At 53.4% G+C, this 57,671-nt stretch carries 46 protein-coding genes, 3 tRNA genes and 15 pseudogenes (1 of these 64 running past the window's edge); 40 read left to right on the top strand and 24 right to left on the bottom strand.

Annotation, left to right across the window (positions count from 1 at the left end; genetic code table 11):
- Positions 1-140: 140 nt before the first annotated feature.
- Positions 141-295 (top strand): annotated as a pseudogene (locus tag ACMZI0_RS10885) (phosphoribosyltransferase); the annotation flags it as partial.
- 44 nt (positions 296-339) lie between these two features.
- Here the strand turns inward: ACMZI0_RS10885 and can are convergent.
- Positions 340-981, bottom strand: coding sequence for a carbonate dehydratase (gene can / locus ACMZI0_RS10890; protein ID WP_195315906.1), 642 nt, complete (start codon positions 979-981; stop codon positions 340-342).
- 114 nt (positions 982-1,095) lie between these two features.
- On the opposite strand from can, the gene ACMZI0_RS10895 reads away from it, so the two are divergent.
- Together ACMZI0_RS10895 and ACMZI0_RS10900 are read left to right on the top strand one after the other, a co-directional pair.
- Complete coding sequence (locus tag ACMZI0_RS10895; protein WP_415672981.1) at positions 1,096-2,037, top strand: ABC transporter ATP-binding protein; 942 nt, start codon at positions 1,096-1,098, stop codon at positions 2,035-2,037.
- Positions 2,038-2,062: 25 nt separating this feature from the next.
- Positions 2,063-2,833: an ABC transporter permease gene (locus ACMZI0_RS10900; RefSeq protein ID WP_415672982.1), complete on the top strand. Its 771-nt coding sequence runs from the start codon at positions 2,063-2,065 to the stop codon at positions 2,831-2,833.
- A gap of 45 nt (positions 2,834-2,878) precedes the next feature.
- On the opposite strand, the pseudogene panC reads toward ACMZI0_RS10900, so the two are convergent.
- The 9 genes and pseudogenes from panC to thpR form a co-directional block, all read right to left on the bottom strand.
- Positions 2,879-3,567, bottom strand: a pseudogene (panC, locus tag ACMZI0_RS10905) (pantoate--beta-alanine ligase); the annotation flags it as partial.
- Between the two features lie 95 nt (positions 3,568-3,662).
- Positions 3,663-4,466 (bottom strand): 3-methyl-2-oxobutanoate hydroxymethyltransferase, encoded by an 804-nt coding sequence (gene panB / locus ACMZI0_RS10910; protein WP_415672983.1) that lies wholly within the window; start codon positions 4,464-4,466, stop codon positions 3,663-3,665.
- Positions 4,467-4,575: 109 nt separating this feature from the next.
- Positions 4,576-5,067: a 2-amino-4-hydroxy-6-hydroxymethyldihydropteridine diphosphokinase gene (folK, locus tag ACMZI0_RS10915; RefSeq protein WP_415672984.1), complete on the bottom strand. Its 492-nt coding sequence runs from the start codon at positions 5,065-5,067 to the stop codon at positions 4,576-4,578.
- Complete coding sequence (gene pcnB, locus ACMZI0_RS10920) at positions 5,064-6,467, bottom strand: polynucleotide adenylyltransferase PcnB (protein WP_415673113.1); 1,404 nt, start codon at positions 6,465-6,467, stop codon at positions 5,064-5,066. The genes folK and pcnB overlap by 4 nt, the downstream gene beginning before the upstream one ends.
- A 61-nt stretch (positions 6,468-6,528) precedes the next feature.
- Positions 6,529-6,705 (bottom strand): hypothetical protein, encoded by a 177-nt coding sequence (locus ACMZI0_RS10925; RefSeq protein WP_415672985.1) that lies wholly within the window; start codon positions 6,703-6,705, stop codon positions 6,529-6,531.
- A 23-nt stretch (positions 6,706-6,728) separates the two neighbouring features.
- Positions 6,729-7,034 (bottom strand): annotated as a pseudogene (locus tag ACMZI0_RS10930) (glutamate--tRNA ligase family protein); the annotation flags it as partial.
- Positions 7,035-7,167: 133 nt separating this feature from the next.
- Positions 7,168-7,623: an RNA polymerase-binding protein DksA gene (gene dksA / locus ACMZI0_RS10935; RefSeq protein WP_415672986.1), complete on the bottom strand. Its 456-nt coding sequence runs from the start codon at positions 7,621-7,623 to the stop codon at positions 7,168-7,170.
- 198 nt (positions 7,624-7,821) lie between these two features.
- Positions 7,822-8,553 (bottom strand): DNA/RNA nuclease SfsA, encoded by a 732-nt coding sequence (gene sfsA / locus ACMZI0_RS10940; RefSeq protein WP_415672987.1) that lies wholly within the window; start codon positions 8,551-8,553, stop codon positions 7,822-7,824.
- 19 nt (positions 8,554-8,572) lie between these two features.
- Positions 8,573-9,102 (bottom strand): annotated as a pseudogene (thpR, locus tag ACMZI0_RS10945) (RNA 2',3'-cyclic phosphodiesterase).
- Between the two features lie 181 nt (positions 9,103-9,283).
- On the opposite strand from thpR, the pseudogene hrpB reads away from it, so the two are divergent.
- The 7 genes and pseudogenes from hrpB to fhuE form a co-directional block, all read left to right on the top strand.
- Positions 9,284-11,738: pseudogene (gene hrpB / locus ACMZI0_RS10950) on the top strand (ATP-dependent helicase HrpB); the annotation flags it as partial.
- Between the two features lie 144 nt (positions 11,739-11,882).
- A pseudogene (gene mrcB / locus ACMZI0_RS10955) lies at positions 11,883-14,359 on the top strand (bifunctional glycosyl transferase/transpeptidase).
- Positions 14,360-14,473: 114 nt separating this feature from the next.
- Positions 14,474-15,325: pseudogene (gene fhuD, locus ACMZI0_RS10960) on the top strand (Fe(3+)-hydroxamate ABC transporter substrate-binding protein FhuD).
- A complete protein-coding gene (locus tag ACMZI0_RS10965) occupies positions 15,309-15,530 on the top strand; it encodes a hypothetical protein (protein ID WP_415672988.1) in 222 nt (73 codons plus the stop codon). The pseudogene fhuD and the gene ACMZI0_RS10965 overlap by 17 nt, the downstream one beginning before the upstream one ends.
- A gap of 26 nt (positions 15,531-15,556) precedes the next feature.
- Positions 15,557-15,826 carry an iron chelate uptake ABC transporter family permease subunit gene (locus tag ACMZI0_RS10970; RefSeq protein ID WP_415672989.1) on the top strand — a complete coding sequence of 90 codons (270 nt, stop codon included), beginning with the start codon at positions 15,557-15,559 and terminating at the stop codon, positions 15,824-15,826.
- Positions 15,738-16,190 (top strand): iron chelate uptake ABC transporter family permease subunit, encoded by a 453-nt coding sequence (locus ACMZI0_RS10975; protein ID WP_415672990.1) that lies wholly within the window; start codon positions 15,738-15,740, stop codon positions 16,188-16,190. Before ACMZI0_RS10970 ends, ACMZI0_RS10975 begins: the two co-directional genes overlap by 89 nt.
- 211 nt (positions 16,191-16,401) lie before the next feature.
- Positions 16,402-18,654, top strand: a complete 2,253-nt coding sequence (gene fhuE / locus ACMZI0_RS10980) for a ferric-rhodotorulic acid/ferric-coprogen receptor FhuE (protein WP_415672991.1) — start codon at positions 16,402-16,404, stop codon at positions 18,652-18,654.
- A gap of 48 nt (positions 18,655-18,702) precedes the next feature.
- Here fhuE and hemL read toward each other — a convergent pair whose 3' ends face one another.
- Positions 18,703-19,983: a glutamate-1-semialdehyde 2,1-aminomutase gene (gene hemL, locus ACMZI0_RS10985; RefSeq protein ID WP_415672992.1), complete on the bottom strand. Its 1,281-nt coding sequence runs from the start codon at positions 19,981-19,983 to the stop codon at positions 18,703-18,705.
- A gap of 167 nt (positions 19,984-20,150) precedes the next feature.
- Here hemL and clcA point away from each other — a divergent pair, with 167 nt between their 5' ends.
- Together clcA and erpA are read left to right on the top strand one after the other, a co-directional pair.
- On the top strand, positions 20,151-21,521 hold the full coding sequence (gene clcA / locus ACMZI0_RS10990) for a H(+)/Cl(-) exchange transporter ClcA (RefSeq protein WP_415672993.1): 1,371 nt from the start codon (positions 20,151-20,153) through the stop codon (positions 21,519-21,521).
- 92 nt (positions 21,522-21,613) lie between these two features.
- Positions 21,614-21,961, top strand: a complete 348-nt coding sequence (erpA, locus tag ACMZI0_RS10995) for an iron-sulfur cluster insertion protein ErpA (protein WP_222157826.1) — start codon at positions 21,614-21,616, stop codon at positions 21,959-21,961.
- A gap of 92 nt (positions 21,962-22,053) precedes the next feature.
- On the opposite strand, the gene ACMZI0_RS11000 is transcribed toward erpA, so the two are convergent.
- The 3 genes from ACMZI0_RS11000 to mtnN all read right to left on the bottom strand — a co-directional run bounded on the left by ACMZI0_RS11000 (position 22,054) and on the right by mtnN (position 24,027).
- Positions 22,054-22,308, bottom strand: coding sequence for a hypothetical protein (locus tag ACMZI0_RS11000; RefSeq protein ID WP_415672994.1), 255 nt, complete (start codon positions 22,306-22,308; stop codon positions 22,054-22,056).
- 184 nt (positions 22,309-22,492) lie between these two features.
- Positions 22,493-23,326: a vitamin B12 ABC transporter substrate-binding protein BtuF gene (btuF, locus tag ACMZI0_RS11005; RefSeq protein WP_415672995.1), complete on the bottom strand. Its 834-nt coding sequence runs from the start codon at positions 23,324-23,326 to the stop codon at positions 22,493-22,495.
- Positions 23,326-24,027: a 5'-methylthioadenosine/S-adenosylhomocysteine nucleosidase gene (gene mtnN / locus ACMZI0_RS11010; RefSeq protein ID WP_415672996.1), complete on the bottom strand. Its 702-nt coding sequence runs from the start codon at positions 24,025-24,027 to the stop codon at positions 23,326-23,328. Before mtnN ends, btuF begins: the two co-directional genes overlap by 1 nt.
- 123 nt (positions 24,028-24,150) lie before the next feature.
- Between mtnN and dgt the strand changes: the two genes are divergently transcribed.
- From dgt to ACMZI0_RS11035, 5 genes and pseudogenes are all read left to right on the top strand, one after another.
- Positions 24,151-25,662 carry a dGTPase gene (gene dgt / locus ACMZI0_RS11015; RefSeq protein ID WP_415672997.1) on the top strand — a complete coding sequence of 504 codons (1,512 nt, stop codon included), beginning with the start codon at positions 24,151-24,153 and terminating at the stop codon, positions 25,660-25,662.
- Positions 25,663-25,856: 194 nt separating this feature from the next.
- Complete coding sequence (gene degP / locus ACMZI0_RS11020; protein ID WP_415672998.1) at positions 25,857-27,290, top strand: serine endoprotease DegP; 1,434 nt, start codon at positions 25,857-25,859, stop codon at positions 27,288-27,290.
- Between the two features lie 205 nt (positions 27,291-27,495).
- Positions 27,496-27,739, top strand: a pseudogene (locus ACMZI0_RS11025) (sugar diacid recognition domain-containing protein); the annotation flags it as partial.
- Positions 27,722-27,898 (top strand): annotated as a pseudogene (locus ACMZI0_RS11030) (sulfate ABC transporter permease subunit CysW); the annotation flags it as partial. The pseudogenes ACMZI0_RS11025 and ACMZI0_RS11030, both read left to right, overlap by 18 nt.
- Positions 27,888-28,891, top strand: a pseudogene (locus tag ACMZI0_RS11035) (sulfate/molybdate ABC transporter ATP-binding protein). The pseudogenes ACMZI0_RS11030 and ACMZI0_RS11035, both read left to right, overlap by 11 nt.
- Before the next feature lie 85 nt (positions 28,892-28,976).
- Here ACMZI0_RS11035 and ACMZI0_RS11040 read toward each other — a convergent pair.
- From ACMZI0_RS11040 to ACMZI0_RS11050, 3 genes are all read right to left on the bottom strand, one after another.
- The gene (locus tag ACMZI0_RS11040) at positions 28,977-29,417 is read right to left on the bottom strand and encodes a DoxX family protein (protein WP_415672999.1); all 441 of its coding nucleotides are present in this window, start codon (positions 29,415-29,417) and stop codon (positions 28,977-28,979) included.
- A 325-nt stretch (positions 29,418-29,742) separates the two neighbouring features.
- Positions 29,743-29,818 (bottom strand) — tRNA-Lys (locus tag ACMZI0_RS11045).
- Positions 29,819-29,825: 7 nt separating this feature from the next.
- A tRNA-Val gene (locus ACMZI0_RS11050) sits at positions 29,826-29,901 on the bottom strand.
- Positions 29,902-30,169: 268 nt separating this feature from the next.
- On the opposite strand from ACMZI0_RS11050, the gene gltX reads away from it, so the two are divergent.
- Complete coding sequence (gltX, locus tag ACMZI0_RS11055) at positions 30,170-31,585, top strand: glutamate--tRNA ligase (RefSeq protein ID WP_415673000.1); 1,416 nt, start codon at positions 30,170-30,172, stop codon at positions 31,583-31,585.
- Positions 31,586-31,601: 16 nt separating this feature from the next.
- Here gltX and ACMZI0_RS11060 read toward each other — a convergent pair whose 3' ends face one another.
- Complete coding sequence (locus tag ACMZI0_RS11060) at positions 31,602-31,829, bottom strand: hypothetical protein (protein ID WP_415673001.1); 228 nt, start codon at positions 31,827-31,829, stop codon at positions 31,602-31,604.
- 187 nt (positions 31,830-32,016) lie between these two features.
- Here ACMZI0_RS11060 and ACMZI0_RS11065 point away from each other — a divergent pair, with 187 nt between their 5' ends.
- The 3 genes from ACMZI0_RS11065 to ACMZI0_RS11075 all read left to right on the top strand — a co-directional run bounded on the left by ACMZI0_RS11065 (position 32,017) and on the right by ACMZI0_RS11075 (position 33,622).
- Positions 32,017-32,403, top strand: a complete 387-nt coding sequence (locus tag ACMZI0_RS11065) for an NAD(P)H-dependent oxidoreductase (RefSeq protein WP_415673002.1) — start codon at positions 32,017-32,019, stop codon at positions 32,401-32,403.
- 210 nt (positions 32,404-32,613) lie between these two features.
- Entirely contained in the window at positions 32,614-33,534 is a 921-nt protein-coding gene (locus ACMZI0_RS11070) for a zinc-dependent alcohol dehydrogenase family protein (RefSeq protein WP_415673003.1), read from the top strand.
- Positions 33,461-33,622, top strand: a complete 162-nt coding sequence (locus ACMZI0_RS11075) for a zinc-binding dehydrogenase (protein WP_415673004.1) — start codon at positions 33,461-33,463, stop codon at positions 33,620-33,622. Before ACMZI0_RS11070 ends, ACMZI0_RS11075 begins: the two co-directional genes overlap by 74 nt.
- Before the next feature lie 26 nt (positions 33,623-33,648).
- On the opposite strand, the gene ACMZI0_RS11080 is transcribed toward ACMZI0_RS11075, so the two are convergent.
- Positions 33,649-34,533, bottom strand: a complete 885-nt coding sequence (locus ACMZI0_RS11080) for an alpha/beta hydrolase (RefSeq protein ID WP_415673005.1) — start codon at positions 34,531-34,533, stop codon at positions 33,649-33,651.
- Between the two features lie 239 nt (positions 34,534-34,772).
- Between ACMZI0_RS11080 and ACMZI0_RS11085 the strand changes: the two genes are divergently transcribed.
- Positions 34,773-34,848 (top strand) — tRNA-Ala (locus tag ACMZI0_RS11085).
- A gap of 137 nt (positions 34,849-34,985) precedes the next feature.
- Here ACMZI0_RS11085 and ung read toward each other — a convergent pair.
- Positions 34,986-35,678 (bottom strand): uracil-DNA glycosylase, encoded by a 693-nt coding sequence (gene ung, locus ACMZI0_RS11090; RefSeq protein ID WP_415673006.1) that lies wholly within the window; start codon positions 35,676-35,678, stop codon positions 34,986-34,988.
- A 357-nt stretch (positions 35,679-36,035) separates the two neighbouring features.
- Between ung and grcA the strand changes: the two genes are divergently transcribed.
- Positions 36,036-36,419 (top strand): autonomous glycyl radical cofactor GrcA, encoded by a 384-nt coding sequence (gene grcA, locus ACMZI0_RS11095; RefSeq protein WP_415673007.1) that lies wholly within the window; start codon positions 36,036-36,038, stop codon positions 36,417-36,419.
- An 87-nt stretch (positions 36,420-36,506) separates the two neighbouring features.
- Here the strand turns inward: grcA and srmB are convergent, their stop codons facing one another.
- Positions 36,507-37,856, bottom strand: coding sequence for an ATP-dependent RNA helicase SrmB (srmB, locus tag ACMZI0_RS11100; protein WP_415673008.1), 1,350 nt, complete (start codon positions 37,854-37,856; stop codon positions 36,507-36,509).
- A gap of 174 nt (positions 37,857-38,030) precedes the next feature.
- Here srmB and trmN point away from each other — a divergent pair, with 174 nt between their 5' ends.
- The 12 genes and pseudogenes from trmN (at position 38,031) to acpS (ending at position 48,745) form a co-directional block, all read left to right on the top strand.
- Positions 38,031-38,777: a tRNA(1)(Val) (adenine(37)-N(6))-methyltransferase TrmN gene (gene trmN / locus ACMZI0_RS11105; protein WP_415673009.1), complete on the top strand. Its 747-nt coding sequence runs from the start codon at positions 38,031-38,033 to the stop codon at positions 38,775-38,777.
- A 314-nt stretch (positions 38,778-39,091) separates the two neighbouring features.
- Positions 39,092-39,667 (top strand): RNA polymerase sigma factor RpoE, encoded by a 576-nt coding sequence (gene rpoE, locus ACMZI0_RS11110; RefSeq protein WP_195316346.1) that lies wholly within the window; start codon positions 39,092-39,094, stop codon positions 39,665-39,667.
- 50 nt (positions 39,668-39,717) lie between these two features.
- The gene (gene rseA / locus ACMZI0_RS11115) at positions 39,718-40,374 is read left to right on the top strand and encodes an anti-sigma-E factor RseA (protein ID WP_415673010.1); all 657 of its coding nucleotides are present in this window, start codon (positions 39,718-39,720) and stop codon (positions 40,372-40,374) included.
- Positions 40,375-40,384: 10 nt separating this feature from the next.
- Positions 40,385-41,350: pseudogene (gene rseB / locus ACMZI0_RS11120) on the top strand (sigma-E factor regulatory protein RseB); the annotation flags it as partial.
- A 23-nt stretch (positions 41,351-41,373) separates the two neighbouring features.
- Positions 41,374-41,832: pseudogene (rseC, locus tag ACMZI0_RS11125) on the top strand (SoxR-reducing system protein RseC).
- A 293-nt stretch (positions 41,833-42,125) separates the two neighbouring features.
- Entirely contained in the window at positions 42,126-43,925 is a 1,800-nt protein-coding gene (gene lepA / locus ACMZI0_RS11130; RefSeq protein WP_415673011.1) for a translation elongation factor 4, read from the top strand.
- Between the two features lie 16 nt (positions 43,926-43,941).
- Positions 43,942-44,901: a signal peptidase I gene (lepB, locus tag ACMZI0_RS11135; RefSeq protein WP_415673012.1), complete on the top strand. Its 960-nt coding sequence runs from the start codon at positions 43,942-43,944 to the stop codon at positions 44,899-44,901.
- A 248-nt stretch (positions 44,902-45,149) separates the two neighbouring features.
- Positions 45,150-45,830 carry a ribonuclease III gene (gene rnc, locus ACMZI0_RS11140; RefSeq protein WP_415673013.1) on the top strand — a complete coding sequence of 227 codons (681 nt, stop codon included), beginning with the start codon at positions 45,150-45,152 and terminating at the stop codon, positions 45,828-45,830.
- Positions 45,827-46,732: a GTPase Era gene (gene era, locus ACMZI0_RS11145; RefSeq protein WP_415673014.1), complete on the top strand. Its 906-nt coding sequence runs from the start codon at positions 45,827-45,829 to the stop codon at positions 46,730-46,732. The genes rnc and era overlap by 4 nt, the downstream gene beginning before the upstream one ends.
- A gap of 11 nt (positions 46,733-46,743) precedes the next feature.
- Positions 46,744-47,478, top strand: a complete 735-nt coding sequence (recO, locus tag ACMZI0_RS11150) for a DNA repair protein RecO (protein WP_415673015.1) — start codon at positions 46,744-46,746, stop codon at positions 47,476-47,478.
- Positions 47,479-47,594: 116 nt separating this feature from the next.
- Complete coding sequence (pdxJ, locus tag ACMZI0_RS11155; protein ID WP_415673016.1) at positions 47,595-48,326, top strand: pyridoxine 5'-phosphate synthase; 732 nt, start codon at positions 47,595-47,597, stop codon at positions 48,324-48,326.
- Entirely contained in the window at positions 48,326-48,745 is a 420-nt protein-coding gene (acpS, locus tag ACMZI0_RS11160) for a holo-ACP synthase (RefSeq protein WP_415673017.1), read from the top strand. The genes pdxJ and acpS overlap by 1 nt, the downstream gene beginning before the upstream one ends.
- Here acpS and ACMZI0_RS11165 read toward each other — a convergent pair.
- Positions 48,720-48,980 carry a YfhL family 4Fe-4S dicluster ferredoxin gene (locus tag ACMZI0_RS11165; RefSeq protein ID WP_415673018.1) on the bottom strand — a complete coding sequence of 87 codons (261 nt, stop codon included), beginning with the start codon at positions 48,978-48,980 and terminating at the stop codon, positions 48,720-48,722. The genes acpS and ACMZI0_RS11165 overlap by 26 nt on opposite strands.
- Before the next feature lie 346 nt (positions 48,981-49,326).
- Here ACMZI0_RS11165 and ACMZI0_RS11170 point away from each other — a divergent pair, with 346 nt between their 5' ends.
- The gene (locus ACMZI0_RS11170; protein WP_415673019.1) at positions 49,327-49,581 is read left to right on the top strand and encodes a hypothetical protein; all 255 of its coding nucleotides are present in this window, start codon (positions 49,327-49,329) and stop codon (positions 49,579-49,581) included.
- A gap of 74 nt (positions 49,582-49,655) precedes the next feature.
- Here ACMZI0_RS11170 and ACMZI0_RS11175 read toward each other — a convergent pair.
- Positions 49,656-50,260, bottom strand: a pseudogene (locus ACMZI0_RS11175) (transglutaminase-like cysteine peptidase); the annotation flags it as partial.
- Between the two features lie 500 nt (positions 50,261-50,760).
- Here ACMZI0_RS11175 and murQ point away from each other — a divergent pair.
- The 3 genes and pseudogenes from murQ to tadA all read left to right on the top strand — a co-directional run bounded on the left by murQ (position 50,761) and on the right by tadA (position 52,997).
- Positions 50,761-51,655: pseudogene (murQ, locus tag ACMZI0_RS11180) on the top strand (N-acetylmuramic acid 6-phosphate etherase).
- Between the two features lie 143 nt (positions 51,656-51,798).
- Positions 51,799-52,373 (top strand): annotated as a pseudogene (gene yfhb, locus ACMZI0_RS11185) (phosphatidylglycerophosphatase C).
- Between the two features lie 93 nt (positions 52,374-52,466).
- On the top strand, positions 52,467-52,997 hold the full coding sequence (tadA, locus tag ACMZI0_RS11190) for a tRNA adenosine(34) deaminase TadA (protein ID WP_415673020.1): 531 nt from the start codon (positions 52,467-52,469) through the stop codon (positions 52,995-52,997).
- A 4-nt stretch (positions 52,998-53,001) separates the two neighbouring features.
- On the opposite strand, the gene mltF is transcribed toward tadA, so the two are convergent.
- Positions 53,002-54,447: a membrane-bound lytic murein transglycosylase MltF gene (mltF, locus tag ACMZI0_RS11195; RefSeq protein WP_415673021.1), complete on the bottom strand. Its 1,446-nt coding sequence runs from the start codon at positions 54,445-54,447 to the stop codon at positions 53,002-53,004.
- A 296-nt stretch (positions 54,448-54,743) separates the two neighbouring features.
- Between mltF and purL the strand changes: the two genes are divergently transcribed.
- Positions 54,744-57,671, top strand: partial view of a phosphoribosylformylglycinamidine synthase gene (purL, locus tag ACMZI0_RS11200; RefSeq protein WP_415673114.1) — the 5' portion only. 957 nt of this gene lie beyond the right edge of the window; the window shows 2,928 of its 3,885 coding nt (coding positions 1-2,928); it begins with the start codon at positions 54,744-54,746; the stop codon falls past the right edge of the window.

Consider the following 57,671-nt stretch of genomic DNA (forward strand, 5'->3'; position numbering starts at 1 on the left):
ATTTACCTCCAAGCCCATTTTTGTTTATTTTTTATCCATTGATATCAAATCGATAAATTAGCATTAACTCTATGAAATCCCATGAGTTCCCGCTAGATCCCGCCAATTCCCGGAAGTATCAAATAAATCACCTCTCTATAACTCTGCTGGATAAACCGGAGCGCCGGGAAGTGGATGTGAAAGTAGAGTGGGTCGGTTTTTCTATCCCTGATGAATTCGTCGTGGGATACGGTATTGATTACGGCAGCACTATCGCCATCTGCCTTACATTGGCAAGGTTATTCCGCAGGAATAAGCGGGCGCACAGATGCAGGGGCACGCCGGGTGCCCCCTGTTCGGTCAGATCAGGGAAGAGATGGCGCGACGATAGCGCTGTTCCAGGGTTTCGCGGCTGGTGGCGGTAACCTCCAGATCGCTTAACAAACCGTCCTTGATGCCATACACCCAACCGTGAATCGTGACCTTTTGGCCGCGTTTCCAGGCGGATTGCATGATGGTGGAGTGTCCAAGGTTGTAGACTTGTTCGACAACATTGATTTCACACAGTTTGTTAAAGCGTTCTTCAGGCGGCAATTCTCCCAGCAGCGAGCTATGCTTGTACCACAAATCACGGATGTGCAGCAGCCAGTTGTTGATAAGCCCCAATTCAGGGTTCTCTACCGCCGCCTGCACGCCGCCGCAACCGTAATGCCCGCAGATGATGATATGCTCGACTTCGAGCACTTCAACGGCATACTGCACCACGGAAAGACAGTTCAAATCGGTATGGATAACCAGATTTGCCACATTGCGGTGAACGAACAGTTCGCCGGGCGCGAGGCTGGTTAAACTCTCCGCCGGGACGCGACTGTCAGAGCAACCAATCCACAAAAAGCGGGGTTTTTGCGCCAACGCCAGACGTTCAAAGTAACCCGGATCTTCTTCAACCATCGTATTGGACCAACGCTGGTTGTTGGCGATGAGCGTTTCAATATCTTTCATGAAAGTAAATAGCCTGTGACAAAAAAAGAGCAGTGAAAGGTAATATAAGGCAAGCGTGAATGTTTTAAAATCGAAACTGAGTCACTCATTGATAATAGGGTTAGTTAACTTGTTATGACATATGCACTTGAACTGGAGAAACTGACCAAAACGTACCCAGGGGGCGTCAAGGCAGTGCGCTGTATCGATCTGCGCGTGGAGGCCGGGGATTTTTATGCGCTGCTGGGGCCGAACGGTGCAGGAAAATCGACGACGATTGGCATCATCAGCTCACTGGTAAACAAATCTTCCGGCAAGGTGCGCGTTTTTGGCTACGATTTGGATCGCGATATCGTTAACGCCAAGCGTCAACTCGGGCTGGTGCCTCAAGAGTTTAACTTCAACCCGTTTGAGACTGTGCTACAAATCGTCACCCATCAGGCGGGCTATTATGGTGTCTCGCGTCAGGATGCACTGCAACGGGCGGAAAAATACCTCAAACAGCTCGATCTGTGGGAAAAGCGTCAGGAAAAGGCGCGCATGCTTTCCGGTGGGATGAAGCGCCGTTTGATGATTGCGCGCGCCTTGATGCACGAACCCAAATTGCTGATCCTCGATGAGCCGACTGCCGGGGTGGATATCGAACTGCGCCGTTCCATGTGGGGCTTTCTTAAGGCACTGAACGCACAGGGCACCACCATCATTTTAACCACGCACTACCTGGAAGAAGCGGAAATGCTGTGCCGCAATATCGGCATTATTCAGCATGGCGAGCTGGTGGAAAACACCTCCATGAAGGCGTTACTGGCCAAAGTGAAATCGGAAACCTTCATTCTTGATTTAGCGCCGAAAAGCCCGCTGCCCAAGCTGGAAGGGTATGCCTACCGTTTGACGGATACGTCAACGCTGGAAGTGGACGTGATGCGCGAGCAAGGGCTGAATGGCGTTTTCAGCCAATTAAGCACTCAGGGGATTCAAATATTGAGTATGCGTAACAAGGCGAACCGTCTGGAAGAGCTGTTTGTCTCCATGGTAAACGGTGAAAAGACGAAGAGTGAAGAGTATGGAAGAGTATGAATGCAGACGGGGAGGCAAAACCAGCATGATGCAGCTATATTGGGTCGCCCTGAAGAGTATCTGGACCAAAGAGATCAACCGCTTTAGCCGTATCTGGGCGCAAACGCTGGTGCCGCCAGTGATTACCATGACGCTCTATTTCATCATCTTCGGTAGCCTGATTGGCTCTCGTATCGGTGAAATGCACGGTTTCGACTACATGCAGTTTATTGTTCCTGGTCTCATCATGATGGCGGTGATCACTAACGCCTATGCCAACGTGGCGTCATCTTTCTTCAGCGCCAAATTTCAGCGCAACATTGAAGAACTGCTGGTGGCACCGGTGCCAACCCATATTGTGATCGCCGGTTACGTGGGCGGCGGCGTAGCGCGCGGCGTGTGCGTCGGTGTGCTGGTTACGATGGTGTCGCTGTTTTTTGTTCCGTTGCATGTGCATGCCTGGTGGGTGGTGGTGGTGACGCTGCTCCTGACGGCGGTGCTGTTCTCTCTGGCAGGGCTGCTGAATGCGGTATTTGCAAAAACCTTTGATGATATCAGCCTGATCCCCACGTTTGTGCTGACGCCGTTAACCTACCTTGGCAGCGTGTTTTATTCGTTGACGCTGCTGCCGCCATTCTGGCAAGCGGTGTCCAAGCTCAATCCGGTGGTGTATATGATAAGCGGCTTCCGCTACGGCTTTCTCGGCATCCAGGATGTACCGCTGGCCTTCACCATGACGGTGTTGCTGGCGTTTATTCTGGTGTTTTACGTGCTGGCGTGGTGGCTGATTGAACGCGGGCGTGGTCTGCGTAGTTGAGGGTAAAATATACAGGTGAACGCTAATGTTTGTTATTAGGTGAAGTGCGGCGATGGTCAGTATCTCTTCCAACTGTCGATCGCTGTTGCTCAGCTTCTCTACCACCACCTGATCCATGATGCGTTTAAGGGCAGGGGCAGATTGGCGCTCTTCCGGGCTAAGATAACCATTGCGTGAGCTGAGCGCCAGCCCATCCGGTGCACGCACGATGGGTACACCGACAATATCAATGTCGTAGCCCATGTCGCGCACCATTTGGCAAATCAGCGTCAACTGCTGGTAATCCTTTTCACCAAAGCAGGCGATATCGGGTTGTACCATGTTAAATAGCTTGCTGACAATGGTTGCCACACCGCGAAAATGGCCAGGGCGGCTTGCGCCTTCCAGCATGGCAGAAAGTCCTGGCACTTCGACAAACGTTTGTTGACCCAGGCCATTGGGACAGACAACCTCTGGCGATGGCGCAAACACCAGATCCACGTTGCGTCGGGTTAACTTTTCGCAATCTTCCTGCAAGGTGCGTGGATAACGCTTTAGATCGTCGGGCCTATCGAACTGCATCGGGTTGACGAAAATGGAGACGACAACAATGTCGGCGCGCGCGCTTCATCCACCAGCGTCATGTGTCCGTCATGCAGATTGCCCATGGTGGGCACCAATGCAATACGTTTCCCCTCTTGACGCCAGCGGCGAATCTCACGGCGTAATAGCAAAGGGGTTTCAAGAATTAACACGGTCTTGCTCCTTTGTACTCATCATTTTTATCAGCACTTGCTGTGGCAGAGACTGCCTGTGGCGCACAGCGCAACAGGCAGCGAAATCGTTTAACTTAACGGAACGAATGTTCCTCGGCAGGGTAGAGTCCCTGCTCAATTTCCTGAACATACAGGCGTGTTGCTGCTGCAATATCGGCGCTTTGTGCCAAAAAGTTTTTGGCAAATTTCGGCGTGTTCTCACCCGTAATGCCGAACGCATCGTGCATTACCAGAATTTGACCATCGGTAACATTACCCGCACCGATGCCGATAACCGGGATCGACAACGCCTCGGTGACACGCTGCGCCAGCGGGACCGGGATACATTCCAGCACCAACAGTTGGGCACCCGCAGCTTCCAGCTCCAACGCGTCGTCCAGCAATTGTGCCGCCGCTGCGTCGCCTCGTCCTTGAACCTTGTAGCCACCGAAAATATTGACCGATTGCGGCGTTAACCCAAGATGGCCGCATACCGGCACCGCGCGTTCTGTCAGTATCTTCACGGTGGGAGCAAGCCATTGGCCGACTTCCAGTTTCACCATATTGGCACCGGCACGCATCACTTTTGCGGCGTTGGTAAACGTTTGCTCTGGTGTGGTGTAAGCCATGAAAGGCAGGTCGGCAAGCAGCAGGCTCAATGGCGCGCCGCGTCGTACGCAGCGGGTGTGATAGGCGATGTCACTGACAGTCACCGGCAGCGTAGAATCATGGCCTTGTAACGTCATGCCCAGCGAATCACCCACCAGCATAACGCGAATGCCATTTTCGTAGATTTCGTAGAATAAGCGGGCAAAACTGGCGTCATAGGCGGTAATGGTCGCGAATTTACGCTTCTCCTGCTTACACTTGCGCAGGTGGGACAGGGTTGTCGGTTTCATAGGCAGCCTCCCAGAATCAAAAAGTCAGGAGAGCATCTTAAAGGAAGCCTGCCTTAAGGCATAGCGATCAAACACACAGTTGAAGGGGCGAAATGCGACTGACGCGGTCTCAGTCTTGCTCATTCCACAGCGTCATGCCGTTGCGCGGTACAGCAGCCAGGCGAGACGCCAACGCTTCACCGTCAGGAAAGTGCAAATCCGGTGCGATATCGGCCAGCGGATACAACATGAACTCTCGGTTTTTCATGTCATAGTGAGGCACGGTCAAACGCGCGGTATGAAGGGTTTCATTGCCATACAGCAGAATATCCAGATCTAGTGTGCGTGGCCCCCAGCGATGCGCTTTGCGCTCGCGACCATGCTGCTGTTCAATCGCCTGGGTGTGATCGAGCAAGGTTTCCGGCATAAGCGCCGTTTCCAGGGCCACCACCGCATTGAGGTAATCAGGTTGATCCTGCGGGCCGAGCGGGCGGCTGCGATAAAACGGCGAGCAGCACAGTACACGTGTGTGCGGCACCGTATCCAACGCCGCCAGCGCCGAGTTGACCTGCTGCAGCGGATGCGCCAGGTTGCTACCCAGCGCAAGATAAACGCGTGTCACGATGTTCTTTCCCGACGTGGTGCGGTGGGCTTGCGGGGACGAGAGCGGCGACGAGGTGTCGGGCCGTCATCCAGCGTGCTCAGCATGGCTTGCTGACGCGGTGGTGCAGCCACCTGAAACTCTCCCCACCATTGGGCGAGGCGTTGCAGTTCGGGCTGGCGCTCTATTTCAGCGCGCAAGCTCAACAAATCATAGGCGGCACGGAATTTTGGATGTTCCATCAGTTTGTACGCCCGTTTGCCCTGGCGTCGTGAAAGGCGCAGTTGCAACTGCCAGATATCACGCACTAACGAAGTGATGCGTTTAGGAATGGCGAGAGAGCGGCACTGCTCGTCCAGAATGTCGTTGGTGGCGAGTGCGAAGGAGTCGAAATAGGTTAACCCACTCTCCTGCGCCAGCTTCTGAGCGTGCTCAATTAACGGATACCACAGCATGGCGGCAAACAGGAACGCCGGGTTAACACGCATGTTGTTTTGCAAACGCTGGTCGGTGTTCTTCAACACCAGCGTTACCATGCCTTCCAGATGGCTATCGCTGTTAGGCGTAAAGTGGCGGCTGATCAGCGGGAACAGTGGTTGAAACAGTTGGTATTCGCACAGCAAACGGTAGGTTGGGTAACCGTAACCCGCTTGTAACAGCTTCAATGATTCTTCAAACAGACGCGCGGCAGGGATATCATGCAGCAATGCAGCCAGACGCGGAATGGGTTCGGCGGTTTCCGGGCTGATGGTCATGTTTAGTTTCGCGGCGAAACGCACGGCGCGCAGCATTCGCACCGGATCCTCTCGATAACGGGTCTCAGGATCGCCAATCAGTCGGATCACACCCTGGCGCAGATCGTTCAACCCGCCGGTGTAATCGCGCATGCTGAAATCTGCGACGCTGTAATAGAGGCTGTTAATGGAGAAATCGCGGCGTTGCGCATCTTCTTCAATGCTGCCAAAAATATTATCGCGCAGCAGCATGCCGCTTTGCGCCTGCTGAGAGGTGGTTTTGAGCTGCTGTTCCTGATGTTGTTCGTGATGACCGCGAAAGGTCGCGACTTCGATCACTTCAGGGCCAAACATCACGTGAGCGAGCCGGAAACGACGCCCCACCAAACGGCAATTACGGAACAGCTTACGCACTTGTTCTGGCGTGGCATTGGTGGTGATATCGAAATCTTTTGGTTTTTTCCCCAGCAGCAGATCTCTGACTCCGCCGCCAACCAGATAAGCTTCATAGCCCGCCTTGTTCAGGCGATAAAGCACCTTCAGCGCATTTTCGCTGATATCACTGCGCGAAATGGTATGCTGGTCGCGCGGAATCACGGTCATGGTCTGACGTGTGGGCTCCGCTGTGGCCACATCATTGTCGCGGTTGAGTACCTTGCGACAGAAATTAGCGACTCGGGTAAAGATGGTACACCTCGATAGTGATGAAAAAATAACGGTACAACAAAAAATAGCGGCTAATCATAGCTCACCGCGCCATCTTTGAGAATGCCGATGTTGCCTCGGTCACATCGTATTCCCCTGTTAACGGAACAGATGCCAGTGACCAGTGGCTAACGGCCCACTGTAAAAGGGCCGTTAACGACAAATCTTGCCAATGCGTCGGCACCGACTGGTTGAGAAAACGCAGCGCGCTTAACAGCACGGGGCGTGGATCGCCGTCAGGCAGCGCTGGCGCATGCAATCGCAGTAGTAGCACAGATGGCGTGCTTTCAGCGCTGCCAGTACTTCCCGATAACGCGCATGCCGTTGGGATTGATAAAGCACAGCGCCATCCCACAGTAAGCCATAGTGTTCCAACTGGGCAAGAATACGGCTTGCTGCACCGGCGACTTCTCGCGGGGGATCGATATCCTCAATGCGCACCAGCCAACGGCCACGATGGGAGCGCGCCTGCAAATAACTGCCTAATGCAGCGATCAGAGAACCAAAATGAAGATCGCCGGAAGGCGATGGGGCGAAGCGGCCGGTATGAAGCGGCCGGTATAAAGATGGGTATCAGGCATACGGGTGAATAATGCCATCACGCCACTCCCGCATTGGGTGCCGGGAGACGGCGCGGTAGCAAAAACGTAAAGCGGAACTGCTTTTCCGCTCTACTGTGGGATTATCCCGCCATCTGTTTTTCGCGGATTTCCGCCAGAGTTTTGCAGTCAATGCACAAATCGGCGGTGGGGCGCGCTTCCAGGCGACGGATACCAATTTCAACACCACAGGACTTACAGTAGCCGAAGTCCTCGTCTTCGATTTTCTGTAGTGTCTTCGCAATCTTTTTGATCAGCTTGCGTTCCCGATCACGGTTACGCAGTTCCAGACTGAACTCTTCTTCCTGTGCGGCGCGATCGACCGGATCCGGGAAGTTGGCCGCTTCATCGCGCATATGGGAAACGGTGCGATCCACTTCATCCCTGAGTTGATTACGCCATGCTTCAAGAATACGCTTGAAATGAGCCAATTGGGCGTCGTTCATATACTCTTCGCCCGGCTTTTCCTGGTACGGCTCCACTCCGGCAATTGCGAGAATGCTCAGAGAAGATGTCTTACGGTTTTGCTCTTCTTGCATGTTGCTTCTCCTACATAACACGACACGCACTATCGATCCCTAAGGGGGAGAAAAACAGGCCGCTATAAATAGCAGATGGAACTGGGGTTGACAATAATTCCTGTTACAGGCCTGATAACGTGTCAGGAACCTCATCGTCACATCCGATAACGAACAATACCGATAACAAACAATAATAGGTGAACATACTTACCGTTTTTATCGTGTTACAGTTAACGGCAACGGGTACGTGAGCGTAATACCGTCAGGGCATAATGTGGTGGCATAGCAAAAAATTTCAACCCCCTTTTGCCGTGCTTCGCAAAATAATTCTGCATAGCGAGCGTCAATGTGCTGCGCAGGCGCAACCTCAGCGATGCCTGAGTGCAGCACAGCGAAAAACAGAATGGCGCGTTCGCCCTTTTCTGCCACTTGCATCAATTCGCGCAAATGTTTTTGTCCGCGCTGCGTCACGGCATCGGGAAAAAATCCCTGGTGAGGCAACATACGCAACGGTGTTTGTTGCAATAATGTAACTGACTTCACCTCAATATAGCAGTTAATCTGCCCAGGTGCTTGTAACAGCAGGTCAATGCGGCTGTTCTCCGTGCCGTACTTTACTTCGGGGGTGATCTGGCTGTAACTGGCCAGTTCAGGAATGCGTTGCGCCAACAATGCCTCATACACCACTTGATTGGCGCGCAGAGTATTGACACAAATCCAGTGACCTTGCGCCGTTTCTGTCAACTCCCAACTGTGCGCGTATTTACGCTTGGGGTTGTCTGACGTGGAGTACCACACCGTATCGCCCGGTGTCGCGCACCCGGTCATTGCGCCGGTATTGGCGCAGTGCAGTGTGAAAGTCTCTCCTTCTGGGGTTACCACATCGGCAAGGAAGCGTTTGTAACGCTTAATCAACCGTGCCGGCTTGAGCGGCGGCATAAAATTCATCTCGTCATCCTGTGTTGCTCTAGGCTAATGGCCATTCTGCCACACGTTGGTAGCGGGTTTTTCCCTGCTCCCAGCGAGACTCATACAGGGTAAAGTGCTCGGCAGACAACGTCCAGTCAAAATTGGCGGGGGGGAAGCGCCACGGGGCGAGTGGCACCGCGCAACAATGTGATATGTGGGTGAAATGGCTGTGGGCTTTGGTAGCAACCGCTGCGTGCCGCTTGTGATCGCAGCAGTGTGGCCAGTTGCAGCAGGCCGCGCGGTGCCTGACGGCAGCCCAGCCATACCACACCGGGGAGCGGCCACTGGCCTGCATCATTTAAGATGCAACTGAAAGGCGGGCTGACGGATCCTGTCGGCCAGCGACCGAAGCGCGCGCTCTTTTTGCTCACTCACCTCACCCAGAAATGCCAGCGTCAAATGCATATTGGCGGCAGCGACAGGGCGTCCCGCCTCCGGAGAAAAATGCTGGGCACGCCACTGAACCAGCGTTTGCGCCAGTGAATCGGGTAAGGATAAGGCAAAAAACAGGCGGCGTGTGGTTGGCATGGCACTCTCTCTACGCGGATAACAGAGGATGCTACAATGCCTGCCGCAAGGCGACAACCTTCACTTTCGCGCAATACCTTATTTCGTGCGAACATGGCGTTGCGCCAAGATCACGCTATAAACAGGCCGTTTTGTCAGATATATAAGCGGCCATCAATACGCTGTAGTAGAGGAGAGTGCTGTGAGTTTACCGCCGGTCAGCGCCGTGCTGAATGAGGTGATTGATGCGTTATGCCGTGCGCCTCAGGTATTGCTGCACGCCCCCACCGGAGCAGGAAAATCTACCTGGCTGCCGCTGAAATTGCTGGAAAATGGCGGATTCTCTGGTCGGATAATCTTGCTGGAGCCGCGTCGGCTAGCGGCAAAAAATGTGGCGTGGCGCTTGGCGGAACAGCTGGGTGAAACGCCGGGCGGCACCGTGGGTTATCGGATGCGCGCTGAAACGCGCGTCGGCCCAGAGACGCGTATCGAAGTGGTCACCGAAGGGGTTCTGACGCGCATGTTGCAACGGGATGCCGAGCTGACGGGCGTGTCGTTGGTGATTCTGGATGGATTTCACGAGCGTAGCTTACAGGCCGATTTGGCGCTGGCGTTGCTGCTGGATGTGCAGCAAGGTCTGCGTGAAGATTTAACGCTGCTGATCATGTCTGCCACGCTGGATAATGCGCGTTTGGCCGCGCTGTTACCCAATGCGGAGACGGTGGTGTCACAAGGGCGCGCTTTCCCGGTTGAGCGCAGCTATCAACCGTTGGGAACGCAAGAGCGGCTGGAAGAGGGGCATAGCCCGGCAAACTCGTCGTTTGCTGGCGGAACAGCCCGGATCAGCGTTAGTTTTTTTGCCGGGTGTGGCTGAGATAAAGCGGGTCGAGGCTATGCTGCAAGAGACGCTCGCCAGTGACGTGGATATTTGCCCACTGTACGGAGCACTAACGCTGCCCGACCAACAAAAAGCGATTCATCCTGCCGCACCGGGGCGGCGTAAAGTGGTGCTGGCAACCAATATTGCAGAAACCAGTCTGTCGATTGAAGGTATTCGGCTGGTGGTCGATAGTGGACTGGAACGCGTGGCCCGTTTTGATGTGAAAAGCGGGTTGACGCGTTTGAGCACGCAGCGCCTCAGTCAGGCGTCGATGACGCAACGGGCGGGACGCGCCGGGCGACTGGAAGCAGGCCTTTGCGTGCACTTGTGCGCGAAAGAACAGGCAGAACGTGCGGCAGCACAAAGTAGCCCGAAGATTTTGAATAGCGACTTGAGCAGTGTCTGGCTTGAACTGTTGCAATGGGGCTGCACGTCCGTTGAGTCGCTCACCTGGCTGGATACACCGCCGTTGCCTGCACTCGACGCAGCGCGTCGCCTGCTGACGCAATTGAACGTGACCGACAACGCCGGGAAACTCACGGCCAGCGGACGCCATATCGCCCGGCTGGACATCGAGCCGCGTTTGGCGGCGATGCTGCACAGCGCCGCACAGCAAGATTCGCAAACGCAAGCCACCGCCTGCCTGCTGGCGGCACTGGTGGAAGAACCGCCGCGTATGGGGCCACTTGATATTGAGCGTTTGCTTGCACGGCCTTCGGCATCCTGGCGGCAGCGCGCCACGCAACTGATGACGTGCCTGACGGGAAAATCGGCGACCTGGCATGATCCACGTCATCTCGCTGCACTTCCTGAGCTGCTGGCGTTCGCCTATCCCGATCGCATCGCACAGTGACGCAGTACCGATGGCCGTTACCAGCTTGCGAGCGGTCTGGGAGCGAGATTACCGTTGGACGAACCATTGGCGGCGCAGGAATGGCTGATTGTGCCCGCACTGATGCTGGCAGAAGGTGCACAGAGCGCTGATGCCCGTATTACGTTGGCGTTGCCCGTCGATATTGATGCGCTTATCGCGCAGCGCCCCGAGCTGGTGTCAGAACAGAACATCGTGCACTGGGATGAAGAAAAAGGTACCCTGCGCGCCAGTCGACGCGAGTGCATTGGCTGCCTGACATTGCGCCAACAGCCGCTAAATAAACCCTCAGATGAGGCCATGCAGCAGGCTCTGCTGAACTGGGTGCGGGAACAAGGCCTCGCTGCACTCAACTGGCAAACGGACGCTGAGCAACTGCGAATACGCGTGGCCTGCGCGCGGCGTTGGTTGGCGGAGGGCGGCTGGCCCGCCATGGACGATGACGCCCTGTTGGCGACGCTGGATACCTGGCTGCTGCCCTCGCTCAACGGCGTGCGCGATGTGCGTACACTACGACAGATTGACCTTTACGACGCGTTGCTGCGCTTGCTGGATTGGCCGATGCGGCAGCGGTTGGAAAGCGCGCTGCCGCGCCATTACACTGCTCCGGGCGGCAGCCATCTGCCGTTGCGCTATCATGACGATCAGCCGCCGGTGCTGGCGGTGCGTATGCAAGAGATGTTCGGCGAGCAGCAAAACCCAACGGTGGCAGAAGGGCGCGTTGCCGTGGTGTTGGAACTGCTCTCCCCAGTGCACCGACCTTTGCAGATCACGCGCGATCTGGCTGCGTTCTGGCAAGGGGCGTATCGTGAAGTGCAAAAAGAGATGAAAGGGCGTTATCCTAAACACGTATGGCCGGACGATCCTGCCCATACCGCGCCGACGCGGCGCACGAAGAAATATCAAACACCCTGGTACGTTATCGCAACGTATTTCAGACGGTTCTGCTTTCCTGAAACCGGGCGGAACAACAGAATAAGCGATGACAGCCAGCACTAACATTAAGATTGATGCTGTTGCTGTCTTTAACCTGACGGAGAAGTAACCGCAATGTCACAGGACGATCGTGAACCTATCGGACGCAAAGGAAGAGCTTCAGGACGAAAACCGCCGCTCCCTCAGGCGACCCGGCGTCGTAGTAGAAAGGATGACTATGAAGAAGAGGATGATGTCTATCAGGATGACATTGATGAAGAAGACGACGAGTACGACATGAGGACGAGATGAGCAAAAAACCGCGTAAAAAAAGACGCTGGCTAGGGTTGTTCATTAAGCTGTCGTTGGTCTTCGCCGTGGTGCTTGCGCTGTATGGCGTCTATCTCGACAGCCAGATTCGCAGCCGAATCGAAGGTAAAGTCTGGCAACTGCCTGCGGCCGTTTATGGCCGGATGGTGAATCTGGAACCGGGCATGTCCTACAGCCAGAAAGAGATGATAAGCCTGCTGGAAGGAATGCAGTACCGTCAGGTATCGCGTATCACCCGGCCGGGCGAATTCAGCGTGCGCGGCAATACCATTGATATACTCCGCCGCCCGTTTGACTTTCCTGATGGCAAGGAAGGGCAGATCAACGCCCGACTGATCTTTACCAACGATCGTCTGGCTCAGATCCAACATCTGGAGAATCAACGTAATTTTGGTTTCTTCCGCCTTGATCCGCGTCTGATCACCATGATGCAATCCCCTAATGGGGAGCAGCGGCTGTTTGTGCGGCGTTCCGGTTTCCCCGATTTACTGGTAGATACGCTGGTCGCCACGGAAGACCGCCATTTTTACCAGCATGATGGCATCAGCTTCCTCTCTATTGGTCGCGCCTTCCTGGCGAATATCACGGCCGGTCGTGCGGTGCAGGGCGGAAGTACTCTGACGCAGCAGTTGGTAAAAAACCTGTTTCTCACCAACGAACGTTCCCTGTGGCGTAAGGCGAATGAAGCCTACATGGCGCTGATCATGGATTACCGCTACAGCAAGGATCGCATCCTTGAGCTTTACCTGAACGAAGTGTATCTCGGTCAGAGCGGCAACGATCAGATTCGCGGTTTCCCGCTCGCCAGCCTCTACTACTTTGGTCGTCCGGTAAATGAATTGAGTCTGGATCAGCAGGCGCTGCTGGTGGGTATGGTAAAAGGCGCTTCGCTTTATAACCCGTGGCATAACCCGAAACTGACGCTGGAACGCCGTAATCTGGTGCTGCGTTTGCTGCAAAATCAGCAGGTTATAGACGAAGACCTCTACAACATGCTGAGCGCACGCCCGTTAGGGGTGCAGCCGAAAGGGGGCGTGATCACGCCGCAGCCTGCCTTTATGCAGATGGTGCGCCAAGAGTTGCAGCAGCGCTTAGGGGATAAGGTAAAAGATCTCTCCGGCGTGAAGATTTTCACCACGTTGGATCCGGTGTCACAGGATGCGGCTGAAAAAGCAGTAGAAGAGGGAATTCCGGCGCTGCGCGCGGCGCGTAACGTTAGCGATCTGGAAACAGCAATGGTCGTTGTCGATCGCTTCAGCGGTGAAATTCGCGCCATGGTGGGCGGGGCACAAACGCAATACGCCGGTTTTAACCGCGCGATGCAGGCACGCCGCCCTGTGGGGTCACTGGCAAAACCACCGACTTACCTTACGGCGTTGAGTCAGCCTGATACTTTCCGTCTCAATACCTGGCTGGCGGATGAGCCGCTATCGCTTAAGCAGCCGAACGGGCAAGTGTGGCAGCCGAACAACTACGATCGTCAGTTCCACGGGCGTGTGATGCTGGTGGATGCATTAGCCAATTCGCTCAACGTACCGACGGTCAATCTGGGGATGACGGTCGGATTGGATCAGATCAGCAATACGCTGCAACGTCTAGGGATCCCGAAAGAGGTGATCCAACCGGTGCCCGCCATGCTGCTAGGGGCAATCAGCCTGACGCCGATGGAAGTGGCGCAGGAGTATCAAACCATTGCCAGCGGCGGTAATCGTGCGCCGTTGTCCGCGTTGCGCTCGGTGATTGCGGAAGACGGTAGCGTGCTGTATCAAAGCTTCCCGCAGGCTGAGCGCGCGGTTCCGGCTCAGTCGGCGTACCTGACGCTGTATGGCATGCAGCAGGTGGTGGAGCGCGGCACGTCGCGTTCACTGGCGGTGAAGTTCCCCAATTACCATCTGGCGGCGAAAACCGGGACCACCAACGACCTGCGTGATAGCTGGTTTGCCAGCATTGATGGCAAAGAAGTGGCGATCACCTGGGTGGGACGCGATAACAATGGCCCGGCAAAACTGACCGGTGCTAACGGTGCGTTAACGCTTTATCGTCGCTATCTGGAGAACCAGACGCCGCTGGCGCTGATGCTGACACCGCCGGAAGGCATCGCCACCATGACCGTCGACGGCGGAGGCCAGTTTATCTGTAATGGCAGCGCAGGCCGGGCATTGCCAGTGTGGACGGAAAACCCGCAGGCGTTGTGCCAGACTGTTCAACAGCAGCAACAAGCGCCCGCACAGCAAAATGACAGCGGCGTGGCGGACTGGATTAAAGAGATGTTTGGTCAGTAGCCACATGTTGTCTGTTGATGAGCAACGCCCCGGCTTGAGCTACGCCGGGGCGTTGTGTTTTTTGGGCCTAAATCGCTTGCGAGAGGGATTCGGTTACGCCTATCATTCCCGCTCTTGATAATAATCATTATCGCTCTCTTTTCCGCCTGGGCGAAAACCGAGACACCGCCAGACCTGCGCCGTATCGTGGCACTGGAATGGCTGCCTGCTGAGCTGCTGCTGGCACTGGGCGTTACTCCGCTGGGCGTGGCGGAAATCCCTAACTACCAACTGTGGGTGGCTGAACCCAGGCTACCGGAGTCGGTTATCGACGTGGGCTTCCGTACCGAACCCAATATGGAACTGCTGGCACAGTTGCGCCCTTCGCTGATTGTCTATTCCGCGGGCTATGGCCCGTCAGTGGAGAAAATGTCGCGCATTGCCCCCACCATGGGGTTCACCTTTAACAATGACGCTGGGCGGCCATTGACCATGGCAAAAGCTTCGCTGCGCCAGTTGGCACAGACTTTAGCCATCCCCGAAGCAGCGGAACAGCACCTGCAAACTTTCTCGGATTTTATGCAGCAGGCCAAGGTGCAGTTGCAGCCCTACACCCGTCGTCCGCTCTTGCTGTTCTCTTTTATCGACAGCACGCACGTTTTGATCATCGCGAAGAACAGCCTGTTTCAGGAAGTGATGGATGAACTCGGCATTGGCGCCTGGCGTGAAGAAACCAGCTTCTGGGGTAGAGTGGTGGTGGGCGTTGAGCGTTTGGCGGACATTCAGGATGCCAATGCTCTCTGTTTTGGTCACGGTGATGACACCATGATGGCGTAGGTGGAACGCAACCCGTTATGGCAGGCGCTGCCGTTTGTGCGCCAGCAGCGCGTGCCGGCGGTGTGGTTGTACGGCAGTACGCTGTCTGCGATGCGTTTTTGTCAGGTATTGCAGGATGCGCTGGAGGCTCGCCATGACGCTAACGCCTAAGCGTACTGGAGCGATGTTGATTGTTGTCGGTTTGCTGTCAGCATTGCTGTTTATCATGGCGATCAATCTGCGCCACGCTTTGCCTGCCGCAATATGGTGGCAGGCAATGACCAACCCTGAACCGGATGATTTACGCCAACTGTTGTTCCATTTCAGCCTGTTGCCGCGTCTGACACTTTCGCTGTTGGTTGGTGCAGGGGGTTAGGGCTGGCGGGGTTACTGTTTCAGCAGGTGCTGCGCAACCCGCTCGCGGAACCGGCTACGCTTGGCATTGCAACCGGCGCGCAGCTCGGAGTAACCGTGGCAACGTTATGGGCACTGCCGGGCGGCGACGCCACGCAGCAGTGGATGGCGATGGCGGGTGCGCTTGGCATCGGCGTGTTGGTGTTTGGGCTCTCCTGGGGGGAAACGAATGTCGCCGATTACGCTGCTGTTAGCGGGTTTGGTGCTGAGTTTCTATTGTGCTGCCGTCAATCAACTGCTGGTGCTGTTTCACCATGAGCAGCTACAAAACCTGTTTCTATGGAGCAGCGGCATGCTGAATCAGCAGGATTGGAGCCTCGTTGTGTTCCTGTTCCCCCGTCTGCTTTTACTGCTGGCATCGGTATTAACCGCGATGGCAACCCTGACGGTCGGGCCGCTCAGTTTTGTCGGGTTGATGGCACCGCATTTGGCCCGCATGATGGGGTTTTCCCGCGTGATCCCTCAGCTTTGCTGCTCCGCATTGATTGGCGGCATATTGATGCTGTTGGCCGATTGGGCGGGTCGTATGATCCTGTTTCCTAATCAGGTGCCTGCTGGTCTGCTGGCGACCTTTATCGGCGCGCCTTACTTTATCTACCTGCTGCGTAAACAAGTCCATTGACCGCTTGTTGGCAGGGGAAACCTTGCCAACACGTAAAGCTCATTTACATATTAAATACAAATCATTATCACTCCGATTCTTATTATCTAATATCATGTACATTCGATGATTGGATTTATGCGTCAGGGGCGCGAACGTTGTCGGGTGTTGAGCCGACGACAGCCATGTAAAACGGCGTCGCGCCATCATGATGCAATTTGAAGGATGAGTTATGAAGGGTAAGAAGTACGGCAGTGCGCAGCCGTTTCCGGCCGTGGACGCGCTAAAGGGTTTTTCTGTTTTGGCGCTGTGTGTGGGAACTGCACTTTGCCCTGCTCTGGCGGGTGCATCGGAAACGAGTGCTGTGGTGGGGGATAACCCCAATCAGAGCACTGCGCAATCTTCCTCATCGCCGAGTAAAAAAACCGGCGACACGCTGGTGGTTTCTGCCACGGCGGGCGCAACAGGACAGGATGTGCCGGGCAACTACAGGACCAAACTGACTTCGGCGGGGACTCGCCTGCTGTTGAGTCCGCGTGATATTCCACAATCTATCACCATCGTGAATAAACAGCGCATGCAGGATCAAAACCTGCAAACGGTGGGAGAGGTGCTGGATAACGTGGTTGGCATCACTGGGAACTATACGGACAGTGAGCGTACCGGCTACTATTCGCGCGGTTTCTACATCAACAATTTCATCATTGATGATATTCCCACTTCGGTATCTGAAGCCTGGAACTTTGGTGATGCGCTGGGTGATACCGCTATCTACGACCGCATTGAAGTGGTGCGCGGCGCCAACGGCTTGTTAACCGGCACCGGTAATCCTTCCGCAACGGTGAATATGGTGCGCAAACACGCTACCAGCAAAGAAGTTACCGGCAATGTTTCTGCCAGTTACGGCTCGTGGAATAACCAACGCTATGTTACCGATCTTTCCGCGCCATTAACCGAATCCGGCAACGTGCGTGGGCGCATTATTGCCGGTTATCAGGATCAGGACAGCTGGCTCGATCGCTACCATAAGCGCAAAAAATTCATTTCCGGTATTGTCGATGCGGATCTGGCGAACAATTCCACGCTGTCATTTGGCTACGATTATCAGGAAAGCCAAACACCGGGCTCAACCTGGGGCGGCTTGCCGACCTGGTTCAGTAACGGGAACCGTACCCATTTCGATCGCAGCTTCAATCCTGCTCCGAACTGGGCCTATTACAATATCAAAACCAACAAGGTCTTCGCCCAGTTCAGCCATATGTTTGATAACGGCTGGGACTGGCATATCAACAGCACCCATGCAGAAACCAAGTTTGATGACAAACTGATGTATGCTTCGCCTTATGCTTTCAATGGCGGTAGCTTCCCGGATCAAGAAACAGGATTAGGATTGGCTGGCGGCGCTGGCTGGTTTACCGGCACACGAAAACTGGACGCGCTGGAAACCTATGTGCGCGGCCCGTTTGAGCTGATGGGGCGTCAACACGAGCTTGTCACTGGCGTGGGATACAGCCGCCAGCGCAACTACTACTATGCCTCTAACGATGCTGTGACGGTTGCTGATATGGGCAATTACTACAACTGGAACGGCAGTGCGCCAGAACCGAATTGGGATGCGCAGACGAAAAGCTCGGATGATACGGTGCACCAGAAATCAGTGTACAGTGCTGCACGCTTCTCGCTGGCCGATCCGTTGGCGTTGGTGGCGGGGGCGCGCTATACCGAGTGGAGCACGGGCGGTATGACCTCCAGCTTCACCAAAGACAAGGTGTCGCCTTATGCCGGGTTGATTTACGACATCAATGACACCCTCTCTGCCTATGTCAGCTATACCTCTATCTTCCAGCCGCAAGACAATCGGGATGTTAACGGAAATTACCTGGCACCTATTGAAGGCAAAAACTATGAAACCGGTCTGAAATCCGACTGGTTTGATGGTCGCCTGACGGCATCCATGGCGGTGTTCCGCATTGAGCAGGATAATCTGGCGCAGACAGATGGCAGCAACAAGGTCAATGGTTCGAGCGATCAGGCTTACTATGCCGCGCAAGGGGTAACCAGTAAAGGCGTGGAACTGGAACTGAACGGTGCACTGACAGATAACTGGCAGATGACGTTTGGTGCCGCACGTTACGTTGCCAAAGACGCGGCGGATAACCGCATGAACAGCCAGCTACCGCAAACCTCGTTGAAGTGGTTTACGCGCTACCAGTTACCGATGTTGCCGGAACTGACGCTGGGTGGTGGAGTAAACTGGCAGAACGGTACCTTTGTTGATACGTCGGGGCCGAATGGCGCAACGCGTGTGCATCAGGGGAGTTATCCGTTGGTTAACCTGTTTGGTCGCTACCAGATCAACAAACAATTGGCGGTGCAGGCCAACGTCAATAATTTGCTGGATAAGACCTATTACAGCGCCCTCAGTGACAACTATGCCTATGGCGCGCCGCGCAGCGTGTCCATGAGTGTGAATTACAACTTCTGATGCGCTAGCTCCCCGGCCATCTGGTCGGGGAGTTTATCTCAGTTGCGATTACAACTGGGCAAAACAGCGGCGTGCCGCCGCGATGGTGTTCTCAATATCCTGCTGGCTGTGCGCCAGTGACATAAAGCCCGCTTCAAACGCTGAAGGAGCCAGATAAACGCCTTCGGCCAGCATTAGGTGGAAGAAACGCTTAAAGCGTTCTACATCGCACTGAGTCACATCCTCATAGCAAGTCACGCTCGGTGCATCGGTGAAAAACAGGCCAAACATGCCGCCCACGTGATTAACCACGAAAGGAATGTGCTGTTCTCTGGCCGCATCCTCCAGGCCTTGTGCCAACTGTGTCGTCAGCGCAGTGAGGGTGTCGTGCACACCGGGTTTAGCCACTTCAGTCAGGCAGGCAAATCCTGCGGCCATGGCAATCGGGTTGCCGGACAAGGTGCCCGCCTGATACACCGGGCCGGTTGGGGCCAGTGCTTGCATCACATCACGTCGTCCGCCAAAAGCCCCTACCGGCATGCCACCGCCGATAATTTTACCCAGACAGGTTAGGTCAGGTTTCACACCATAATAGGCCTGTGCACCGCCCAGTGCGACGCGAAAACCTGTCATCACTTCATCGATGATCAACAACGCACCGAATTCATCGCACAGTGCACGTAATCCTGGCAGAAACTCTGGCAGTGGCGGAATACAGTTCATGTTGCCTGCCACGGGCTCAACGATAATCGCCGCGATCTCTTCGGGATATTGCTCAAAGGCCTGACGGACTGACGCCAAATCGTTGTAGATGCAGGTCAATGTGTGGCGTGCGAAATCAGCGGGTACACCAGGGGAATTGGGCTGGCCCAGCGTCAATGCACCTGAACCCGCTTTGACCAACAGGCAGTCGGCGTGGCCGTGATAGCAACCTTCAAACTTGATGATTTTGTCACGTCCGGTAAAGCCGCGCGCTAAACGAATGGCGCTCATGGTGGCTTCAGTACCCGAGTTTACCATGCGTACCATGTCCATTGACGGCACCAGCGAGGTGACCAACCGCGCCATATGCACTTCCATTTCTGTTGGCGCACCAAAGCTTAATCCACGCTCTGTGGCGGCGATTACCGCCTGACGAATTGCCGGGTGGTTATGCCCCAGCACCATCGGTCCCCAGGAGCCGACATAATCGATATAGGCGTTACCGTCCGCATCGTAGAGGTATGCCCCTTCGGCCCGTTCGATAAACAGGGGCACACCGCCGACCCCGTTGAAGGCGCGCACCGGCGAGTTAATGCCACCGGGAATAAGCTGCTGTGCCGCAGCATAGAGACTTTCTGATTTGTTCATGGAAAGGGTCCTGAAGAGAGGACGGAGTTTTGCCTATTGTAAACAACGCTGTCGCGTTATCAATTCGTGTCGTTAATGGTGTGCGGCAATAGAACCCTAGAGGAGGAGCTCTGCGGCTGACGGGCGTATACTGTACCTCTTTTATGGTAGAGACTTTTGGTTAATCTGTGACAACTTCTCAAGATACTTCCCTAATTGAAGTGCGCCGTGCGGATATTCGGCAATTTCTGCGGCGTGATAAAACGCCAGTGATGATTCTGCCACTGTTGGTCGGCCTGGTAGGGGTCGCTTTTGAGAAAGGGGTCAATGCGCTACAAGCACTGCGTCTGGAAACCGTGGTGCAGTGGGCGCAAGCCGAATGGCGCTGGCCGCTGGCGTTTTTCATCTCCGGGCTGATGGCCGCCGTGGGGTATTTTCTGGTACACCGTTTTGCACCAGAGGCCGGTGGCTCCGGTATCCCGGAGATAGAAGGCGCATTGGAAGATCTACGCCCGGTACGCTGGTGGCGTGTTTTGCCAGTGAAGTTTTTCGGTGGTCTGGCAACACTTGGCTCCGGCATGGTGATGGGAAGAGAAGGGCCAACGGTACAGCTCGGTGGCAACGTGGGCGGAATGATAGCGGATTTGTTTCCTGCCAAACGCGCAGAAGTGCGCCATTCTCTGCTGGCCACCGGTGCGGCAGCCGGGCTGTCGGCGGCATTCAATGCGCCGTTGGCGGGTATCCTGTTTATTATTGAAGAGATGCGGCCGCAGTTTCGCTATAACCTTATCTCCATCAAGGCCGTGTTTATTGGCATCATCATGTCCAGCGTGGTTTTTCGTCTGTTTAACGGTGAGGCGGCGGTTATCCACGTCGGAACACTGCCAGATGCCCCGGTAAATACACTATGGTGTTATCTGCTGTTAGGGATCGTGTTTGGCGTGGTGTTTAATCGTCTGGTATTGGGCACGCAGGCGTTGTTTTTGCGGTTTCACGGGCAGAGTCTAACGCGCTTTATCCTGGTCGGCATGTTGGCCGGCGGGCTTTGCGGTGTGCTTTCGCTGGCATTCAGCGAAGTCTCTGGCGGTGGTTTTGCGATCATTCCTGACGTTACGGATGCACAGTACAGCGTGGCAATGCTGTTGCTGATATTTTTGTTGCGCATTTTACTGACGCTGCTGTGCTTTGGTTCTGGCGCACCCGGCGGGATCTTTGCGCCTATGTTGGCGTTGGGTACGGTGCTGGGAGGTGCCTATGGGTTGCTATTCCATAGCTTATTCCCTGATTATGCGTTAGGTGCTGGCACCTTTGCCATTGCTGGAATGGGCGCCTTGTTTGCGGCATCAGTACGCGCACCCTTGACCGGCATTGTGCTGGTGTTGGAAATGACGGACAACTATCAGTTGATTCTGCCAATGATCATCACCTGTCTGGGTGCGACGTTAATGGCGCAGTTTTTAGGCGGACAACCGTTGTACTCTGCGATTTTGGCCCGAACGCTGCAACGGCAAAATGCGCTAGAACAGCGTACGGAAAATGAACACAAGGCCAAACCTTGAACCTTGTTTCCCGCTGTTGGATAATGAGCGTATGATTGGGATAAGGCAAACGGCATGCGCCGCCCAATAAAAGACAAGCTGGGAGTACGACAATGAGCGATGAAGTAATGGCTGTGCCGCTGCAATTTACTGATGCGGCGGCAAAAAAGGTGAAAGTCCTGATTGCTGATGAAGAGAACCCGGAGCTGAAACTTCGCGTCTACATCACCGGGGGTGGCTGTAGCGGCTTCCAATACGGTTTCACTTTCGACGATAAGATCAACGACGGCGACATGACCATTGAAAAACAGGGTGTGGCGCTGGTGGTAGACCCGATGAGCCTGCAATATCTGGTCGGTGGCTCGGTGGATTACACCGAAGGGCTGGAAGGTTCTCGTTTCGTGGTGACTAACCCGAATGCCAAAAGCACCTGCGGCTGCGGTTCTTCTTTCAGTATCTGAACATCCTGCCACGTAATGATGATAAAAAAACCGCTCTGCTTGCAACGCGGTTTTTTTGTTTTAGAGAACGGAAAAATACGCCTGCACGATCATCACTCAATGGTGATCAGTCGCTGTTCCTGATGGGTCACCGTACGAGAGCTTGCGCGTAGTGACGTTTGTGTAATCTTTGGCATCAGCGCTTTTGCTGCCGAGTACTCAACGCGTGGTGTCGAGGTTGTTCCTTTTACCTCACAGGTTGGAACCACGCTTAACCCTACATTGATTTGCCCGCTGGTGCTTGCTGCATACGCAGCGTTGCAGGCCAGCATCAGCAGGCCCGCGCTAAGCAGACTTATTCTTATCACTTTTTCTACCTGGTGTTAAAAAGAACCGTTACCGATTCTGTGCACAACAGTGCGTTATTAAATCGTTATATTTTGGTTTATATGCGGTTGCATTTTGACCGCTGTCGGCATGATAGCGGTTTTTTCCGTGGATGAAAAGTGTGCAGTAATGCCCGCACAAGGACAGGCATCCATTGCGCAAGCATCAATGTGTGGTTTCAGAGGGGGGCAGTGCGGCAAGCTGCTCGCATAGGTGTTGAGCTGCCAGCAGCAAACGTGGGCTGCTGCGATTAAACCAGTCTTCCTCTACCGTAATAACGGGGACTGACAGTTGCGGTGACCAGAAATCGCGCGTAGCGGCGGCATCGTCAGCGGTGCCCGTAGTAATGATAACATTTGGACTACGCCGCAATACTTGCTCACGGCTGACTTGAGGCCAGGGCACTTCGCTATCATCGAAAACATTGACCCCACCACACAGCGCAACCACCTGGTTCTGTAGCGATTGTTTACCCGAAGTAAACAGTGGATGCGTACCAAATTGCAGGAACACCTGATGCTTTGGTGCGTGGGCATAGTGCGCCTTCAAATCAGCCAGTTGCTGGCGTAAATTCTGTGCATTCTGCCGTGCCACCTCAGGGTGCGCACTGTATTTTCCCAACTGTTCCAGCATGGTGGGGATCGCATCAAGCGACGTTGGGTCCAGATACACCACCGGAACACCGAAGGCGGAAAGCTGTTCAAGCGGTCTCTGTGGGTTCCCCTCGCGCCAGGCCAAGACCAAATCCGGTTTCAGGGCCAGAACCCATTCCAGATTGATGCCTTGCCAGGACGCGACCTGTTCAAGCTGTTGCACTTCGGGCGGGTAATTTGGCCACGCGCTCACGGTAATCACCTGATCGCCCATGCCTGCGGTGAAGGCCATCTCCGTCGCGTGGGGGGCCAGACTGATAATACGCTGGGCGACCGCGTCAGCGCTGGCCCGCCCAGTGATGAGCAGGCACAGCATCGCCAGAAGATAGACACTGCGAACGCGCATCAGGCTTTTCCGGCAAGCTCTTGCAACATGGCTTCCACCATGCGTGATGACTGCTGGGCCGCGACAGCCAGAAACTCATCAAAGCTCAGGTGCGAGGCTTTGTCAGCCACATCGGAGATGGCGCGCACTACCACGAAAGGAACACTGAACTGATGGCAAGCATGGGCAATGGCTGTGGCTTCCATTTCGACGGCAACGGCCTGTGGGAAGGTCCGACGGATGCGGGCCAGCGGCTCGGCACCGTTGATAAACGCATCACCGCTGACGATAAGCCCTTGTACCGCGTTGAGTTGCAGGGAAGCAATGGCACGCTCTGCCAGTGCAACCAGTGAAGCATCAGCAGGAAACGCCGCCGGACAGCCTGCCATCTGGCCCGGTTCATAACCGAATGCGGTGACATCGACATCGTGATAACGCGCTTCGCCGGAAACCACGATATCACCGACGTTCAGCGTGGGGGCAAGACCACCCGCAGAACCGGTATTGATGACGATATCGGGCTGGGCATGTTCCAGCAGTAGCGTTGTGTCCATGGTTGCGGAAACTTTCCCAATGCCGGATTTCAACAGCGCCACTTCAACGCCATTCAGCCACCCGCTGTAGATTTCGCATCCGGCGCGTGTGAAGGTACTGAGGTTTTCGATGCGATCGCGCAGCAGCGTCACTTCTTGTTCCATCGCCCCGATAATGCCGACTTTCATAAGATTCCCCACAAAATTTCGAATAGTATTTCGAATACTGAGTGTGCGTTGTGTAGTCTATCATGGCTAACGGGGTGGAATGGAGCCCAGGCGTGATTTTGACGGCGGTAAAGGGAGAAAGGTATGTCCGATATCGATTTTTCAAAGAAGTTCAGCGTTCAGCGACCTCTGAGCAAACCCATCACGGCTGAGAGTGAATATGACATTGTCCGTCTGTTCGAAAGTGACAGGGGGCGTATCATCAACTCTGCCGCGATCCGCCGCTTACAACAAAAGACGCAGGTGTTTCCCCTTGAGCGTAATGCCGCTGTGCGTTCGCGACTGACGCACTCCATGGAAGTGCAGCAGGTAGGCCGCTACATCGCCAAAGATATTCTGGTACGGATTAAAGGCGAGGACCGATTAGATTCGCTCGGCCTGTCTCTCTGGCAGACCCCCTTTGAAAGCATGGTAGAAATGGCCTGCCTGATGCACGACATCGGCAATCCGCCCTTTGGCCATTTTGGCGAGTCGGCCATCAACAACTGGTTTGGTAAACGCTTGGATGCGGCCTATATTCAGAATGGTGCGTCATCGAGTGAGGATGCCTGTCAGGTTGAAACCCTGCGTCTGAAAGGGGATGAGCATGATGCACTGCGACGTCAGGTGCGACAGGATCTCAGCCATTTTGAAGGCAATGCGCAGGCGATTCGTTTGGTGCATACGCTGCTCAAACTGAATCTCACCTACAGCCAGGTTGGCTGTATTCTCAAATATACCCGGCCAGCCTGCTGGGTCGGCGATGTGCCCGACAACTACCGCTATCTGATGAAAAAACCGGGCTACTACCTTTCTGAACAGGATTTTGTCGCCGCGTTGCGCCAAGAGTTGTCGCTGAAGGAATACCACCGTTTTCCGCTCACCTACATTATGGAAGCGGCTGACGACATCTCCTACTGCGTCGCCGATCTGGAGGACGCGGTAGAAAAAGAGATCCTCACCACCGAACAGCTTTATCTGCACCTGCGCCAGACCTGGGGCACGGTAGAGCCTTCGGATCTGTTTGCGAAAACGGTAGAGCAGGCCTATGAAAGCCGAAAACGGCATCGCTGGCGCAGTACCGACGATCAATTTTTCATGCAGTTGCGCGTCAATACAGTGGAGCGGCTGTTGCCTTACGCGGCGCATCGTTTTCTCAAAAATTTGCCTGCAATTTATGATGGCTCTTTTGATGAGGCGCTGCTGGAGGATAAAGGCGCGCAGGCCAAGTTGTTGCGGGTATTCAAAGAAGTGGCGCGCAAGTATGTGTTTAATAACGCAGAAGTGGAAAAGCTGGAGCTGCAAGGCTATCGCGTTATCGGGGGGCTGTTGGACATCTACCATCCACTGTTGGAAATGTCTTATGACGCTTTCAGCCTAATAGTAAATGACGACACGCACCCGCGCTACCCCATCGAGACCCGGCTTTATCATAAACTTTCCAGTAAACATTGCCTGGCTTATCGTGAAGCTACGCTCCAGCTCTCCTCGCTTTCTCGCGGGGAACAGGAGATTAGGGAATACTATTATCGTGCGCGATTGATTCAGGATTATATCAGTGGAATGACAGATCTTTACGCTTACGACGAATACCGGCGGCTGATGGCGGCGGAATAACAATTTATGTAAAGCGGTTCCATAATTGCTTACGTTTGGGCCAGCGCGCGGCGATGAACTTTGTGCTTTCTTGTTTATCTGATATAGCGCGAACGCCAATTGAGCCTGTTTACGAGCCCGTCAGTGCGCTGGGGAGATGGTAAACAGGTTCGGCGACGTGGGATTCACCTGTTGATACGACGAGATAATAGATCATGAAAAGAAAATCATTGGTTCTGAGTGCATTGGCGCTGAGCCTGGCAATGAGCATGGGGCAAGTCTCTGCGGCGACAGAGGCAACGGTATCGACATCCAGCCAGATGCCAAGTCTGGCTCCGATGCTCGAGAAAGTGATGCCTTCCGTCGTCAGCATCTCCATTGAAGGGCATACCGACGTCAAACGCAGCAATATTCCGCAGCAGATGCAGCCTTTCTTTGGCGAGAATTCGCCGTTCTGTCAGGATGGCTCGCCCTTCCAAAACTCCCCGATTTGTCAGGGAGCAGAAGATGGAGGAGAAGAGGGCACACCGGCAAAACGTGAGAACTTCCAGGCGCTGGGTTCCGGCGTAGTGATTAACGCCGAGAAAGGCTATGTGGTGACCAATAACCACGTGGTAGAAAACGCCGACAAGATTCAGGTGCGGCTCTACGATGGACGCAGGTATGACGCCAAAGTGATCGGAAAAGATCCGCGTACCGATGTTGCGCTGATCCAACTGATCGATTTTAAAAATCTGACGGCCATCAAGATCGCCGATTCCGATCAATTGCGCGTGGGGGACTACACCGTAGCGATCGGTAACCCGTATGGTCTGGGCCAAACGGCCACGTCCGGTATTGTTTCAGCACTGGGGCGCAGCGGGTTAAATATCGAAAATTATGAAAACTTTATTCAGACTGATGCGGCGATCAACCGGGGCAACTCCGGCGGTGCGCTGGTTAACCTGAACGGTGAACTTATCGGTCTGAATACTGCCATCCTGGCACCGGACGGCGGAAATATCGGTATCGGTTTTGCCATTCCCAGTAATATGGTGAAAAACCTTGTGGCACAGTTGGTTGAGTTTGGCGATGTGAAACGCGGTGAACTGGGCATTACCGGTACCGAGTTAAACTCCGACTTGGCGCAGGCGATGAAAGTGGATGCGCAGCGCGGCTCGTTTGTCAGCCAGGTCAGGCCGAAATCTGCTGCGGATGAAGCTGGCATCAAAGCCGGTGACGTGATTTTGACGTTGAACGATAAACCGATCAGCAGCTTTGCGGCATTGCGTGCGCAGGTCGGCTCGTTGCCCGTTGGCAGCAAGGTTAAGCTGGGGCTGCTGCGTGAGGGCAAACCGTTAACAGTGGAAGTCACTTTGCAACAAGCCAGCCAGACACAGATGGCATCCGGTAATCTCTACACCGGTATCAGCGGCGCATCACTCAGCAACACCGAAATCGACGGTCAGAAAGGCGTGAAGGTGGATGATGTGAAAGCTGGTTCGGCGGCAGCGAAAATTGGCTTGAAGAAGGATGACGTGATCCTCGGTGTGAATCAGCAACCGGTGCAGAACCTCGGAGAACTGCGTAAAATTTTGGACAGCAAGCCTCCGGTATTGGCGCTGAATGTGCGGCGCGGTGATACAACGCTCTATCTGCTGGCACAATAAACGTTAGCGATTTTAGACTGAAAGGAGCGTATTATTTACGCTTCTTTTTTATTTCTGCTTTCGCAATCCGTCTCCTCGCTATTATTTTGTGATATTTCCTGCAATTCTAAGTAATTAGGTCGATGTTTGTGAAGTTGCATAATGTCCAGGTTTCGGGGCAACGTTATGATAGTGCAATTGTCACTTTCTCTTTCCAGGGGTGGGAATGGCGTCATATCACCTCAACGCAAAGCTGGCTCAGGATATCGTTGCGCGCACCATGCAGATTATTGATAGTAATATCAACGTAATGGATGCACGTGGGCGAATCATAGGCAGTGGCGATCGGGAACGTGTCGGGGAACTGCATGAAGGCGCGCTGCTGGCCTTGTCACAAGGGCGCGTAGTTGACGGTTGCGCGCTATCTGCATGGCGTTCGGCTTGGTATCAACTTACCGTTGCGCATTGAGATTCTTTACAACGAATACAACATCGTAGCCGCCTTTAGCGTGGCGATTTTATTGCTGCTGATGTCGTTAGTGGTATTGCTGCTGCGCCAATGGAGCGAAGGGAGTCTGGCAAAACAGGTTGAGAAACACCAACAGGAGCTGGCTCAAAATGAGCATTGATATTCGTAATATAAACAAACAGTTTGGCCAGTTCCGGGCCTTGAATGAAATCAATCTGGCTATCAACAGCGGCGAGCTGGTGGCGCTGCTGGGGCCGTCGGGCTGCGGCAAAACGACCTTGTTGCGCATTATTGCCGGTTTGGAAAAACCGGACAGCGGGCAGATTGTTTTTCACGGTGAAGATGTGTCAGTGCACGATGTACGTGACCGCAACGTGGGCTTTGTGTTCCAGCATTATGCGCTGTTTCGCCATATGACCGTTTTTGACAACGTGGCGTTAACGTGGCGTTTGGGTTACGCATGAAACCGCGCAATATCTGTCCTTCCAAGCGTGACATTGAAGCGAAAGTGCATGAGTTGCTGGATATGGTGCAGCTAGACTGGCTGGCGGATCGCTATCCAGAGCAGCTCTCTGGCGGTCAGCGCCAGCGTATTGCACTGGCGCGCGCGCTGATTGTCGAGCCGCGTATTTTGCTGCTGGATGAGCCTTTTGGGGCGTTAGATGCCAAAGTGCGTAAAGAGTTACGCCGCTGGCTGTCACGTTTGCATGAGGACATCAATCTGACGTCGGTGTTTGTGACGCACGATCAGGAAGAAGCGATGGAGGTTGCCGATCGTATCGTGTTAATGAACAAAGGCGTTATCGAGTAGATTGGCTCACCTGCGGAGGTGTATAATCACCCGGCCAGTGAATTTGTCTATCACTTCCTTGGCGACAGCAACCGCCTGAAAGTGGCACACAGTGATAAACCGATCCTGTTCCGCCCGCACGAAGTGGCGATTTTAGCTCAGGCACGAGAAGGGTTCCAGCCCGTAGTCGTACGCGATATTCGTCCATTAGGCGCGTTGACCCGTCTGTCGCTGAAAGTCGAAGGCGAACCCGAACTGATTGAAGCTGAAGTGGCACAGGATGATATCAACCTCAACGGTTTGAAGCGCGGTGATGTTATCCAGTTCAAATCTAAAGTGTATAACCACGATTGGGAAATTTGAGCGACGCAGGTTTGGTAACAGCATCAACCGGTTCACAAAAACAAAAACGCCCGCAATCGCGGGCGTTTTTCATTGACGGTAAAAATCAACGGTAATCAGGGTTGGACACCACAGAGTAACGTCCGCTGCCCACCAGCGTAATGATCAAGCCACCGAAGAAGTAGAGCGCTTCCACTTCCACTTCCAGTGCCCAGGCACCGACTTTGGTCAGGGTAAAGAAGTTACCGATACCGACCATTAGTGTGGCAACCACCAAGGTAAAGGCGGCGATCAAACCTGAAATGCGGGTAAAGACACCCAAAATAATCAGGATCGGCGCAACCACTTCACCAATGTATACGCCGTAAGCAATAAAGCCAGGTAGGCCAGCAGCTTGCAGCATCTGCACAATCCAACCCACGCCGTGCTCTATTTTGGCTACACCGTGAAACAGCAACAAAATACCAATGGTCAGACGCAGTAACAGAATGCCCGTATCCTGATGGTCTGCGAGGCGGTTGAATGACCGATTGAGCTGAGCAATCATAATAATTACATAATAATTAACCCTATGTATGTTCACAAAAATTGTGGGAAGGACAACAGGACGTAGTGTCCCCATTTTAGTGACGCAGAGAAAACAAATTTATTTGACATAGCTAGTCAAAAAAATTGCTGTGGTAGTACGGGAGCGGCTTGCAGACGGTAATGCAGTGAAAAAATAGCGTCGGAAAACAAGGTTGGAGAATGAAAGCGTTAAACAAACAGGGAAGGACAACGAGCGAATTGGACGAACGAAATTTCTCACCTGCACGGCGTCGTGTATGTGGAAACGTAGCGTTTGGGGTTAAGCGAGAAAATGTCTGCGGAAATGGTGGGTCGTGCAGGATTCGAACCTGCGACCAATTGATTAAAAGTCAACTGCTCTACCGACTGAGCTAACGACCCGCAGAAGTGGTGGGTGATGACGGGATCGAACCGCCGACCCCCTCCTTGTAAGGGAGGTGCTCTCCCAGCTGAGCTAATCACCCTCGCTGTGTGGAGTCGCATTATAGGGATAGTTGAAAGTGAGTCAACGGTTTTTAAATGCAAAATGCGTGTTCGTTGTAAAATTAGGCAAGACGTCGTTTTTCTAGGCATTCCTGGTTGATAATTCGGCGGATTATTGACCCTATTCCACGCTCAATGTGGTTACAGCGTTGAGGAATCAGGGCAGAGTGATAGAATATCGCCCACTTTTGACTGGAATCGTCGCTGGTGCCCGCCAGTCGCCCTTAAGTAACAAGGCTTATTATCCCAATGAAAATCAAAACTCGTTTCGCGCCAAGCCCCACTGGCTATCTGCATGTCGGCGGTGCTCGTACTGCGCTTTACTCTTGGCTCTTTGCTCGTCACCATAAAGGTGAGTTTGTTTTACGCATCGAAGACACTGACCTGGAACGTTCTACCCAGGATGCCATCGATGCCATTATGGACGGCATGAACTGGTTGAGTCTGGATTGGGATGAGGGTCCGTACTACCAGACCAAGCGTTTCGACCGCTATAACGCAGTGATTGATGAGATGCTGGTGCAGGGCACGGCCTATAAATGCTATTGCAGCAAAGAGCGTTTGGAAGCGTTGCGTGAAGATAAGATGGCAAAGGGTGAAAAACCCCGTTATGACGGCTGCTGCCGCGATTCTCATGCGCATCATGCCGATGATGAGCCTCACGTGGTGCGTTTTCGTAACCCGCAAGACGGCTCCGTGATTTTCAATGACCGTATTCGTGGTCCGATCGAATTCAGCAATCAGGAACTGGACGATCTGATCATTCGCCGTACCGATGGTTCCCCGACCTACAACTTCTGTGTGGTGATCGACGATTGGGATATGGAGATCACGCACGTTATTCGTGGTGAAGATCATATCAATAATACGCCGCGCCAAATTAATATCCTGAAAGCGTTGGGTGCACCGGTGCCGGAATACGCCCATGTGCCGATGATTCTGGGCGATGATGGCAAGAAACTGTCCAAACGTCATGGTGCTGTGGGCGTTATGCAGTATCGTGATGATGGTTATCTGCCGGAGGCGCTGCTCAATTATCTGGTCCGTTTGGGATGGGCGAATGGCGATCAGGAAATTTTCTCCATCGATGAGATGACGCAGTTATTTACGCTGGATGCGGTCAGTAAATCCGCCAGCGCCTTTAATACCGAGAAGTTACAGTGGCTCAACCACCACTATATCAATCATCTGCCAGCTGAATATGTAGCAACGCACCTGTCATGGCACATTGAGCAGGCCGGGATCGATACCCGTACCGGGCCGCAACTGAGTGAGCTGGTGACACTGCTGGGTGAATGCTGCAAGACGCTGAAAGAGATTGTGGCGTCCTGCCGTTATTTCTATGAAGATTTTGCCGAGTTCGATGCCGGTGCTGCCAAAAAACACCTGCGCCCGGTTGCGCGTCAGCCGCTGGAGCTGGTGCGGGAGAAACTTGCCGTCATCAGTGACTGGACGCCGGAAAACATTCATCACGCCATTCAGGGCACGGCGGACGAACTGCAACAAGGCATGGGGAAAGTTGGCATGCCGCTGCGTGTGGCGGTAACCGGCGCGGGCCAATCACCGGGCGTGGATGTCACGGTACATGCAATTGGTCAGCAACGCGCATTGGCTCGCATCGACAAAGCACTGGCCTTTATCGCTGAGCGTGAAGCGCAACAATAATCGCGTAACTCACCGATCAATTCACGCCCCGCGCCATCACCACGATATCGCCGCGTTCTACTCTCAGTGCCGATGGCAGAGTGGCCGAGTGCAGATAGACGGGGCCATGTACCACCATGTGTATTCCGATGCTGCGTTCGCAGGGGAATAGCAGTGCCATATCCGGTTGCATGGTGCTCAAGGACAGCTTGCGTGAAGACAAGATGTTCTGCCCTAGCACGTCGGCCAGTAAATCAGTTGGCATTGGTTTTACGATCCATGCCTGAATTTTTAGACATGATATATGGATTTATTTGCATGTGTAATCCAAATATTTGCGCATAGCATGTCATTCATTGATATCCCTTCGGGTGTTTATCCCTGCGCGTCAGCACGCCATTACTGGCACAGGCTTAAGCCATCCCCCACTTAATGAAAAAAGGAAAGACAAGATGTCGAAAACACTGGTTATCGTCGCACACCCAAATTTGGCTCAGTCTCGTATCAACAAACATTGGGTCGAGGCGCTGCAAAAGCATCCTGAGCAGATCACCGTGCACGATTTGCATGCGGCTTATTCCGATGGAAACATTGACGTTGCCGCGGAACAGGCGCTCATTGCGGCTCACTCGCGCATTATTCTTCAGTTCCCCATGTTCTGGTTTGCTACACCAGCTTTTCTAAAGCAGTGGATTGATCAGGTGCTGGCTTACGGCTGGGCTTATGGTCCCGATGGCGATAAATTCGAGGGTAAGTCACTGGGGCTGGCCTATTCGACGAGGGGGGGGGACGGCACAGGCTTATCAGGCTGGTGGACAAAACCATTTCTCGCCCAGTGAACTGACCAAATGGCTGGAACTGACTGCCGTCTTTATCCGAGCAAAATTTCTTCCTAGCCACATTCTGCATGGTGCAGGTCAGGGCATTAGCGATGAGACATTGGCTGAGAGTACGCAGGCTTACCTCTCAAGCTTACTGGCTGAGAAACGCTAACGCACAGCCCGCTATATAGCCTTGAGCCGCGAGGCTCCACTCATCAGGAAAATTTCATGAAAGCAATACGACTCACAGAGATCCCAGGGATTGATCATTTGGCCCAGGCTTCGTTAAACGATCCCGGTGACCCTGGCCACGGCCAGATAAGGGTTCGCCTGCATGCAAGCTCCCTTAATTACCATGACCTCAGCGTTGTGAACGGTGCGCTTAAAACGGCCCCCGGGCGCATTCCCTTATCCGACGGCGCAGGCATCGTTGAAGCTGTTGGCGCGGGTGTCACTGAATTCGTCGTGGGCGATGATGCTGTTGTTTCCACCTTTTTCCCAACATGGCTTGATGGGGCTCCGTCGTTAGCGGATTTTTCCTCTACCCCAGGGGATGGCATTGATGGATATGCGCGTGAAGTTGTTGTCACTGCCGCACAAGCCTTTACGCATATGCCGAACGGTTATAGTCACGCGCAAGCGGCGACATTAACCACGGCGGGCCTGACGGCCTGGCGCGCCTTGGTTGTGGACGGCAACCTGCAAGCGGGGTCGACCGTTCTGGTTTTGGGTACCGGCGGCGTATCCATTTTCGCATTACAGATTGCCAAGTCGAGGGGGGCTACGGTAATCGTCACATCTTCCTCTGACGAGAAACTGCAATGCGCAAAAGCATTGGGGGCAGATCATCTCATTAACTATCGTCGTGATGAACAATGGGCTTCGCGTGTCATGGAGATCACTGCTGGACGAGGCGTAGACCATGTAGTGGAGGTCGGTGGACCTGGAACATTGGGGCAGTCTATCCTGTCAACACGCGTTGGTGGGCATATTGCTCTGATTGGTGTCCTCCGGCGTTTCGGGGGCAATCCCAACGGCCGCATTGGTCACTCGGCAGATTCGTCTGCAAGGCGTTGTGGTCGGCAGCCGTACGCATCAACAAGAAATGATACGTGGGTTGGCTGCCAGTGGTATTTACCCTGTTATTGACCATACCTTTGCGCTTGATGACATTGCTGAGGCCTTCCGATTGCAGCAGTCAGGCTCTCACTTTGGAAAAATCGTGCTGGAATTTTGATGGCAGGTATGTAACCCGCCGCAAAATCACTGCGGCGCAATTGCCACCTCTACCGCCTTTGCCATCGCATCAGGGATCACGCTGCCATGGTGTTTGCCTTCGAACATAATAAAGGTCGTTGAGGGATTTTCAGTGTGCAATTGTGCCGCAAGATCGCGCGCTTTGGTTACCATGGTGCGCTGCGCTTGACGCTTGGCTCGCTTGGGATCAACCGGTTGGTTGGGATCTGCTTTTGGCGGCTTCTCCTCATATTCTCCCACGCTTATCGTGATCGATGTGGGTTGCACGGTAAGCAGCGGAGAACGATTGGGGATCACAACACCCTCTCCCCACCAGATAGACGGGCTGGCGGCCAGATAACGCTGGAAGGATTCCCCATGGTTAAACAGGGTGTAGAGTACGAATAATCCGCCAAAGGAGTGACCAGCCAGTGTCTGTTGCTGGGGATTGGCGGGAACTCGAGCTTCTACCCAGGGTTTTACGCTGTGTTGTACAAACTGATAGAACTGCTCGGCTTCTCCTCCTGTGCCAAAATCAGGATCGGGCGTGGGGGCGGGGGGCGTATAGTCACGGGTGCGGGCTGGAATGTCATACCCTTGATCGATACGGTAACCGATGCCAACAATCACTGGCGCTGGCCCTTGGGTTGGCGTGTAACTGTTGACCGCCAGCGAAAACTGGGCGTTGGCATCCAGCACATAGAGTACTGGACGTTTTTCCTGCGCCACAATATCGCGTGGTGTTGCGATGAAGATGCGGTAAGGCAACTGATGCGTACTTTCCATATCGTGCTGTTCAATGCTGAAGTAGCGCTTTGCGTTTTCAGTGGGCGTCGCGACAGGGGGCTGTGCCCGCACGGGTAAAAGGCTAGAGGCAATCAGAGTAATAAGCACAACGGGTAAAAAGCGCATAATAACCTGTTAAGGTTCTGATGAATAAGTAGGAAGATGATAATAAAACCCGTTATCATTACCAGCGTTTTTTCAGTGATCATGCGGATCATTGTGCTGGAAGCGTTGATAAAAGCGGCGTGCTGGCGGCTTTTTCAGCGGTTGACCGGAGAAATAGATTTAGCCGTTGACACACCTGAGCGGGTTGCATATTATTCGGGCCGTTCACACAGACAATCGGTATCACCGTCTGGTGCAATGGGGCTATAGCTCAGCTGGGAGAGCGCTTGCATGGCATGCAAGAGGTCAGCGGTTCGATCCCGCTTAGCTCCACCACTCCTTCCTTGTTTGTATTCTATTTTTTGTTTGTCTCCTGTGATCGATCATCACACGTTTCAATATTGCACTTTAGTATTATTCGATTCAGGCAGCAGGCGGTTTGCATCGTTGCACTGCCGCCTGCATAAGCGATTCTATTGCCGATCCGAATCGGGTAAATGTGGCACCCAATCAATGGGAGACAGCCCTTGTTGTGTCAGTAACTGGTTAGCCTTGGAAAAGTGGTGGCAGCCCAGAAAGCCACGGTGTGCTGACAGCGGTGACGGATGCGGAGATTTCAGCACATGATGGCGCTGCGTATCGATAATGCTGCCTTTTTTTTGCGCGTGTGAACCCCACAACAGAAACACGATGCCATCACGTTTTTCATTTAACGCGCTGATTACGCGATCGGTAAAGGTTTCCCAGCCGAGATTAGCGTGTGAATGCGCCTGACCCGCCTCAACCGTTAACACGGTGTTTAACAGCAGCACACCTTGCTCTGCCCAGCTTTGCAGACAACCATGCTTGGGAATCGTAAAGTCGGGGATATCGTTCGCCAGTTCCTTATACATATTCATCAATGACGGCGGTGCTGGAATGCCGGGACGGACGGAAAATGACAGGCCGTGCGCCTGATTTGGCCCGTGGTACGGGTCTTGGCCCAGGATCACCACCTTGACCTGATTAAACTCCGTATAGCGAAATGCGTTGAACACATCTTTCTGCGGGGGATAAATCACCTTTCCTGCGGCGCGGGCCTTGCCGACAAACTCCAACGTTTGCACAAAATAAGGCTGCTGCTTTTCCTGTGCCAAAACGTCATGCCACGTTAGCGCGGTTGTCATCCTGTCCTCGATGATGTTGTGAAAGAGGGTTGTAGCTTACCGATCTCCGGCCACGAGGTAAAACACTGTGGCGGAAAAGTTGATTGTCGAGAACGGTAATTATAAAAAAAGTTGAAAATTTACAAAAAAATTGCATTACGGTTTTTGGGTAAAATTAATGTAAAACAATTAATTGCTATCGGTGGTGTTTTCTAGGCCCTAAATTAATTGATTTAAATCAAATATTTATGGCTAAGGTGCTGGTATATAACTACACAAGGTAAGTGAATTTTATTTTGTGGTTAAAACCTCGTGTTGGTGAGTACTGCAACCCTTCCCAGGTTCAGACACGATTACGCTGTTTTACGGAGGCAATTTATGGTTACTGGCATTCAAATCACTAAAGCTAACAACAACGCTCTGGTTAACTCTTTCTGGCTGCTTGATGAAGAAAAATCAGAAGCACGCTGCGTGTGCGCGAAAGCAGACTACAGCGAAGATCAAATCGTTCCTGTAAGCGATCTGGGGAAGTTTGAATATCGTGAAGTTCCGTTGGAAATCAAACCGGAAGTGCGCGTTGAAGGTGGACAACATCTGAACGTCAACGTTTTGCGTCGTGAAACGCTGGAAGATGCAGTACAACACCCGGAAAAATATCCGCAGCTGACCATCCGTGTTTCTGGCTATGCAGTGCGTTTCAACTCACTGACCCCAGAACAGCAACGTGATGTGATCACGCGTACTTTTACAGAAAGCCTGTAATTGCACACGGTTGGTGATAAAAAAGGGAGCGAAAGCTCCCTTTTTTTGTTCCCGACGCGCTCGCCGGGAGAAAATATCGAAACGGAATTACTCTGCGCCTGACGCTGTATCACCCGTTTTTTGCGTTGGCTGGCGGCGCTTACCCACATTCTTGCTGTCACGGTAGCGCACTTTCACTTTGGTTTTTTCTTTCTCTTTTTTCTTTTTCTTTTTTCTTTTTCTTCTCTTCTGCGCGCTTGGCCAGTACTTTTTCGACGGTTTACCACTGGTCTTTTCGCTTGGCGCTTTGGTTTTCGGACGCAACTCATCAATCACGCGCGCTTTCAGAGGCTCGTTCAAGTAGCGACTGATCTTGCCAAGCAACAAGTGATCGTGGGCTTCTACCAGTGAAATGGCACACCCTTTTTTACCGGCGCGCCCGGTACGACCAATACGGTGCAGATAAGTATCGGCCGTCAATGGAAGATCAAAGTTGAAAACGTGGCTGACATCGTTGATGTCCAACCCGCGCGCGGCAACGTCAGTTGCAATCAACACATTGACGAGTCCATAGCTCAGACGTTTGATGGCCTGATTGCGTTTGGCCTGCACCATTTCGCCTTCCAGATGGCAACTGTTGATGCCCGCTTCACGCAGCCAGGCTGCGAGTTCATGCACGCGCTCGCGTTTACGCACAAAAACAATGGCACGAGTAGTTTCCGGCTGTTTTAGCAGATGCGCCAGCAGCGCGGTTTTGTGTTCAATATCATCAGCGCGGTAAAACCATTGCAGGATTTTTTTACGCTCACGTCGCGAAGGGTCTGCTTCGATTTCTACCGGCTCTTTTAACAGTCGTTCAGCAAAATCTTTGACAGCATTGCCTTCCAGCGTGGCGGAAAACAGCAAGGTTTGTGTACGCCAGCGTGTTTCACCCGCAATATGCTCGATATCCTGGGCAAACCCCATGTCCAGCATCCGGTCCGCTTCGTCCAGAATCAGGGTTTCTACCGCGCGGCAGTCAAAGTTTTCTTCTTTGATGTATTGCAGCAGGCGCCCCGTTGTCGCCACGACAATATCCTGATTCTCACTGAAGACTTCAGCGTGGTTCATATATGCCACACCGCCAGTGATGGTCGCCACGTCCAGATGGGTATGCGCTGCCAAGGCTTTGGCCTGATCGGCCACCTGCATCGCCAGTTCACGCGTGGGGGTCAAAATCAGAATACGCGGTGGCCCTGATTTTTTACGCGGGAAGTCAATCAGATGCTGCAACACCGGCAGCAGATAAGCTGCTGTTTTTCCTGTTCCTGTTGGCGCAGAGCCAAGGACATCTCTTCCTTCCATCGCGGGTGGGATCGCCGCAAGCTGAATAGCGGTGGGGCGCTCATAGCCCAGATCGCGCAAGGCATCTAGCAGGCTTTCATCAAGATCAAGATCGGAAAATTGGGTTGCAGTCATGGTCTACCTCTGTTTGGGGCGCTGATTATAGACGCATTACGCGTGCATTTCATCATCTGTTTACACCCCATATATGTCATGTCGTCCCGATTTACAGGGGCTACACGGTGGGGTGCTTTCCCTGTGATAGGGATTCCCTTATGCTACGGCGGTTTTCAGGAGGAGCAGTACATCATGCATCAGCACGCAGCGCGAGCACAAACATTGCGACGCAACGGGTTTACATTTAAACAATTTTTTGTTGCGCACGATCGTTGTGCAATGAAAGTGGGCACAGATGCCATTCTGCTCGGTGCCTGGTCTGCGGCGCTGCAAAACGGTCGTGTTCTGGATATTGGCTGCGGTTCCGGCATTATCTCTCTGATGCTGGCACAGCGTAGCCCCGACGCCGTGATAATCGATGCGGTTGAATTAGAGACTGAAGCCAGTATGCAGGCCCAAGAGAATCGGCTGGCCTCGCCCTGGGCATCTCGTATTGTCGTAGTGAACGCTGATATTGTTAATTTTGCGGCACAAACCACATCACGCTATGCCTTGATTGTCAGTAATCCCCCTTATTTCCCGCCGGGCAGTGCGTGCCGAACTCAAGAGCTCAGCACAGCCCGCTATACTGAAAGCTTGTCTCACGAAACCCTGCTCCACTGTGCAGCCATGTTGCTGGCGCCGGAAGGCTGCTTCTGCGTAGTGTTGCCCATTTCGGTTGCCAGTGACTTTTGCACGACGGCATGCCATCAGGGGTGGTGGGTACGTCAACGTCTGGTGGTGCGTGAGAAAGCGGATGGCAAACCTCATCGGCAACTGTTGGCCTTGTCGAAACAAGCTGGTGCGTGTGATACGCAAGCGCTCATCGTTCGCGCGGATGATGGCAGCTATTCTTGCGATTTTCGCGCATTGACCAATGATTTCTATTTATTTATGTAAGATATACGTTGTCGTTAAAGATGGTGATGGCATCCTCAGACTCGAACGGTGCTATTGAACACGTTTTCGCGTATGATCCCCTGACTGCCTTTGCGAAAGAATAGAAAGCGGCGCAACCTCCAAGGATGCAAACGTCGACGTGCGAAAGTACATGGGCAGGGCTGAGCAATATAAAGAAGAAGGTGTAAGCGCCGTTGGGAACTTTTTTTGACAGGCGATGTCTGACTTACAGCTTGCTCAAGATTATTCAATAACGATATGGCTGGCAGTACTATTTTACGTGTGGAGAACGGTTTGAGGAGACATTACCTCGGATGAGCGAGCAGCTAGCGGATCGCATTCTGGTCGAACGTGTCCAGAAGGGCGACCAGAAATCTTTTAATTTGTTGGTGGTGCGATACCAGCACAAAGTGGCGAACCTGGTCTCACGGTACGTTCCTCCTGGGGATGTGCCGGATGTGGTGCAGGAGTCGTTTATCAAAGCCTATCGTGCGCTGGAGTCTTTTCGCGGTGATAGCGCGTTTTACACCTGGCTGTATCGCATTGCCGTAAACACGGCCAAAAATTATCTGGTTGCTCAGGGGCGGCGACCTCCGTCGAGTGACGTTGACGCCAATGACGCTGAAAATTATGAAACCGCCAGCGCATTAAAAGAAATATCGAACCCTGAGAACTTAATGTTGTCAGAAGAATTGAGAAGTATTGTTTTTCGAACCATTGAAGCATTGCCAGAAGATTTACGGATGGCGATTACGCTACGCGAACTTGATGGCCTGAGTTATGAAGAGATAGCCGCCATTATGGATTGCCCGGTCGGCACTGTTCGTTCTCGCATATTTCGTGCGCGAGAAGCGATCGATAACAAAGTACAACCGCTAATTCAACGTTAACCCGGTTTTCGCGTTAACCATGATGGATTTGACAAGGTAAGGGTATGGGTATGCAGAAAGAGAAACTTTCCGTTTTAATGGACGGCGAGGCAGTGGATACCGAACTGCCTAACGCATTGGGGCGGGATGCTGAACTGCAGAAAAGTTGGCAAAGCTACCATTTGATTCGCGATACGCTGCGTGGTGACGTGGCCCAGAGTGTTATTCAGGTTGATATTGCTGCGCGCGTTGCACAGGCGATTGCCGAAGAGCCAGTACGTATTGCACCTCAGGCGATTCCCGAGGCGCAGCCTCATCCAGATACCTGGTCCTGTTTGTCGTTCTGGGACAAAGTGCGTCCTTGGGCAAGCCAGTTGACCCAGGTTGGCGTGGCTGCCTGTGTCTCATTGGCAGTGATTGTTGGCGTGCAGATGCAACGGACGCCCGATCAAGCTCCCGAAGCACAGAGCGACATGCCCGCGTTCAGTACACTCCCTGCCATGGGCACGGCTTCCCCGGTAAGCCTGGGTGTGCCGTCGGAAAATGTGGTGTCGCACGGTGGTCAACGTCAGGTTGAAGCACAGCGTAACCGCATTAACGTCATGTTGCAGGACTATGAGTTGCAGCGTCGTCTCCACTCTGAGCCGTTGCAAGGTCAGCAGGATAAAGAACAGCAGGCCGCTATTCAGGTGCCTGGCACTCAATCTTTAGGAACGCAATCTCGTTAATGAAGCGCGTTGGGTTTTTTTTTGCATTCTGCTCGGTTGCTTACCCTATTCAACGACCGTCCTGGCGCAACCTGCGTCAGGTACGGTGTTGCGGCCTCAACCCTCATCAGCGCTGCAACAGATGGGCAATGCTATTCGAGCATTGAATTATGAAATACATTTCATCAATATTTCCCGGCAGGGTATCGAATCTCTGCGTTATCGGCATGCCCGTATAGACAATCGTCCATTGGCGCAACTGCTGTTTATGGATGGGCCTCGTAGAGAAATCGTGCAGCGAGACAGGGACATCAGCTATTTCGATGCCGATCTTGAACCCTTTTCGCTCTCCGGCGATCACATCATTGATTCTTTCCCCAGCCTTGTTTATGCCGATCATCAATCGCTTTCTGCGTTCTATGATTTCATTCCGGCGGCGGGAAGAGTGCGTATAGCCGATCGTCTGTGCGAAGGCATGCGGATCATTTCTCGTGATGGGACGCGTTATAGCTATAGCGTATGGTTTGATGTTGCCACCAAACTGCCGCTGCGTATTGATTTGCAGGATCGCAATGGGGAACGGCTTGAACAGTTTCTGGTGACATCGCTGGTGGTCAGTGATGATATCCGTGAGGCACTGCGACCATTATTAACCGAAGGCTTACCGCCGCTGCTGACCACGCCATCGGTTGAAACCGTCGCCCTGACCTGGATTCCTGAATGGCTGCCACAGGGCATGAAAGAGATCTCCCGTACCCGCAGAACCCTGCCCGGAATCAGCATTCCGGTTGAATCACGCCTGTTCAGTGATGGTTTATTCAGCTTTTCTGTTAATATTACGCCATCGTCAGAATCCCGTGCCGAACAGTATGTCACGACGGGAAGGCGAAGCGTGCATACAGAAATTCGCAATGGTTACGAAGTGACGGTGGTGGGGGAATTGCCCCCTGCGACAGCTAAACGCATTACTGATAATGTTATTTTTCAATCGCAGTAAATCGTAAGATGTAGGACGCAGGTATGATCAAAGAGTGGGCGACTGTGGTTTCCTGGCACAATGGCATGGCCGTGTTGCATTGTGAGCAGCGTTCCGGGTGCAGTGGTTGTCAGTCGCGTAAAACCTGTGGAACCGGGCTTCTGAGTGAATTGTGACTCTCTGCGCAACAGTCGCTGCACGTTCCGTGCGAGCAACTCTTGCTGCCTGGCCAACGGGTTGAATTGGGGACTTCCGAAAGCAGCTTATTGCGATCCGCCATGTTGGTCTATTTAGTCCCTTTACTGGGGTTGTTCATTGGCGCGGGGCTGTTGCAGTCGCTATTCGGAAACGATCTGGCAGCGGTGCTTGGGGCAGTATTGGGCGCGGCGCTGGCATTTATTCTGGTACGCGGCTGGTCGCTTAAGTTAGGCGAGAAACGTCATTATCGTCCGGTTATTTTGCAGATAGCCTTGCCTGGACAACCCCTGCAAATCGAATCCTGAGCCTCATTTAACCGGGCTGGCCGCTGCGCCGCCCGGCAGTATCTTTCCGGTATTTTCTTTGTCCCGTGCGGTCTGGCTCGCCTATCAACTCCTTCTTTTTTCGTGTTGTCTGCAATGATGGAATAAAAGCGCCATAATCAAAGGGAATACGGGTTGATGATTAGGTTTTCCGGCGTCTGACATGTAGAATGCATCGGTTCTGGTGAAAGGAGGAGGCATTGCCGCCATTTTCATCGTATGCGTATGCCAGACGGCAATAATTTCAGAAATACCAAGGTAGAAAAACTTTTATAATGAAGCATATACGAAATTTCTCCATTATTGCCCATATCGACCACGGTAAGTCGACGCTCTCTGACCGCATCATCCAACTTTGCGGCGGTTTATCTGACCGCGAAATGGCGGCGCAGGTGCTGGATTCCATGGATCTGGAACGTGAACGCGGTATCACCATCAAAGCGCAGAGCGTAACCTTGGATTACCATGCCAAAGATGGTGAAACCTACCAGTTGAATTTCATCGATACACCGGGGCATGTTGACTTCTCCTATGAAGTTTCACGTTCGTTGGCGGCGTGCGAAGGCGCACTGCTGGTGGTAGACGCAGGACAAGGCGTTGAGGCCCAAACGCTCGCTAACTGCTACACCGCGATGGAAATGGACCTGGAAGTGGTCCCGGTGCTGAACAAGATTGACCTGCCCGCTGCCGACCCAGAGCGTGTGGCAGAAGAGATTGAAGATATTGTCGGTATCGATGCTACCGATGCGGTGCGCTGCTCGGCGAAAACCGGTGTCGGCGTTCCCGATGTGCTGGAGCGTCTGGTAAAAGAAATTCCACCGCCAGAAGGCGATCCCAACGCACCGCTTCAGGCGCTGATCATCGACTCCTGGTTCGACAACTACCTCGGTGTGGTCTCGCTGATCCGTATCAAAAACGGGGTGTTGCGCAAGGGCGATAAGGTTAAGGTCATCAGTACCGGTCAGGTCTACAACGCCGATCGTTTGGGGATTTTCACGCCGAAACAGGTCGATCGTGATGTGCTTAACTGCGGTGAAGTGGGTTGGTTGGTGTGCGCCATTAAAGACATCCTTGGTGCTCCGGTAGGGGATACCCTGACACTGGCTCGTCAACCGGCTGACAAAGCGCTGCCTGGCTTCAAAAAGGTCAAACCCCAGGTTTATGCTGGTTTGTTCCCGGTTAGCTCTGATGATTACGAAAACTTCCGCGACGCGTTGGGCAAACTCAGCCTCAATGACGCTTCTCTGTTCTACGAACCAGAAACCTCGACGGCGCTTGGCTTCGGTTTCCGTTGTGGCTTCCTTGGCCTCCTGCATATGGAGATCATTCAGGAACGTCTGGAACGCGAATATGATTTGGATCTGATCACCACCGCGCCGACGGTTATTTACGAAGTGATGACCACGCGTCAGGAAATTGTCTACGTCGACAGCCCCTTCAAGCTGCCGCCGTTAAACAACATCGAAGAGTTGCGCGAGCCTATTGCTGAATGTCACATGCTATTGCCGCAGGAATATTTGGGCAATGTGATCACCTTGTGTATCGAGAAGCGTGGTGTGCAGACCAACATGGTTTACCACGGCAACCAAGTGTCGTTGACGTATGAAATTCCGATGGCGGAAGTGGTGCTTGATTTCTTTGACCGACTCAAATCGACCTCGCGCGGTTACGCGTCGTTGGATTACAGTTTCAAACGTTTCCAGGTCTCTGACATGGTGCGAGTTGACGTAATGATTAACGGTGAACGTGTTGATGCCCTGGCACTGATTACTCACCGCGACAATTCACAGTATCGCGGTCGCGAACTGGTGGAAAAAATGAAAGAGCTGATCCCGCGTCAGCAATTTGATATTGCCATTCAGGCGGCGATTGGCAACCACATTATTGCGCGTTCGACGGTGAAACAGCTGCGTAAAAACGTATTGGCGAAATGTTACGGCGGCGACGTGAGCCGTAAGAAAAAGCTGTTGCAGAAACAGAAAGATGGTAAGAAGCGCATGAAGCAGGTCGGCAACGTTGAATTGCCGCAAGAAGCCTTCTTGGCCATTTTGCACGTTGGTAAAGAGAGCAAATAAACCCTGAGGAGTTGGCATGGCCAATATGTTTGCCTTGGTTTTGGCGCTGGCGACGATTGTCACCGGCATTGTCTGGTGTTTCGAACGCTTTAAATGGGCGCCAGCACGCAAGGCGAGAGCAGAGGCTGCGCTCAACGCGCAGCAGAATGGCAGCACTGAAGTTGTCACGATTAAACAGCCTGGTTGGATTGAAACCTGCGCTTCGGTGTTTCCCGTATTGGCGCTGGTGTTTATTGTTCGCTCCTTTATTTATGAGCCGTTCCAGATCCCATCAGGCTCGATGATGCCGACCCTGTTGATCGGTGATTTTATTCTGGTCGAGAAGTTTACCTACGGAATAAAAGACCCCATCACGCAGACGACGCTGATCCCCACCGGGCATCCGCGCCGGGGAGATATCGCGGTATTTAAATATCCAGAAAATCCGCGTTTGGACTATATCAAGCGTGTGATCGGTCTGCCGGGCGACCGGGTTTCTTACGACCCGCTTAGCAAACAGGTTACCGTTCGTCCCGCCTGTGAAGGTACCGCGTGTGACAGCGCTGTTGCGGTGACTTACAGTAACCTCGAAGCCAGTGATTTTGTCCAGACTTTCGGGCGCCCGGGTACGGAATCGAGCAGCGGTTTCTACCAACTGCCACTCGGCGAGGAAAAGCCGGGGGGGGGGCGTATGGGCGTTCATCAGGAGACGTTGGGTGATGTCTCGCACCGCATTCTGGTGGTGCCGGGCAACCAGGATCAGTTGGGGATGTATTACCAGCAGTCGCGCCAGCCGCTTGCTACCTGGGTGGTGCCAAACGGACACTATTTCATGATGGGGGATAACCGTGACAATAGCGCTGATAGCCGCTATTGGGGCTTTGTCCCGGAAAAGAACCTGGTAGGTCGGGCAACGGCAATCTGGATGAGCTTTGAGAAACAAGAAGGTGAGTGGCCAACGGGCGTGCGCTTAAGTCGAATTGGCCGAATTCATTAATCACCGTGATAAACCCGCAGCATTATTTTCGGGTACGTTGTAGAATTGTTGTATATCCGACGTCATTCGCCGTTGCAGGTAGAGTCCTGCAACGGCGAATGTAACGGGAATAAACGAAAAACGCAGGCTCCGTTCGGAGCCAATGCAAACGAAACAGCTTTGTGACGCTATGTTGCCGCTAAGGGTGACCCGAGCAGGGCTGTTCCGTATGCTGCGGTAAATAGGTATTGTTGATCTATTGGTAACACATGAACCCCATCTTAATAAATCGGTTACAAAGAAAGCTGGGCTATACTTTCCAGCAGTACGACCTGTTATTACAGGCGTTAACGCACCGTAGTGCCAACAGCAAACACAATGAGCGTCTGGAGTTTCTTGGTGACTCCATACTGAGTTTTGTGATTGCGAATGCGCTTTATCATCGCTTTCCTCGCGTGGATGAAGGAGATATGAGCCGTATGCGCGCCACACTGGTGCGCGGCAATACGCTGGCGGAAATTGCGCGCGAATTTGAATTAGGCGAGTGTCTGAGTTTGGGGCCCGGCGAATTGAAAAGCGGTGGTTACCGCCGAGAGTCTATTTTGGCTGACACGGTTGAAGCGCTGATTGGCGGTATTTTTCTGGACAGCGATATTCAGAATGTCGAAAGATTGATTCTGAATTGGTATCAGACCCGACTGGATGAAATTAGCCCGGGAGATAAACAGAAAGATCCTAAAACCCGGCTGCAGGAGTTTCTGCAAGGGCGTCATTTGCCATTGCCTACCTATCTGGTGGTGCAGGTGCGCGGTGAAGCACACGATCAGGAATTCACTATCCATTGTCTGATCAGTGGTTTTGATGAACCCGTGATTGGTACCGGTTCAAGCCGTCGTAAGGCGGAGCAGGCAGCGGCGGAACAAGCGTTGAAAAAACTGGAGATTGAATGAGCGAAGAACAAACCTACTGCGGTTTCGTCGCGATTGTTGGGCGACCCAACGTGGGCAAATCCACGCTGTTGAACGAACTGCTGGGGCAAAAAGTCTCCATTACTTCGCGTAAGCCGCAAACCACGCGTCACCGCATTATGGGGATCCACACTGAAGGCCCTTATCAGGCTATTTATGTGGATACGCCGGGGCTGCACATTGAAGAAAAGCTGGCGATCAACCGCTTGATGAACCGTGCTGCCAGCAGTTCTATCGGTGACGTTGAGCTGATTATCTTTGTGGTGGAAGGTACTCACTGGACTGATGACGACGAGATGGTTGTTGGCAAACTGCGCGATCAAAAACGTCCGGTACTGTTGGCGATCAATAAGATCGACAACGTGACAGATAAAACCAAGCTGTTGCCGCATATCCAGTTTTTAAGTGAAAAGATGAACTTCCTCGATGTGGTTCCCCTTTCTGCGGAAAAGGGCACCAACGTTGATACCGTTGCCAACATCGTGCGCAAGCATCTGCCTGTGGCCGAGCACCACTTCCCGGAAGATTACATTACCGATCGCTCACAGCGCTTCATGGCGGCAGAAATTATTCGTGAAAAACTGATGCGTTTCCTGGGCGAAGAATTGCCCTATTCAGTGACGGTGGAGATCGAGCGTTTCGTGACCAACGATCACGGTGGCTATGACATCAATGGATTGATTTTGGTTGAGCGCGATGGTCAGAAGAAAATGGTGATCGGCAACAAAGGTGCCAAAATCAAGACGATCGGCATTGAAGCGCGCCAGGATATGGAGGCCATGTTTGAAGCCAAGGTGCACCTTGAACTGTGGGTGAAAGTGAAATCCGGCTGGGCGGATGATGAACGAGCACTGCGCAGCTTAGGCTACATAGACGATTTATAAGGTCAACGCCGATGGAGGGCTGGCAGCGCGCGTTTGTCTTGCATGGGCGACCTTACAGTGAAACCAGCTTGCTGCTGGATCTTTTCACAGAAAACGAAGGACGTGTGCGCGTCTTGGCAAAAGGCGCGCGCGCGCGCCGCTCCCCGCTAAAAGGGTGTCTTCAGCCGTTCACTCCGTTGCTGGTTCGCTGGGGTGGGCGTGGTGAAATGAAAACGCTGCGTAATGCCGAGCCTGTGTCGCTGGCTTTGCCGCTCACCGGCATCATGCTTTACAGCGGTCTCTACGTAAATGAATTACTCGCCCGCGTGCTGGAGCATGAAACCAACTTTTCCGCACTCTTCTTTGATTACCTGCACTGTTTGCAACAGCTGGCTGCGCTGAGTTCCTCACCAGAACCCGCGCTGCGCCGTTTTGAATTGGCCCTGTTAGGCTATCTCGGTTACGGAGTTGATTTTCTGCACTGCCCTGGCAGCGGGGAGCCGGTGACTGATACCATGACCTACCGCTACCGCGAAGAAAAAGGATTTATCGCCAGTATGATTGTGGATCAGCGCAGTTTCACCGGCTATGAGCTGCGTGCGCTGGCGGCAAGAGAATTTCCCGATATGCAAACGTTACGCGCTGCGAAACGCTTTACGCGTATGGCGCTCAAACCCTATCTTGGTGGCAAACCGCTAAAAAGCCGCGAACTGTTTAAAAAATCTGCTGTTTTACGTCCCTCTGTTCCTCCAGCGGCAAAAAAATAATGACCTGAGTGGTAAACGTACCAGCCTCACCGTTCCCGAAGATTACCGCAGTGGTAACGAACCGAAAAGGCGGTGTACACTGGTCGCTTAACAGTGATTTTTTGAGGACTGATTTCATGGCTGAGCTTTTGCTGGGTGTAAATATCGATCATGTGGCGACCTTTCGTAATGCGCGTGGCACTGCATATCCCGATCCGGTGCAGGCCGCGTTTGTTGCCGAGCAAGCCGGTGCGGATGGCATAACGGTTCACCTGCGTGAAGATCGCCGCCATATCACCGATCGCGACGTGCGTTTGTTACGTCAAACTTTGCAGACGCGCATGAATCTCGAAATGGCTGTGACAGAAGAAATGCTGGCGATTGCCTGTGAACTTCGTCCTCACTTTTGTTGCCTGGTACCAGAAAAACGTCAGGAAGTAACCACAGAAGGCGGGTTGGACGTTGTGGGTCAACTGCCACGTATGACATCGGCTGTAGCGCGTCTGCGCGAGGTAGGGATTCAGGTTTCCCTGTTTATCGACCCCGATCGCGCGCAAATTGATGCTGCCGTGGCCGTAGGCGCGCCCTATATCGAAATCCATACCGGTGCTTATGCTGACGCACAAGACGATACGCTGCGCCAACAAGAGTGGGCGCGCATTCGTGATGTGGCGGTTTATGCGGCCAGTAAAGGACTGAAGGTAAACGCCGGGCATGGCCTGACGTACCACAACGTGCAAGCTATTGCCGCCTTGCCTGAAATTCATGAGCTCAATATAGGGCATGCCATTATTGGTCGTGCAGTCATGAGCGGATTAGCAGATGCCGTCGCGGAAATGAAAGCATTGATGCGGGAAGCCCGCCGTTAATGGCTATTCTGGGACTCGGTTCGGATATTGTAGAGATCGCCCGTATCGAGGCGATTATCGCCCGGTCAGGCGATCGTCTGGCGCGCAGAGTTTTATCTGCGCAAGAGTGGTTACACTATCAGCAGCACCAGCAGCCCGCGCGTTACCTTGCCAAGCGCTTCGCCGTTAAAGAAGCGGCGGCGAAAGCGTTAGGTACTGGTATTAGCCAAGGGTTGGCCTCCGAGCAGTTTGAAGTTTTTAACGATGCGTTGGGTAAACCCTGCTTGCGACTCTGGGAGCAAGCGCAATCGCTGGCGGAGAACTTGGGGGTGGATGAAATCCACGTAACCATCGCTGACGAACGGCACTATGCGTGTGCTACGGTGATCCTTGAGGGTGAGCGAAAACGCCCGATCACAGACGATCGGCGTGGTGCATAACGACAAATTTCTCCCATAATTGCTCCTGCGTTTCCACCTGCTGTGGGTCGCGAACGATTGTGTTGTCAATCGGGCATACCTTTTGACAGGTGGGCGAATCGTAATGGCCCACGCACTCGGTGCAGCGCAGCGGATCAATCTCATAGGTTTCCAACCCCATGGAGATTGCCTGATTGGGGCATTCAGGCTCGCACATATCGCAGTTAATGCATTTGGGGGTGATCAGTAACGCCATTTCAATATACCTTGCAAAATCAGGTGCGGATTATACCTGCAACGGCACAGAGGAGCATCCTCTTTCCTCGACTCCTGTCGAATAAAATAGCGTAGTAAGCAAGATAAACAATAAAGTTTTCTGCGGCTGTGCCGATATCTATGTTCTTTAGTATAAGTAGGCTAACAGCGTATCGCATCAGGTCTTATGACAAAACGTATCGGGCAGCAGGGGAATTTAGGGGTTATGGGTTATACAGACACTGCCTTCTGAATTAGGGGATGCGGCAGCTTTCGAACGTCATTATTGGCATCATTGTCAGAGACGCTATAATTTTCAGCCTATTTATCGAACCAGCGGTAAGCTGATGGCCATTGAGCTACTCACCGCGGTGTTTTCGCCTGCGTTTCCGCAGCGATTTGTCTCACCTGAAACCTATTTTGCCAGCATCAATGTCGCCGAATGTTTACAGGTGGTGATTGAGCAAATGCAACTCCTGTCGCACTGGCACCCTCGCTTTATCCAGGATGGGATTCTGGCGTCAGTCAATGTTGATGGTCCCACGCTGCATGCGTTGCAACAAAGTCATGAGGCAAAGCAGTTAGTTTCCTCTATGCCCTAGTTACGGTTCGAAATCGTGGAAAATCAGGGCGTGCTCTCGCAAGAGGTATTGACGATGTTTCCCGAAATGCAGCACCTGTGGCTGGATGATTTCGGCGCTGGCGTAGCTAATCCCTCTGCGTTAAAGGAATAAACCGGTAAGAGATCGGTACGCTGCGTAGCGGGTAATATTTTATCCGTTAGATTATCCAACACCAGCGGAATGGAGGTTGGCGTGGGATAATAAGCAACAATCATATGTGCCTGATTAAGGCGTAATGCTTTAACGTAAGTAATTCGTAACTTTTCATTCGGAATACCGAGCTGACGTAGCGTAAAATATTTTGCAATAGAATAATCTTCGCAGTCAGCCATCCCTTTCCGCAGTGCTTCGATAGGTGTCGCCCAATAATCTTCCTGCTGCCAGATAACACGATCGTCGCAAAACAATAGTCGTTCATTAAAAAAGCGGTTTACCGATTCCAGCAATTTTTTTTCATCGCTGCCTTGCAATGAACCTAATAATGCCTGCCACTCATTGATTCGTTTACGCGCTTCCGGCGTTGCGGGGCCGTAAAGCTGTTCCGTGCCGTGCGCTGATTAATGGTAACGAAATCCCAATCAGCACGCAGCGTTGCCGCCAGCAGTAACAAACTGCTGAAAAGCAGAAGCAGAATCCCTCTATTGCGCAATGTCGTTATCCCGCGGCCATTCACCGATGTTTCTCTTCGCTATTGACTGAACCAGAGTAAGCCTCTCATCCTCATTCCGATGTGCTGGCCTTGTTGCGTGAAAATACGCCATGCTGTCTTGTTGGATACAAGACAAACACGCACACCTTCCTGGCGTGAGGAATAGAAATAGGCGTTGAGGGCGGAAACGCTATCGATACAGACGAATTATCGTCAACTATTATGGCAGAATAACCTACTTTTATGGCAGTCAAAAGTAATTATACCCGTCACACTTCAAGTTGCAGATGCGTTGGCTGCGCTCGCTCACCCGAATCACTTACTTGAGTAAGCTCATCGGGAGTGATGAACCTCATCCCTGAGGTTCACCCTTCGGGCCAGCGCAAGCGCTGTTCAAATCTGTTCCAGACAGATTTGTCACTCCCTTGCCGCCTTCCTGCAACTCGAATTGTTTAGGGTATAGTAGCAGGTTGGGCTAGCAGAGCACACCGTGTGTCAGGGAGAGGAAAATGAATTTAGCAACCTTGGTATCAGAAACCAGCAATCCGGCAACGATGGAACTGGACAGTCAAACAACACTAGACATGATAACGCTGTTCAATCAGGAAGACCGCAAGGTGCCCGAGGCGATAGCGCTGGTGCTGCCGGAGATTGCGCGCGCGGTTGATATGGCTGCTGCCAGAATGAAAGCGGGCGGACGGCTAATCTACCTCGGGGCGTGCACCAGCGGGCGCTTAGGGGGTGCTTGATGCTTCGGAGTGTCCGCCTACTTTTGGTGTTCCTCACGGGTTGGTTATCGGGTTGATTGCCGGTGGGCCTGGCGCACTGTTGAAGGCCGTTGAGGGGGCAGAGGATTCCCCTGCGCTGGGCGAGGCGGATCTGGTTGCACTGTCGTTGACGCCGCAGGACACCGTCGTCGGGCTGGTGGCATCGGGCCGTACGCCCTACGTGATGGGGGCGCTGAAATATGCCCGCAGCCAAGGGTGTGGCACGGTAGCCATTTCTTGCAACCCTGCTTCCCCTATTGCGGCATTGGCCGAGGTGGCGATTTCACCGGTGGTGGGGCCGGAAGCGCTGACTGGCTCGACGCGCCTGAAATCAGGTACGGCACAAAAACTGGTACTCAATATGATCTCCACAGGGGTGATGGTTAAACTTGGCAAGGTGTACCAGAACTTGATGGTTGATGTGAAAGCGACGAACGAGAAACTGGTGGATCGTGCTTGCCGCATCGTGATGGAAGCGACCGGGTGTGCGCGTGACGAAGTGCAGCGCGCTTTACAGGAAACGGGCTACGCAGCCAAACCCGCTATACTGATGATCCTCAGCGGTATCAGCGCACCAGAGGCCGAGCGGAGATTGGAAAAACACCACGGTTATCTGCGCGATGCGCTATTACCCTGATAAGACGGGAATGAGGACAGCGCGTGCCTTAATTCTTTACATAAAATTGACTAATACATTGGCAAGAGGAAAACGGTTTGGGTGAACAATCACCGACACGTATTGTGTTTTTTGATTTGGACGGCACGTTGCATCGACGGGACATGTTTGGGTGTTTTTTACGTTACCTGCTAAAACGCCTGCCGCTAAATTTGCTGCTGGTTATTCCGGTGCTGCCCGTGGCTGGGCTGGTGTTGCTGGCGCGCGGCAGAGCTGCGAGCTGGCCGATGAGCGCTTTGCTGTGGGCGATTACCTTTGGTCGGCGCGAGGCGCATTTACGGGCGCTCGAGAAGGGCTTTGTCGCCAGTTTTCGCCGCTCTGGGTGACGCCATTTCCTGCGGTACAGCAGCGCCTGACGGAGTATCTTGCAGCTTCCGATGCGCAGGTGTGGCTGGTAACTGGCTCACCGCAGCGTCTGGTCGAGCAGGTTTACCATGACGCCGCGTTTCTGCCCGGAGTAAAACTGATGGGCAGTCAGATTGTGCGTGGCTATGGCGGCTAGGTTTTACCGTTGCGCTGCCTGGGGCGGGAGAAAGTGGTTCAGATGGAAAAACGCCTCGGCGCGCCGCTCAAATTGCACAGCGGCTACAGCGACAGCAAACAAGATAACCCGTTGCTGTTTTTCTGCGAACACCGCTGGCGCGTGACGCGCGCAGGCACGTTGCAACAACTGGAGTGATGGAGTCGGTCAGGCAATAAGCGCTCTGCTTTTTCTTCGCACCCTGTATAATACGCGCGACCCAAAAAGCGTGATGGATATCCGGGAGGCACAATGAATGACACCCTTGAGCGGCACGACTCTCCTGATGAATACTGGATGCGTCACGCCCTGAAACTGGCCTTGCGGGCACGGGATGAAGGGGAAGTGCCCGTTGGTGCCGTGCTGGTCCTGGATAATAACGTGATTGGTGAAGGGTGGAACCGGCCTATCGGCCACCACGATCCGACCGCGCATGCCGAAATCATGGCGTTGCGTCAGGGCGGAAAAGTATTGCAGAACTACCGCTTAATCAATGCGACTCTGTATGTGACGCTTGAGCCTTGCGTAATGTGTGCGGGTGCGATGGTGCACAGCCGTATCGGACGGCTGGTTTATGGCGCAAACGATGAAAAAACCGGAGCCGCAGGGTCATTGGTCGATATCTTGCGTCATCCCGGCATGAATCATCAGATAGCGATTACTTCTGGCGTGTTGGCCGCCGAGTGTGCCCAAACCCTCAGCGACTTTTTCCGTTGGCGTCGTGCGCAGCATAAAGCGCTGCGCGCTCAGGAAAAAGCCAGCAAGTGTGATGGTGCCGCCTGAGACGTTATTTGCCGAGTTTTTCTGGCGGCACAGCAGGGTAAGCGCTTGCTAACAGTTCTTGCTGTTGGGTTTTATTGGCCTTCTCGGTCAGATATCCTTCAAGACTCAACATATAGCGGCGGATATTTTCAACGTAGTTATAAGCTTCGTGGCCGCGCGCGTAGCCGTAGGCGGTCTGGGTATAGTAACGTTTCTGGCTGAGCATCGGCAGTCGCACCTTCACATCCGCCCAGCTGTCGGGGTTGCCTTTTTGCTTTTCCGTCAGTTTGCGCGCATCCAGCAGATGGGCATAGCCCATGTTGTAAGAGGCCAGTGCAAACCAAATCTTCTCATCCTCAGGAATGCTTTCAGGCATTTTTTCCATCATGTGCGCCAGATACTGTGCACCACCGCGAATGCTCTGTTCCGGATCGAGCCTGTCGGTCACATCCAGGCTCTCTGCGGTGTTGCGCGTCAGCATCATCAACCCACGTACTCCGGTAGGCGAGGTTGCCAGCGGGTTCCAGTGCGATTCCTGATAAGAGATAGCCGCTAGCAATTTCCAGTCGATATCGCTGGCATATTTGGCAAACAGCGGCTGTAAATCGGGCAAGGTGTTGTCGATGGCGCTCAGAAAAGTGAGCGTATCGACATAATCAAACTCACCAACGTGGCCGAGGTATTTCTCTTCCAGGCGTGCCAGCGTACCGTCTTCCACGGTTTGGCTGAAAAAATCCAGCAGTGCGGCATACAGGCTGTCGTCCTGCGTGCGGCGCATATACCAGGTTACCGGTTCTTCGTCGCTCAGATCGAACGCGACGGAAAGTTGCGGGTGAATGCGCTGCATCAAACCGATAGTGAAGGAATCCGCCAATGTGTAATCCAACGTACCTTGCGCAACCTGTTTGAGCAGATCCTGTGTGCTGAGGTCTGAAGCGGCTTCCCAGCTCAGCGCCGGATATTTATCGCTTTTCAAATCGCGTAACGTGGCGATATGGGCTGAGCCCGATGTGACCGCTAACCGACCGCTCAGTTTTTCCAGATTTTTTGGACGCGTTGCGCCCATGCGGTAAACCAGTTGCTGCGAGACAGAATAGTACGTCGGCCCCGCACGAAAACGATCCAGCCGCTCATGGTTGTAAATCAGCCCGGCGGCCAGCAGGTCGGCGTTATTGTTGTCCAAATCATCAAATAAGGCGTCAAGATTGGGACGTGCCGACATCACCAGCTTGACACCGAGGTAATCGGCGAATTGTTTAGCCAGTTCATAATCGAGCCCGGAGGGGGTTCCGTTACTGAGGGTATAGGTCAGCGGCGAATTGAGCGTGCTGATACGCAGCTCACCCCGCGAAAGGATCTGATTGAGCTGAGTATCCTGGCCGCTGTGCCAGGGGATGTTGGGCCAGAGCGCCAACATCAGCAGTAACGTAATAACCCCGATGAAAAAATAATTTAATGTTAAACACTTCAAATGGTTATCTCTCGGCGGCCGTATGGCCTTTCTGTCTGTAACGGCAGTTTTTTAATCTACATTCTCCCAGAGTGAGGGCATTTTGCTTAACAAACCGCCAGTGTGCAACAGTTATCCATCAGGTTAAAGTTTGACCATGACGAAAATAAGATGTGCAACAAACTCTGCGCAAACGGTTTCGTCGGGCGTCACAATTCTCTATAATGACGCGCGTTTCCCCCCTTGGCTGCGCGACAAAGTAGCGCCCACTGACGTACTGAAACTCAGTACATCGAAGACGAGAGATTTTTTAGATGATGGAAATACTGCGTGGTTCACCTGCCCTATCGGCCTTCCGTGTAAATAAGTTGCTGACGCGCTGCAAAGAGCACTTTTTGCCAATTAGCGACATCTATGCGGAGTACGTTCACTTTGCCGCCGTACGCGCGCCATTGAACAGCGATGAGCAGGTAAAACTGACACGGCTGTTAAAATATGGCCCTTCTCTCGCGGAGCATGAGCCGAGTGGGCGCTTACTGCTGGCCACACCGCGTCCCGGCACCATTTCTCCCTGGTCTTCCAAAGCTACCGATATCGCCCGCAACTGCGGTCTGGACAAGGTGACGCGTCTGGAACGCGGGTTAGCCTTCTATATTCATGCGCCGACATTGAGCGATGAACAGTGGCAGCAATTGGGCGCGTTGCTGCATGACCGCATGATGGAAACCGTATTTACCGAAATGGCGCAGGCTGAACAGTTGTTTGCGCAGCATCAACCCGCTCCTCTGAAACGCGTGGACGTGCTGCTTCAGGGGCGTCAAGCGCTGGAGCAGGCCAACGTGCGTCTGGGATTGGCGCTGGCGGAAGATGAAATCGATTATCTGTTGGATGCCTTTACCCGTTTGGGGCGCAACCCGACCGACATCGAACTCTATATGTTTGCGCAGGCTAACTCTGAGCACTGCCGCCACAAGATTTTTAATGCCGACTGGGTGATTGACGGTGAGGCTCAGCCCAAATCGCTGTTCAAAATGATCAAGAACACCTTCGAGCATACGCCGGAGCACGTGTTGTCTGCTTATAAAGACAACGCAGCCGTGATGGAAGGCTCCGAAGCAGGGCGCTTTTTTGCCGATCAGCAAGGGCATTACGCCTATCATCAGGAACCGACACACATTCTGATGAAAGTGGAAACCCACAACCACCCGACGGCTATTTCCCCCTGGCCGGGTGCAGCGACCGGTTCCGGCGGTGAGATTCGTGATGAAGGGGCAACCGGACGCGGGGCGAAACCTAAAGCGGGTCTGGTTGGGTTCTCGGTATCCAACCTGCGTATCCCTAACTTCGAACAGCCATGGGAAGAGGATTTCGGTAAGCCGGATCGCATTGTCAGCGCGTTGGATATCATGCTCGATGGTCTACTGGGTGGCGCTGCGTTTAACAACGAATTTGGTCGCCCTGCGCTGACCGGTTATTTCCGTACCTATGAAGAGCAGGTTGACAGCCATAACGGCAACGAGCTGCGCGGTTATCACAAGCCTGTCATGCTGGCGGGCGGTATTGGTAATATCCGCGCCGATCATGTGAAAAAAGGCGAGATTACGGTAGGTGCCAAGCTGATTGTGCTGGGCGGCCCTTCCATGAATATCGGGTTGGGTGGTGGCGCGGCCTCCTCTATGGCCACCGGTCAGTCAGATGCTGATCTTGATTTTGCATCCGTACAGCGTGATAACCCTGAGATGGAACGCCGCTGTCAGGAAGTGATCGACCGCTGCTGGCAACTGGGCGAAGAGAACCCGATTCTGTTTATCCACGACGTAGGCGCGGGTGGCCTGTCTAACGCCATGCCGGAGCTGGTGAGTGATGGCGGACGCGGCGGATGCTTTGAGCTGCGTGATATTCTCAACGATGAGCCGGGCATGAGCCCGCTGGAAGTGTGGTGTAACGAATCACAAGAGCGCTATGTGCTGGCGGTGGCGCCGGAGAAACTGGCGCTGTTTGATGAACTGTGCCGCCGTGAGCGTGCGCCTTACTCGGTGATTGGTGAAGCGACGGAAGAACATCATTTAACGCTGAACGATCGCCACTTCAACAACCAGCCTATCGACTTGCCGCTGGACGTGCTGCTGGGCAAAACGCCGAAAATGCTGCGCGACGTGAAGCGTCAGGCCACTGAGGGGACGTTGCTGAACCGCGACGGTATTTTCCTGGCCGAAGCGGTAGAGCGCGTAATGCACTTACCGGTGGTGGCAGAGAAAACCTTCCTGATCACCATTGGTGACCGTACCGTTACCGGTATGGTGGCGCGTGACCAGATGGTGGGGCCGTGGCAGATTCCGGTGGCAAACTGTGCCGTCACCACCGCAAGTCTCGACAGCTACCACGGTGAAGCGATGTCCATCGGCGAACGTGCGCCTGTGGCGTTGCGTAACTTTGGCGCATCCGCGCGTTTGGCGGTGGGCGAAGCGCTAACCAACATTGCGGCGACCCAGATTGGAGCATTGACACGCGTGAAGCTCTCCGCAAACTGGATGTCGGCGGCGGGACACCCCGGTGAAGACGCCGGACTTTACGAAGCGGTAAAAGCCATCGGTGAAGAACTTTGCCCGGCATTAGGGTTGACCATTCCGGTAGGTAAAGACTCCATGTCGATGAAAACCCGCTGGCAAGAGGGTGATCAGGAGCGCAGCGTGACCTCTCCGCTTTCTCTGGTGATCACGGCATTCGCCCGTGTGGAAGATGTACGTAAAACGGTAACGCCACAGCTCCGCGCCGATCGTGACAACGTGCTGCTGCTCATCGACCTGGGAGCAGGACACCATACGCTGGGCGCAACCGCCTTGGCGCAGGTGTACCGCCAGCTTGGTCGCCATACGGCGGATGTACGTAATCCGCAACAGCTGGCGGGCTTCTTTAACTCTATCCAGACGCTGGTGGTGGATGATGCCTTGTTGGCTTACCATGACCGTTCTGATGGTGGTTTGGTGGTGACGCTGGCAGAAATGGCGTTTACTGGTCATTGCGGCATTGAGGTTGATATCGCAGCATTGGGTAACGACCCGCTGGCATCGCTGTTTACCGAAGAACTGGGGGCAGTGATTCAGGTGGATGCCGATCGTCTGGCGCACGTTGAACAGGTGCTGGCCGATCACGGTTTGGCGAATATCGTTCACCGTTTGGGCCATGCTTCTCAGGACAACCGCTTTGTGATTACACACGGTAATGATGTGGTGTATCAGGAGAGC

Source organism: Symbiopectobacterium sp. (genome assembly GCF_047692315.1).
GTDB lineage: Bacteria > Pseudomonadota > Gammaproteobacteria > Enterobacterales > Enterobacteriaceae > Symbiopectobacterium.

Excerpts from the sequence above, each read along its gene's own strand:
- fhuE (WP_415672991.1), top strand. The coding sequence starts at position 16,402 with ATGAAGGGTAAGAAGTACGGCAGTGCGCAGCCGTTTCCGGCCGTGGAC.
- ACMZI0_RS10975 (WP_415672990.1), top strand. The coding sequence starts at position 15,738 with ATGTCGCCGATTACGCTGCTGTTAGCGGGTTTGGTGCTGAGTTTCTAT.
- dksA (WP_415672986.1), bottom strand. The coding sequence starts at position 7,623 with ATGCAAGAAGAGCAAAACCGTAAGACATCTTCTCTGAGCATTCTCGCA.
- acpS (WP_415673017.1), top strand. The coding sequence starts at position 48,326 with ATGGCTATTCTGGGACTCGGTTCGGATATTGTAGAGATCGCCCGTATC.
- ACMZI0_RS11165 (WP_415673018.1), bottom strand. The coding sequence starts at position 48,980 with ATGGCGTTACTGATCACCCCCAAATGCATTAACTGCGATATGTGCGAG.
- era (WP_415673014.1), top strand. The coding sequence starts at position 45,827 with ATGAGCGAAGAACAAACCTACTGCGGTTTCGTCGCGATTGTTGGGCGA.
- ACMZI0_RS11170 (WP_415673019.1), top strand. The coding sequence starts at position 49,327 with ATGGCCATTGAGCTACTCACCGCGGTGTTTTCGCCTGCGTTTCCGCAG.
- trmN (WP_415673009.1), top strand. The coding sequence starts at position 38,031 with ATGCATCAGCACGCAGCGCGAGCACAAACATTGCGACGCAACGGGTTT.
- rpoE (WP_195316346.1), top strand. The coding sequence starts at position 39,092 with ATGAGCGAGCAGCTAGCGGATCGCATTCTGGTCGAACGTGTCCAGAAG.
- rseA (WP_415673010.1), top strand. The coding sequence starts at position 39,718 with ATGCAGAAAGAGAAACTTTCCGTTTTAATGGACGGCGAGGCAGTGGAT.
- can (WP_195315906.1), bottom strand. The coding sequence starts at position 981 with ATGAAAGATATTGAAACGCTCATCGCCAACAACCAGCGTTGGTCCAAT.
- gltX (WP_415673000.1), top strand. The coding sequence starts at position 30,170 with ATGAAAATCAAAACTCGTTTCGCGCCAAGCCCCACTGGCTATCTGCAT.
- mtnN (WP_415672996.1), bottom strand. The coding sequence starts at position 24,027 with ATGAAAGTCGGCATTATCGGGGCGATGGAACAAGAAGTGACGCTGCTG.
- ACMZI0_RS10895 (WP_415672981.1), top strand. The coding sequence starts at position 1,096 with ATGACATATGCACTTGAACTGGAGAAACTGACCAAAACGTACCCAGGG.
- degP (WP_415672998.1), top strand. The coding sequence starts at position 25,857 with ATGAAAAGAAAATCATTGGTTCTGAGTGCATTGGCGCTGAGCCTGGCA.
- lepB (WP_415673012.1), top strand. The coding sequence starts at position 43,942 with ATGGCCAATATGTTTGCCTTGGTTTTGGCGCTGGCGACGATTGTCACC.
- rnc (WP_415673013.1), top strand. The coding sequence starts at position 45,150 with ATGAACCCCATCTTAATAAATCGGTTACAAAGAAAGCTGGGCTATACT.
- lepA (WP_415673011.1), top strand. The coding sequence starts at position 42,126 with ATGAAGCATATACGAAATTTCTCCATTATTGCCCATATCGACCACGGT.
- srmB (WP_415673008.1), bottom strand. The coding sequence starts at position 37,856 with ATGACTGCAACCCAATTTTCCGATCTTGATCTTGATGAAAGCCTGCTA.
- grcA (WP_415673007.1), top strand. The coding sequence starts at position 36,036 with ATGGTTACTGGCATTCAAATCACTAAAGCTAACAACAACGCTCTGGTT.
- dgt (WP_415672997.1), top strand. The coding sequence starts at position 24,151 with ATGTCCGATATCGATTTTTCAAAGAAGTTCAGCGTTCAGCGACCTCTG.
- ACMZI0_RS11080 (WP_415673005.1), bottom strand. The coding sequence starts at position 34,533 with ATGCGCTTTTTACCCGTTGTGCTTATTACTCTGATTGCCTCTAGCCTT.
- panB (WP_415672983.1), bottom strand. The coding sequence starts at position 4,466 with ATGAAACCGACAACCCTGTCCCACCTGCGCAAGTGTAAGCAGGAGAAG.
- ACMZI0_RS11040 (WP_415672999.1), bottom strand. The coding sequence starts at position 29,417 with ATGATTGCTCAGCTCAATCGGTCATTCAACCGCCTCGCAGACCATCAG.
- sfsA (WP_415672987.1), bottom strand. The coding sequence starts at position 8,553 with ATGAATTTTATGCCGCCGCTCAAGCCGGCACGGTTGATTAAGCGTTAC.
- ACMZI0_RS11060 (WP_415673001.1), bottom strand. The coding sequence starts at position 31,829 with ATGCCAACTGATTTACTGGCCGACGTGCTAGGGCAGAACATCTTGTCT.
- ung (WP_415673006.1), bottom strand. The coding sequence starts at position 35,678 with ATGACAACCGCGCTAACGTGGCATGACGTTTTGGCACAGGAAAAGCAG.
- tadA (WP_415673020.1), top strand. The coding sequence starts at position 52,467 with ATGAATGACACCCTTGAGCGGCACGACTCTCCTGATGAATACTGGATG.
- recO (WP_415673015.1), top strand. The coding sequence starts at position 46,744 with ATGGAGGGCTGGCAGCGCGCGTTTGTCTTGCATGGGCGACCTTACAGT.
- ACMZI0_RS10965 (WP_415672988.1), top strand. The coding sequence starts at position 15,309 with ATGACGCTAACGCCTAAGCGTACTGGAGCGATGTTGATTGTTGTCGGT.
- erpA (WP_222157826.1), top strand. The coding sequence starts at position 21,614 with ATGAGCGATGAAGTAATGGCTGTGCCGCTGCAATTTACTGATGCGGCG.
- ACMZI0_RS11070 (WP_415673003.1), top strand. The coding sequence starts at position 32,614 with ATGAAAGCAATACGACTCACAGAGATCCCAGGGATTGATCATTTGGCC.
- btuF (WP_415672995.1), bottom strand. The coding sequence starts at position 23,326 with ATGCGCGTTCGCAGTGTCTATCTTCTGGCGATGCTGTGCCTGCTCATC.
- ACMZI0_RS10900 (WP_415672982.1), top strand. The coding sequence starts at position 2,063 with ATGATGCAGCTATATTGGGTCGCCCTGAAGAGTATCTGGACCAAAGAG.
- ACMZI0_RS11065 (WP_415673002.1), top strand. The coding sequence starts at position 32,017 with ATGTCGAAAACACTGGTTATCGTCGCACACCCAAATTTGGCTCAGTCT.
- hemL (WP_415672992.1), bottom strand. The coding sequence starts at position 19,983 with ATGAACAAATCAGAAAGTCTCTATGCTGCGGCACAGCAGCTTATTCCC.
- pdxJ (WP_415673016.1), top strand. The coding sequence starts at position 47,595 with ATGGCTGAGCTTTTGCTGGGTGTAAATATCGATCATGTGGCGACCTTT.